The 45105-nt window shown below is 61.3% G+C and carries 37 protein-coding genes and 1 tRNA gene; 22 read left to right on the top strand and 16 right to left on the bottom strand.

The annotated features are described in order from the left end of the window. Positions 1 to 72 precede the first annotated feature (72 nt). From zwf to FN369_RS10375, 5 genes are all read left to right on the top strand, one after another. Entirely contained in the window at positions 73 to 1629 is a 1557-nt protein-coding gene (gene zwf, locus FN369_RS10355; RefSeq protein WP_142526061.1) for a glucose-6-phosphate dehydrogenase, read from the top strand. Between the two features lie 2 nt (positions 1630 to 1631). Further along, on the top strand, positions 1632 to 2312 hold the full coding sequence (gene pgl, locus FN369_RS10360) for a 6-phosphogluconolactonase (protein ID WP_246189664.1): 681 nt from the start codon (positions 1632 to 1634) through the stop codon (positions 2310 to 2312). Beyond that, positions 2309 to 2983 carry a tetratricopeptide repeat protein gene (locus tag FN369_RS10365; RefSeq protein ID WP_142526063.1) on the top strand — a complete coding sequence of 225 codons (675 nt, stop codon included), beginning with the start codon at positions 2309 to 2311 and terminating at the stop codon, positions 2981 to 2983. Before pgl ends, FN369_RS10365 begins: the two co-directional genes overlap by 4 nt. Before the next feature lie 48 nt (positions 2984 to 3031). After that, positions 3032 to 3103: transfer RNA gene (locus FN369_RS10370), tRNA-Cys, on the top strand. A 311-nt stretch (positions 3104 to 3414) separates the two neighbouring features. Further along, entirely contained in the window at positions 3415 to 3936 is a 522-nt protein-coding gene (locus tag FN369_RS10375; protein ID WP_246189665.1) for a L,D-transpeptidase, read from the top strand. A gap of 87 nt (positions 3937 to 4023) precedes the next feature. Here the strand turns inward: FN369_RS10375 and ileS are convergent, their stop codons facing one another. From ileS to FN369_RS10395, 3 genes are read right to left on the bottom strand one after another with little or no spacing between them, the layout of a single operon-like run. Then, the gene (gene ileS / locus FN369_RS10380; protein WP_246189666.1) at positions 4024 to 6882 is read right to left on the bottom strand and encodes an isoleucine--tRNA ligase; all 2859 of its coding nucleotides are present in this window, start codon (positions 6880 to 6882) and stop codon (positions 4024 to 4026) included. Between the two features lie 5 nt (positions 6883 to 6887). Then, on the bottom strand, positions 6888 to 7928 hold the full coding sequence (gene pheS / locus FN369_RS10390; protein ID WP_142526064.1) for a phenylalanine--tRNA ligase subunit alpha: 1041 nt from the start codon (positions 7926 to 7928) through the stop codon (positions 6888 to 6890). A gap of 54 nt (positions 7929 to 7982) precedes the next feature. Then, a complete protein-coding gene (locus FN369_RS10395; protein WP_142526065.1) occupies positions 7983 to 9893 on the bottom strand; it encodes a cytochrome c biogenesis protein ResB in 1911 nt (636 codons plus the stop codon). Between the two features lie 120 nt (positions 9894 to 10013). On the opposite strand from FN369_RS10395, the gene FN369_RS10400 reads away from it, so the two are divergent. After that, a complete protein-coding gene (locus FN369_RS10400) occupies positions 10014 to 11693 on the top strand; it encodes a formate--tetrahydrofolate ligase (RefSeq protein ID WP_142526066.1) in 1680 nt (559 codons plus the stop codon). Between the two features lie 133 nt (positions 11694 to 11826). Further along, positions 11827 to 12297, top strand: a complete 471-nt coding sequence (locus FN369_RS10405) for a universal stress protein (protein ID WP_178087811.1) — start codon at positions 11827 to 11829, stop codon at positions 12295 to 12297. On the opposite strand, the gene lepB is transcribed toward FN369_RS10405, so the two are convergent. From lepB to FN369_RS10440, 7 genes are all read right to left on the bottom strand, one after another. Beyond that, a complete protein-coding gene (lepB, locus tag FN369_RS10410) occupies positions 12291 to 13379 on the bottom strand; it encodes a signal peptidase I (RefSeq protein WP_246189667.1) in 1089 nt (362 codons plus the stop codon). The genes FN369_RS10405 and lepB overlap by 7 nt on opposite strands. A gap of 56 nt (positions 13380 to 13435) precedes the next feature. Then, positions 13436 to 15244, bottom strand: a complete 1809-nt coding sequence (lepA, locus tag FN369_RS10415) for a translation elongation factor 4 (RefSeq protein ID WP_142526069.1) — start codon at positions 15242 to 15244, stop codon at positions 13436 to 13438. Between the two features lie 124 nt (positions 15245 to 15368). Further along, positions 15369 to 16271 (bottom strand): alpha-E domain-containing protein, encoded by a 903-nt coding sequence (locus tag FN369_RS10420; protein WP_142526070.1) that lies wholly within the window; start codon positions 16269 to 16271, stop codon positions 15369 to 15371. Beyond that, positions 16268 to 17674, bottom strand: a complete 1407-nt coding sequence (locus tag FN369_RS10425) for a circularly permuted type 2 ATP-grasp protein (protein ID WP_246189668.1) — start codon at positions 17672 to 17674, stop codon at positions 16268 to 16270. Before FN369_RS10425 ends, FN369_RS10420 begins: the two co-directional genes overlap by 4 nt. A 176-nt stretch (positions 17675 to 17850) precedes the next feature. Further along, entirely contained in the window at positions 17851 to 18831 is a 981-nt protein-coding gene (locus FN369_RS10430) for an aldo/keto reductase (RefSeq protein WP_142526072.1), read from the bottom strand. Positions 18832 to 18878: 47 nt separating this feature from the next. Continuing rightward, on the bottom strand, positions 18879 to 19637 hold the full coding sequence (locus tag FN369_RS10435; RefSeq protein ID WP_246189669.1) for a lysophospholipid acyltransferase family protein: 759 nt from the start codon (positions 19635 to 19637) through the stop codon (positions 18879 to 18881). Further along, the gene (locus FN369_RS10440) at positions 19634 to 20980 is read right to left on the bottom strand and encodes a hemolysin family protein (RefSeq protein ID WP_142526073.1); all 1347 of its coding nucleotides are present in this window, start codon (positions 20978 to 20980) and stop codon (positions 19634 to 19636) included. The genes FN369_RS10435 and FN369_RS10440 overlap by 4 nt, the downstream gene beginning before the upstream one ends. 208 nt (positions 20981 to 21188) lie before the next feature. On the opposite strand from FN369_RS10440, the gene FN369_RS10445 reads away from it, so the two are divergent. The 6 genes from FN369_RS10445 (at position 21189) to FN369_RS10470 (ending at position 27737) form a co-directional block, all read left to right on the top strand. After that, positions 21189 to 22463: a bifunctional folylpolyglutamate synthase/dihydrofolate synthase gene (locus FN369_RS10445; protein WP_178087812.1), complete on the top strand. Its 1275-nt coding sequence runs from the start codon at positions 21189 to 21191 to the stop codon at positions 22461 to 22463. After that, entirely contained in the window at positions 22417 to 23118 is a 702-nt protein-coding gene (locus FN369_RS10450) for an HAD-IA family hydrolase (protein WP_142526075.1), read from the top strand. Before FN369_RS10445 ends, FN369_RS10450 begins: the two co-directional genes overlap by 47 nt. Positions 23119 to 23199: 81 nt before the next feature. Then, positions 23200 to 23889, top strand: a complete 690-nt coding sequence (locus tag FN369_RS10455) for a succinate dehydrogenase cytochrome b subunit (protein ID WP_246189670.1) — start codon at positions 23200 to 23202, stop codon at positions 23887 to 23889. Between the two features lie 26 nt (positions 23890 to 23915). Further along, positions 23916 to 25832, top strand: coding sequence for a fumarate reductase/succinate dehydrogenase flavoprotein subunit (locus FN369_RS10460; RefSeq protein ID WP_142526076.1), 1917 nt, complete (start codon positions 23916 to 23918; stop codon positions 25830 to 25832). Positions 25833 to 25836: 4 nt separating this feature from the next. Continuing rightward, positions 25837 to 26607: a succinate dehydrogenase/fumarate reductase iron-sulfur subunit gene (locus tag FN369_RS10465; protein WP_142526077.1), complete on the top strand. Its 771-nt coding sequence runs from the start codon at positions 25837 to 25839 to the stop codon at positions 26605 to 26607. A 59-nt stretch (positions 26608 to 26666) separates the two neighbouring features. After that, on the top strand, positions 26667 to 27737 hold the full coding sequence (locus FN369_RS10470; protein ID WP_142526078.1) for a bile acid:sodium symporter family protein: 1071 nt from the start codon (positions 26667 to 26669) through the stop codon (positions 27735 to 27737). A 66-nt stretch (positions 27738 to 27803) separates the two neighbouring features. Here FN369_RS10470 and pstB read toward each other — a convergent pair whose 3' ends face one another. From pstB to pstS, 4 genes are all read right to left on the bottom strand, one after another. Then, positions 27804 to 28562, bottom strand: coding sequence for a phosphate ABC transporter ATP-binding protein PstB (gene pstB, locus FN369_RS10475; RefSeq protein WP_374728773.1), 759 nt, complete (start codon positions 28560 to 28562; stop codon positions 27804 to 27806). 65 nt (positions 28563 to 28627) lie between these two features. After that, the gene (gene pstA, locus FN369_RS10480) at positions 28628 to 29473 is read right to left on the bottom strand and encodes a phosphate ABC transporter permease PstA (protein WP_246189671.1); all 846 of its coding nucleotides are present in this window, start codon (positions 29471 to 29473) and stop codon (positions 28628 to 28630) included. Positions 29474 to 29535: 62 nt separating this feature from the next. Further along, positions 29536 to 30561, bottom strand: coding sequence for a phosphate ABC transporter permease subunit PstC (gene pstC, locus FN369_RS10485; RefSeq protein WP_246189672.1), 1026 nt, complete (start codon positions 30559 to 30561; stop codon positions 29536 to 29538). A gap of 9 nt (positions 30562 to 30570) precedes the next feature. Beyond that, positions 30571 to 31602 carry a phosphate ABC transporter substrate-binding protein PstS gene (gene pstS / locus FN369_RS10490; protein ID WP_142526081.1) on the bottom strand — a complete coding sequence of 344 codons (1032 nt, stop codon included), beginning with the start codon at positions 31600 to 31602 and terminating at the stop codon, positions 30571 to 30573. A 170-nt stretch (positions 31603 to 31772) separates the two neighbouring features. On the opposite strand from pstS, the gene FN369_RS10495 reads away from it, so the two are divergent. From FN369_RS10495 to leuS, 6 genes are all read left to right on the top strand, one after another. Continuing rightward, on the top strand, positions 31773 to 32063 hold the full coding sequence (locus FN369_RS10495; protein ID WP_142526082.1) for a hypothetical protein: 291 nt from the start codon (positions 31773 to 31775) through the stop codon (positions 32061 to 32063). A 27-nt stretch (positions 32064 to 32090) separates the two neighbouring features. Then, a complete protein-coding gene (locus FN369_RS10500) occupies positions 32091 to 32975 on the top strand; it encodes a polyprenyl synthetase family protein (protein ID WP_142526083.1) in 885 nt (294 codons plus the stop codon). A gap of 147 nt (positions 32976 to 33122) precedes the next feature. Further along, a complete protein-coding gene (gene shc, locus FN369_RS10505; protein WP_246189673.1) occupies positions 33123 to 35123 on the top strand; it encodes a squalene--hopene cyclase in 2001 nt (666 codons plus the stop codon). After that, positions 35120 to 35839 carry a 5'-methylthioadenosine/S-adenosylhomocysteine nucleosidase family protein gene (locus tag FN369_RS10510; RefSeq protein WP_142526084.1) on the top strand — a complete coding sequence of 240 codons (720 nt, stop codon included), beginning with the start codon at positions 35120 to 35122 and terminating at the stop codon, positions 35837 to 35839. The genes shc and FN369_RS10510 overlap by 4 nt, the downstream gene beginning before the upstream one ends. Continuing rightward, positions 35829 to 36155, top strand: coding sequence for a HesB/IscA family protein (locus FN369_RS10515; RefSeq protein WP_142526085.1), 327 nt, complete (start codon positions 35829 to 35831; stop codon positions 36153 to 36155). The genes FN369_RS10510 and FN369_RS10515 overlap by 11 nt, the downstream gene beginning before the upstream one ends. A gap of 113 nt (positions 36156 to 36268) precedes the next feature. Next, complete coding sequence (leuS, locus tag FN369_RS10520) at positions 36269 to 38740, top strand: leucine--tRNA ligase (RefSeq protein WP_142526086.1); 2472 nt, start codon at positions 36269 to 36271, stop codon at positions 38738 to 38740. A 121-nt stretch (positions 38741 to 38861) separates the two neighbouring features. Here leuS and FN369_RS10525 read toward each other — a convergent pair whose 3' ends face one another. Together FN369_RS10525 and FN369_RS10530 are read right to left on the bottom strand one after the other, a co-directional pair. After that, positions 38862 to 40196: a TldD/PmbA family protein gene (locus FN369_RS10525; protein ID WP_142526087.1), complete on the bottom strand. Its 1335-nt coding sequence runs from the start codon at positions 40194 to 40196 to the stop codon at positions 38862 to 38864. Then, positions 40193 to 41761, bottom strand: a complete 1569-nt coding sequence (locus FN369_RS10530; protein WP_142526088.1) for a TldD/PmbA family protein — start codon at positions 41759 to 41761, stop codon at positions 40193 to 40195. Before FN369_RS10530 ends, FN369_RS10525 begins: the two co-directional genes overlap by 4 nt. Positions 41762 to 41931: 170 nt before the next feature. Here FN369_RS10530 and FN369_RS10535 point away from each other — a divergent pair, with 170 nt between their 5' ends. From FN369_RS10535 to FN369_RS11725, 3 genes are all read left to right on the top strand, one after another. Then, positions 41932 to 43188, top strand: a complete 1257-nt coding sequence (locus FN369_RS10535) for a M20 family metallopeptidase (RefSeq protein ID WP_142526089.1) — start codon at positions 41932 to 41934, stop codon at positions 43186 to 43188. A 104-nt stretch (positions 43189 to 43292) separates the two neighbouring features. Beyond that, positions 43293 to 43889 carry a hypothetical protein gene (locus FN369_RS10540; protein WP_142526090.1) on the top strand — a complete coding sequence of 199 codons (597 nt, stop codon included), beginning with the start codon at positions 43293 to 43295 and terminating at the stop codon, positions 43887 to 43889. Positions 43890 to 43968: 79 nt separating this feature from the next. Continuing rightward, on the top strand, positions 43969 to 45105 hold a 1137-nt coding region (locus FN369_RS11725), incomplete at its 3' end, for a BadF/BadG/BcrA/BcrD ATPase family protein (RefSeq protein WP_281290947.1).

A 45105-nucleotide genomic window follows, 5' to 3' on the forward strand; every position in this document is an offset into this window, starting at 1 on the left:
CAAGCAGAAGACGGCATACGAGCCGCCCGCTCGACAGAGGCGAGAGGAAGGCTGTAATTTGCCCGGGAGACAATGACAGTTCGCCAGCCAACGCCGGTTGGGCAGACGGTAGGGATCAAGGTCCCTCCCACCGCGGTCGTCATTTTCGGCGCGTCCGGAGATCTTACTCATCGAAAGATCATCCCCGCCTTCTATCACTTGCAGAAGAACGGTCATCTGCCGGACGGGATGGCCATCATCGGCTTCGCACGGCGAGAGCAGTCCGAGCAGCAATTTCGAGAGGGACTTCGGCAATCCCTGGAAGACTTCTCCCACACCCAGCCCATCGATCAGTCGGTCTGGACGGCGCTCGAGTCCCATCTCTACTACCACAAGGGAGACCTGTCGAACCCGGAGGATTATGTGGCGCTGGCGGAGCGCCTTCGGACCCTGCCCGAGGCGAGCGCCTTCCGTGAGAACCATCTCTTTTATTTGGCCACCGCTCCCAACTTTTTCCCTGTGGTGGCGGAAAACCTGGGCAAAGCCGGACTGCATGCTCGGGAAGGAGTCACTGGTTGCCGCCGGCTGATCGTCGAAAAGCCATTCGGAACCGATCTTCCCTCGGCGCGGAGTCTCAACGAGACCTTGCACAAGGTCTTCCCGGAACGCTGCATCTTCCGCATCGATCACTACTTGGGAAAAGAAAACGTTCAAAACCTCCTCTACTTCCGCTTCGGCAATTCGATTTTCGAGCCGCTCTGGGATAGGCGGTACATCGATCATGTACAGATCACCGTGGCGGAAACCCAGACTATCGGATCCCGCGGCGGCTATTACGACATGGCCGGCGCTTCTCGAGACATGTTGCAGAACCATTTGATGCAGCTCTTCACCCTGATCGCCATGGAACCCCCCGCTTCCTTGGAGGCGGAATCGATCCGCGATGAGAAAGTGAAAGTCCTCCGTTCGGTTCCGACTCCGACTTCGGAAGAGGTGTTGCGAAACAGCGTGCGGGCCCAGTACGGGCCCGGAATCCTGGGGGGGAGGACGGTGCGTCCCTATCGGGAGGAGGATCGTGTTTCCCGTCGTTCCCTGACGGAGACCTACGTCTGCTTGCGGCTGGAGATCGACAACTGGCGCTGGTCCGGCGTTCCCTTTTATCTCCGCACTGGAAAAGCGCTCAGCCAGCAGTATACCGAGATCTGCATCGTCTTCCACCGTCCTCCTTGCGTGCTTTTCGCGCACAGCTTGAAACACATCGCTCGGAATTGGCTGAAAATCCGAATCCAGCCGATCGAAGGCATCCATTTGCTGTTCAATACGAAAGTGCCGGCCCAGCCGCTGATCCAAGAGGCGCGGATGAACTTTTACTACCGGCGTCAGGACCACTACTTCCCGGAGGCATACGAACGCCTGCTCTTGGACGCCTTGATCGGGGAGTCGACTCTCTTTACCCGCTCCGATGAGGTGGAGCAGGCTTGGCGGATCGTTGACGCGGTGCAGGAGGCATGGAAAGAAGAGGAGCTGGATCGACTTCCCCTCTACGCCCCCGGTTCCATGGGGCCGGTGGAAGCGGAGGAGCTTTTGCGCCGGGAAGGCAGGCGATGGGGAGATCCTCCTTGCGAGGAGGAAGAACAACTTTTGGAGTAAGGATGGCCGTAGTTTCGATTGAGTTTTCCGAAGAGAAGGCATGGATAGACCGTCTCACGGACGATTTTCGGACTCTGCTCGCTGGAAGCCGATCGACGGATCGTCCCTTCCACGTCGCCCTTTCGGGCGGCTCTACCCCGACACCCCTCTATCGCCACTGGGCGACACAAGAGTTCCCTTGGGAGCGGATAGACTGGTGGATCGGCGACGAGCGCTGGGTTCCTCTCACCGATCCGAGAAGTAATGAAGCGATGATCCGGGGCAGCTTGGGAATCGGTTTGGGCGGCCGTCTTCGCTTGAGGAGTTGGCATCGGGCGGAGGATCCGGAGGACGCGGCGAACCTCTACGATAAGGCGTTACGGGAGGAGCTCGGCTCGCCCCCTGTCTTCGACCTGATCCTCTTGGGAATCGGAGAAGATGGCCACACAGCCTCTCTCTTTCCGGGCAGTCCGGCTTTGGACGAACGGGCGGCTTACGCAGTTCCCAATCCCGCACCGGGCGGCGGACCGCTTCGGTTGACCCTCACCTATCCCTGCCTCAATGCGGCCCGTTCCGTTTGGTTTCTCGTCGCCGGCCGAGCCAAGAAAGAGATCGTCCAGCGGGTCTTATCTTCGGACAAGGCGCTTCCGGCGGCCCGGATTGAGGCTGCGGACCAGCGGCTCTATTGGGTTGGCGGTCGATGAGAGGATCTTGGGCTCTTTCTCGCTTCTTTTCCGCCATCTGCCTCGCGGTCGGATGGGTGCTTCTCGGCGGTCCTCCCCTCCATGCCGCCTCGGATGAAAAGGAGGTGCTCTTCGCTCAAGCGTATCAGGACGCCCTCGTCGCCTTTCATCGGAAGGATTGGCGAGCAGCTCAGGAGGCGATCGACAAGGCACGTCGCATCGACCCCGACGAACCTCGAGGGTTGGTGCTTACCGCGAGGATTCTGCTCAAGAAAAAGGAGTATGAGTTAGCTCAGGCCGATCTTCGAGAGGCGCTTCGGCGTAGGCCCCAGTTCGGACCGGCGCTCCGTGCTTCCGGAGATTTGGCATTCGCCCAGCGGAGGTTTGCCGACGCGTTCCGCCTCTACAACGAAGCGCTGCTGCGCGAGCCGGGCGACAAGGACATCCTTCTCAAGATGCTCTACTGTCAAGTCATGCTCGGGGATCTCGGCGCGGCGGAACGGCTGCTGGCGCAGTTGAGCCCTTTCGACGAAACCAATCCCGCCTATTATTTCGGGGAGGCCGCCATTTTCCACGTCCGGGGCAAGCGGCAGGAAACGGATTTGCTCCAGACAGCTCGGGTCATGTACGGTAATGATGTCTTCGCCGACTACCTCGGCGATTATGAATTCTTGTTTGCCGATCATCGATAGAGTGCGTAAGGTCGGCTCCTTCCGCGGAGGCTGAATTCTGGCTTTGTCGGCGGGGTAGCCAAGTGGTAAGGCCGGGCTCTGCAAAAGCCCTATGCGTGGGTTCAATTCCCACCCCCGCCTCTTGCTTCCGGACCTCCTGAGCAAGAAGCACCGCTCCATCCCACGGCTTTCCCGGCGAATTCGGGGATAGAGTCTTGACTCAAGCGACCGGCTTTTGCAAAAGCTGAGCCGCAATGTCCTCCTACTCCAATGGGATGGCGCATCTTCCGCCGGAACGACGGCGGAGGTGGATCGTAGCCGCTCTTTTCCTCGTTGGAGCTTTGGTTGCCCTCCCGGGATGCGCTGGCGGCGGGAAGCCATCGAGTGGGGTGAGCAGCGGGCGAGTTTCCTGGGGGAGCGTGCCCGGTGGCCCCATTCCGCCGGATCGAATTGTGAAGGTTTCGTTGCGAAGCCAAACGGTCTACGTCCTCGACGGCGCTCAAGTCATCTGGGCTGCGGCTACCAACGTGGGGAAACCCGGACATGCGACGCCGACCGGATCCTTTCGAGTGGAGCAAAAGCTCCAGAGAAAGCGATCGGGCTCCTATGGATTTTGGGTGAACGGGAGGCGCGTGATCCCAACGGAGAGCAGAAGCGGGAGTCCTCCCGGATCGGGCTGGCACTATGTGGGATATCCCATGCCCTACTGGGTCGAGTTCTTGCCGGGATACGGATTCCACGAAGGATACGTCTGGGCGGAGCCCCATACGCATGGGTGCTTGCGACTCCATGGTTCCGCCGCCGAGCAGTTCTTTCGCCTTGTCGAGGTTGGGACTCCGGTGAGGATCAGCATGACGCAGCCGGAAGACGAGACGGTCGGCGGAAGCGTTCCTCGTTTTGACGACTCCCATGCTCCGGATCCCGCGAATGAATTTCTGGTTTCGGATGAGGTCTTTGCGCGACCCTGGGAATAGCGAGCAATTCTCCGAAACCTTCTCCGGTGGCCGGCGAAAGGGCTCGCCCCTTCCTCGGACTTGGTTTTTCCACCTCGCCGCCGCCGTTTAGGATCGGCTCCGATTTGCTTGAACGACGCCGGTGCAGCGCGGGCAGAGGGCTGGATGCGCTGGGTCGGTCTTTCCGACCTCTTCGGAATATTTCCAGCAGCGGGCGCATTGTCGGCCGGATGCCGGTCGGACCCTCACCGCTGGGGATTCTCCCCGGCGCACGCGCACTCGAGAAACCAGAAAAACTTCGGCGAGCAGCTCCTCGTCCGCACTGTCAAAATGGGGCGTCTGCACCTCCACCTCGGCTTCCAAGGCCTTGCCGATCTCCTTGGCCCGGCGGCTGACCTCCAAAGCCTCGTTGGAGAGAGCGCGGAGCTCCAGGATCCGGGTCCAGCGTTCGGCGAACGGGGGATCGCTCTTCGGGGCCGCTTCTTCCGGGAAGAGCTCGAGGTGGACGGAGGCTTTCTTTCCCAAAGCCTCCCACGCCTCCTCGGCCGTAAATGGAAGGATGGGAGCCGCAAGGCGGAAGAGACTTTCCGCCATCCGGTGGAGCAGAGTCTGAGAGGCGCGCCGGGCCGTGCCGTCGGCGGCATCGCAGTAGAGCCGGTCCTTGAGAACGTCGATGTAGAAGGCGGAAAGCTCGGTCGAGCAGAAGCGGGTGAGCGCGTGGCAAGCAGCCGGGAACTCGTAGCGTCGGTAGGCCTCGACAACGGTCCGAACGAGGATCCGCAACCGGTCGGCCATATATCGCTCGAGTTCCGGGAAATCCTCTTCGGAAACCCGATTCCGGGATGGGTCGAAATCATGGAGGTTGGCCAGGAGGATGCGAAAGCTGTTCCGCAGGAGGCGATAGGTATCGGAGATGCGGGAGAGGATCTCTTGGGAAAAGGGGACGTCGTCCCGATAATCCTCGCTCGCAACCCAAAGCCGGACGATGTCCGCCCCGAATTGGCTGATGAATTCGGGGAGGCCGCGGGCTCCCGCCATCTTGGAGAGCTTGCGGCCGTCGAGATCCATCACGAAGCCATTGGTCAAGACGGTCCGGTAGGGAGCCTGTCCGCTTCGGGCGACCGAGAGCAGGAGAGAGGATTGGAACCAGCCGCGATGCTGGTCGCTCCCTTCCAGGTAAAGGTCGGCGGGGAATTCCCCGCGGGGGCGGAGCACGGCCGCATGGCTCGAACCCGAATCGATCCAAACGTCGAGCGTGTCGGCTCCTTTACGCAGTCCCGCCGGCAGGCCGAGTTTCCGGGCCAGAGCTTCCTCGTCGGTCGCATACCAGAGATCCGTCCCCTCTTTCGCCACCTCCCGAGCGAGCTTGCGAATGGCCTCCGGTTCGAGAACGGCACTCCCGTCCGGCCGGTAAAACACAGGAAGCGGGATACCCCAGTAGCGCTGTCGGGAGACGCACCAGTCCCGCCGGCTCTCGACCGCGCCGCGGATCCGGTTGCGTGCCCGGGCGGGAAGCCACTCCACTTCCTCGATCGCCCGAAGCGCCTCTTGTTGAAAGGCTTTCACGTCGATGAACCATTGGCGGACCGACCGGAAGATGATGGGGGTCTTCGAGCGCCAGCAATGGGGGTAGTCGTGCTCGTAATCCCGCTTCGCCCAGAGAAAGCCCGCGGATTCGAGCAATTCGATGATTTTGGGATTGCCCTCCTCCCGGACGGAGAGGCCGACGAGCTCGGGAAGCCCGCATTCTTCGGTGAATCGCCCTTCGTCATCGACGGGGGAGAGGGGAGGCAGCCCGTGTTCCTGGCCGAGCAGGTAGTCTTCCATTCCGTGTCCGGGGGCGATGTGGACGAAACCGGTACCGCTCTCCCCCGTCACGAAGCTCGCGCCGTAGACCAGACCCGTGCGGGGCAAGAGCGGGTGGCGATAGCGAAGCCCGAGGAGCTCTTCGCCTCGGGGGAAATGGCGTACGCAGGGAGCGTTCTCGAGACCGGGTATGGCGTGCGCCCGCGCTTCCGCAACGAGAAGATGGCGGCCGCGGGCCGAGTAGAGTCCGTAGGGGAGCTCTGGGTTGAGGGCGACGGCAAGATTGGCTGGCAATGTCCACGGAGTCGTCGTCCAGATAAGAAGCCTCGCGTCTTCGGAGATGCCGACTTCCCGGCAGCTTTCCGGCAAAAGAGGAAACTCGACGTCGATCGCCGGGTCGATTTGGGGCTGATACTCCACCTCGGCCTCCGCCAGAGCCGTCCGGCAACCGATGCTCCAGAAGACGGGGCGGAGTCCTTCGAAGACCAAGCCCTTTTCGACGAGATCGGCAAAGAGGAGGAGGACCTCGGCTTCGTAGGCGGGATCCATGGTTCGATACGGATGTTCCCAGTCCCCGAAGATGCCGAGCCGTTCGAACTGCTCGCGCTGGATCTCGACATAGCGCTGCGCATACTCCGCGCACTTCCGGCGGATGTACAGCGGACCGTGCCGCTCGTATTGGAAACCCTTGTCATCCGCCTTGATTCCCTCCTCGCCAGCGTGAACCTCGCCTTTCGGAATGGGAGCACCACCTGGGAGCTCCACCTTGGCCTCAAGGAACTCGCCGGAGGGCAACTCCTTGATAGGAATGAGCGAGCCAGGAACCCGAACAAAAGACTCCTTCACGACCTTGGTTTCGATGGGGAGACCGTGGCAGTCCCAGCCCGGGATGTAGGGGGCGAAAAACCCCATCATGTTCCTCGACTTGAGAACCAGATCCTTGAGCGTCTTGTTGAGAGCATGGCCGAGATGGGCGTCTCCGTTGGCGAAGGGGGGACCGTCGTGGAGAATGAATCGCGGACCGGCGCTGCGTGCCCGGAGGATCTGCTCGTAAAGATTTTCCCGGCGCCACCGCTCCAGAAGGAGCGGCTCCCGTTTCGGCAGCTCGGCGCGCATCGGAAACGAGGTGCGCGGCAGAAGGACCGTATCGCGGTAATCCATGGGGGTCAAATCGGAGAGCTCAGGTTGCGCAGGAAGCGGACGTCGTTTTCCGTGAAGAACCGGAGGTCCGGAACCTCTCCGACGATCATCAAGAGGCGTTCGATGCCGAACCCGAAGGCGAATCCTGAATAGCGGTCCGGGTCGATGCCGACACCCGTGAGGACCTTGGGGTGGACCATCCCGCAGCCGCAAAGTTCGAGCCAATCCTTTCCCGCCTGCGAGCGGCCGGGCCGGAAGCCGTCGATCTCGAAGCTTGGCTCGGTAAAGGGAAAGTAGTGAGGGCGGAAGCGAAAGCGGGTATCGTGACCGAGCAGCTCCCGGAAGACGAGCTCGAGCGTCCCCTTGAGGTCGCGCAGGCTCACGTCCTCATCGACGACGAGTCCTTCCACCTGGAAGAAGGCGATCGAGTGGGTGGCGTCGATTTCATCACGCCGGTAGCAGCGCCCAGGAGCCACGATGCGAATGGGAGGTCGTTGCCTTTCCATGACTCGGATTTGGACGGGGCTCGTCTGGCTTCGAAGCAGGAGGCGGCCGCCTTTGGGGGAAGGATCGGCGAGGAGAAGGGAGGAATCTCTCAGAAAAAAGGTATCCTGTTCGTTCCTAGCGGGATGATCGGGAGGAGTGTTGAGAGCATCGAAATTGTAGAATTCCGTCTCCACCTCCGGTCCGTCGGCGAGGGCGAAGCCCAGCCTGCGAAAGATCTCCACGATCTGTCGGGACATGCGGGAAATCGGATGGAGAGAACCCTCGGCCACCGGGCGACCCGGCAAGGTGGTATCGAGCGAAGCGGATTGGACTGAAGCGGGGGTGAGGGCCGCACGCTTCTCCCGGATAGCCGCTTCGGCCCGATCCTTGAAGGCGTTGATGGCCCGTCCGACCTCGCGCCGGCGTTCCGGCGGCAGGGTGGAGACGGAGGCGAGCAGGGCGGGGATGATCCCCTTGCGACCGAAATAGCGGATGCGGATCTCCTCAAGAGCGGATTCCGTCTTCGTCGCCGCCAGCGCGGCTTGCAGCTCGCTCTCCCGATCTTGTATTTCCTTTTCCACGAATCGCTCCCTTGTTAGCGAAAGAGATCTCCCCTCGATGGATCCGCCGTTCCGTTACGGAACGGGCGCCGCTCCCGCGCTCCGGCCCGAGGAGACCTCTTCGGGCGGAAGGACCGTGGCCGTCGGAATCCGATTTTGTTTCGCTCCCCGGTGGAGGAACATGAGGAGAATACCGCCGCAAATCAAGATCGAGCCGATCCACTTGCACGGCCAGCCCGGGTCGTAAAGAACCTGGAGGGTGGTCTCGTGGAGGTCGCGGGGATTCCAGGAAGCCTGAGAAAATTTGTAGTTGCGTCCCAGCGCCGAACGCCAAAAACCTCCAGGAAAGGTGGCCGGCACGTTCATGTGTGCGACCTCGACTCGCTCCGAGCCCGTTTTTGGATCGCGGAATCGGACGGTGGCTTGAAAGTCGACCGGGGCGTCGCTCCCTTCCTCCCGAGGAACGGCGAACTTTTCCAAGGAAATTTGGAAGGGGAGCGATCGGCTTTCGAGCCCATAGGCGACGTGCACCGGAATCCCTTCCACCGTAAATGTTTGACTTAGACCGGAGAGAATCCAGAGCGGCGGGGATTTTACCTGATTCTTGGGATCCTCGACCCAGCCTCGGATGCCGGAGCCGATGGCCATCGTAAAAGGTACGCTGGCTTCGCGCTTGCGAATGGCGGATTGGATGGAGGCATGGGGCTCATACCGCAGGAGCGAAGCCTCCCAGTCGGCCCACCCCAGAGAGAAGATCTCTCCGGGAGTTGCGCTGCCCTCCGCGGAGATCCGGCCCCGCCGGTCGAATGCCCGATAGCCGATGCGGCCGTCGTCCGGGCGTCGCCACAGGAAGAGACCGGAAGAGGAAGCTGTGCCTTCCGCCCAGCGAAGCTGCACCAAAACCGCGGGATTGTCGGGACTCTCCGAGAGGGAGGTAGGCTTTCCCTCCCGCATCGCGAAGTTGGGCCAATATCCGCGGAGCTCCGCTTTCGCGCCGCCGGGCAGATCAATGGTCTTGTCGAGATGGGCGGTAACCTCCCAGGCGTTCTTTTGTCCCGATGGGGAGATCGCCACCAAAAGCATTTGCCGGCTCTCCTCGTCCGGAACGAGGAAAAAGCGGTAGCGGGAAGGAATCCCCTCGACCGAATGGATGACGGGCTGCTCGGGAGCGCGCGCGAAGACGACTTGCGCCTCGTGCAGCAGACGCCCCGAAGAGGGCGAGGGTGGCTCCGAAAGCCAGTGGATCTTTGCCAGGCCGAAGAAATCCTGGGTCTGGTGGGAGGGCTCATTTTCCAAAAGAGCCAGAAGAGTTTTCTGCCCGACCATTCGGCTCTGGAGGACCAGAGTCGCGCCGGCGCCCGCAGAAGGATCGGAGGAGGGCGCGACTTCCTCGGCCAGAATCAAGTCCGAGGAGAAATCGTCGACCACCAAACGAAGATCCGTTCCCGGAACGGAGAGCTTGCGTGGCCGGCTCTCCCGCGGGCGCCAGAGCTCTGCGGGGAAGGAGACCCGGTAAATCTCCCGGCGAAACGGATCTTCGAGAAAGACGGCGGTCTGATTGAGAGTGACCCGTTCTTCTGGCGGATCTCCGATTCGGAGGTGGACGAGACCCTCGAAGCCTCCCAGCCGGCCAATCATCGCTCCCGTCAGGAGCAAGATAATCCCATAGTGGGTGATCACGAAGCCGAGATGGCGTGGCTTCCAGGGAATCCGGGTGAGCGTCACGGCGAAGAGATTGAGGCAGAGAAGGATGAGCCAACCAAGAAACCAGGGGGATCGATAGACGTAGTATTGGGCGACCGCCGAATCGAAGCGTGACTCGATCCACGTTGCGCCCGCGCAGGCGGCGGCGAGGGTGAGGAGAAGGCCGACGGCCAGCGGCAGGGAGCCAAAGGCGTGGATGACTTTCCAAAGCGCGGACTTGCGCCTGCGTTCAGCGATGAACTCTTGGCGCGCCTGGTCGGAGAGGGAAGTGAAGAATTTCACCCGGACGGATGGGATGCTTGTCGCGTGTTTAGAGACATTTATGGTAGACGGGAGAGCGCGGGGAAGCCAAGAGGAAATCCATATGCGGGAAAACCGCCGAGAATCCAATCCGGAGGAAGTGTGAGCCATCCGTTTACAGACTTGGCCATTGCGCAGCATGCTCATCTGGCTCCTATCGAGCAGATCGGGGCTCGGCTCGGAATTCCCAAGGACGCTCTCCTCCCCTACGGACGGGGGTGTGCCAAGCTCCGCTGGTCCTTTTTGAAAAGCTTGCGCCACCGCCCGCAAGGTCGATTGATTCTGGTCACGGCGATTACCCCTACTCCGGCTGGGGAGGGGAAGACGACGACGGCGATCGGACTGGCCGACGCCTTGCAGCGGCTCGGTCAAAAGAGCGCGGTCTGCCTGCGGGAGCCGTCGATCGGACCCATTTTCGGCCGGAAGGGAGCGGCTACGGGGGCGGGAAGGGCGCAGGTAGTTCCGCGGGAAGAGATCAACCTCGAGTTTTCGGGGGACTTCGCTGCGGCCGGTCTTGCGCACAACTTGCTTTCGGCCCTTCTAGACAACCACTTCTATCAAGGCAACGAGCTTCGCCTCGATCCGAGCCGACTGCAATGGAAGCGGGTCGTCGACATCAACGACCGGGCTCTGCGTCAAATCGTCGTGGGTCTTGACGGCCGGAAGGGGTGGGTGCGGAAGGAAGGATTCGAAATCGTAGCGGCGTCGGAGGTGATGGCGATCCTCTGCCTGGCTCGGGACTACAACGATCTGAGGAGCCGTCTCGGTCGGATTCGCGTTGGAGCCTGCCTGGGAGGCCGATCCGCGACGGCAGCGGATCTGGGGGCGGCAGGAGCCATGGCCGCCATCCTTCGGCACGCCTTCCTCCCCAACCTCGCCCAGACGCTGGAGCAGGTTCCGGCCTTCATTCACGGGGGGCCCTTCGGGAACATCGCCCACGGGTGCAGCTCCATTACCTCCGTGGAAGCGGCCGTGAGCCTCGCGGATTGGGTGGTCACCGAAGCGGGCTTTGGAAGCGATCTTGGAGGGGAGAAGTTCGTGGATATTTTTTGTCGTCAATCGGGCCTGCGGCCGGCGGCTGCGGTGATCGTCGCAACGATCCGCGCTCTCAAGTATCACGGCGGGTTGCCGTTGGACGCTCTCGACCGGGAGGATTCGGGAGCCTTGGAGGCGGGGTTCGTCAACTTGGAGAGGCATGTGCGGATCATGCGGGATCTCTTGGGACTGCCCGTAGTCGTCGCTTGGAATCGTTTTTCCTCGGATACGGATGCCGAATTGCGGTGCGCGGAGGAAGCAGCGAGGAGGATCGGGGTTGCTTCGGCCGAGTGTCGTCATTGGGCGGAAGGAGGGGCGGGAGCCGAGGAGCTCGCCCGAAAGCTTTTGGATGTGGCGGAGAGAACACCTTCTCGTTTCCGGTTTCTCTACGACGACGATATCCCTCTTTGGGAAAAAATCGTTTCCGTGGCGGAAAAGGTCTACGCTGCCGGAGAGGTGACGACCAAGCCGTCCGTTCGGCGAGCGCTCGCTCGCATGGAGGAGGAAGGTTTCGGAAAGCTTCCCATCTGCTTTGCGAAAACTCAGTATTCGTTTTCCGCCGATCCCCGCCGCCGCGGAGCCCCGGAGGGTCATTCTCTGCCCGTGCGCGAGGTTCGTCTGGCCGCCGGCGCCGGCTACGTACTCGCCCTCTGCGGGGAAATTCTCACCATGCCGGGGTTGCCTGAGGAGCCCGCTTCCCTTCGGATCGACATCGACGAGGATGGTCGGATCGTGGGCGTTCTCTAAGGAACGCGACCTCTCCCCGCCGATGAGAGACGGGAGGGCGCGCAAGCAGGTCCGAATCGTAGCGAAAGCGGCTTTTTTTCCACCGGGGGAGAGCGTAGACTTTAAATGCGTACGACGCCGTCCGGTTCCTTTCATGTACCGTTGCCTCTTGGTTCCGCTGGAGCAGAGTCCTCTCGATCAGGTTGTGTTACGCCATGCCTCTGAGCTCGCCCGGCTTGCGGGAGCGCGACTGGTGCTTCTTCATGTCTCACCCCTTCCGGCCTTCCCCTTGGCAGGCATCGAAGAGTGGACTCTGGAATCCGGCGAACGGATCGCTCTTCGTCAGGACGAAGCGATGCATCGGGCGCGACACTATCTCGAAGAGATGGCCCAGGACTTGCGCGGCAAAGGCCTATCCGTAAAGGTGGAGCTCGCCCTCGGAGATCCGGTCGGCCAGATCGTACGGAGCGCGAAGGAGCAAGAAGCCGATCTGATCGTGATGGGGAGTCACGCGCATACGATCTTGGGAGCGCTCTTCGGCAGGAGCACTTCCATCCCGGTTCGGCGGCTGGCGGAAGTGCCGATCCTTCTTGTGCGGACCGAGCGCCAAGCGGCCGATCAATGAATCCAACCCCAACGGGGGCTAAACGGCCAATAGACGAATAGTCCGGTCCCCACCAGGTCGTTTCGCGGAACGGGACCCCAAAAGCGGCTGTCTTGGCTGTCGGGGCTGTTGTCGCCCATGGCCCAATAGCCATCCTTCGGCACGACTACTTCTTCTTCCGGAGAGAGCAGGTATTGTTGGCCAGGGAGGATGACGTACCCGTGATAGCCGTTGCGCGCGGCTTCGACGCGGGCCATGGCGGCATTTGGAGGGGTGGTGCTTCCATTGATACGCAAAAAGGGGGGGTCGATCCGAAGCCTGTCGCCGGGAACTCCGACGCACCGCTTGATATAAAAGAGCGATCCCTCCATCCCGTGATCCCGCAAGGTCGATTCGATCCCCTCGATGCCGGCCGTCCGGAAGACGAAGACCTCGCCTCTTCGCGGGGGGTGAAAGTTGTAGACCGCCTTGTTGACCAGAACTTGGTCCCCGGCCACGGTCATGAAGTTGAAAACAGGCTCTCCCGCCCGGAAAAATAACCCGGGCCGGAGTCCCACCTTGTAGACCAAGGCGGGCGCCGGAACCCAGACTCGCTGCTTCTCTCCGTCGTCGAACAAGAGGTCGGTGTATTCGACGAGAAATTTTCCGGGGACCAGATCGGTGAGGGAAGCATCGTGGGCGAGCCGGAGATAGTGATATTGCCTGCCGAAGAGGAGAAGGTGGAAAAGCCGGATCGGTGCCGCAGGAGGCGGTTCCACCCGGGCGACCGTTTGGATCCCATACAAGGTCGGCTTCATCGAATCGGTGGGAATCTTGAACGGCTGGAGAAAATAGGCGCGGATCGCGAGGGCCGCCGCAATCGCGACAAGGAAAATCTCCACGTTTTCCCGCAGTCCCGCCCATCGTTTCGGCGGAAAGAGCCGCGCCGCCAGCTTTTCCCCTTGGTCGAGGAGGAGCGGGGCCGTCGTCCCCGTCGATTCCGGTGCCGCAAGATAGGAAGCTACATTCTTTTCGAAGGCTTCCGCCTCCTGTTGGGACTCTGGAGAAAGCAGATCTTTCTGACGGATGCGGAGCCGCCGGATCGCCTTTCGCAAATGCTCCAACTCTCTGCGGTGACGGCGACTCTCTCGCCGGTTCGATAGCGATGAGGGTGCGGATCTCACGTCCCGGCCTCCGTTTTCAGAATCTGCAGAAAGGCTTCCTGCGGAATATCGACGCGGCCAAAGGTCTTCATCCGTTTCTTGCCTTCCTTTTGCTTTTCCAGAAGTTTGCGTTTCCTCGTGATGTCTCCTCCGTAGCATTTGGCCGTGACGTTCTTCCCCACGGAGCCGATGTCCTCCCGTGCCAAGATCTTGCTTCCGACCGCCGCTTGGAGCGCGATTTTGAACAGATGCCGTGGGATTAGTTCCCGCAGTTTGGAGAGAATCGCTCTCCCCCGAGATTCGGCTCGACTGCGCGCCACGATGCACGAAAAGGCTTCGACGGGTTCTCCATTGACGAGAATATCGAGCTTGATCAGATCTTCGGTCTGGTAGGGAGCGGGTTCGTAATCCATCGATCCGTAGCCTCGCGTGAGCGATTTCAACCGATCGTTGAAATCCACCAGGATTTCGCTCAAGGGGATCCGGCATCGCAGCATCACGCGGTTTTCGCCCGCCGATTCGGTCGATTCGCAGATTCCACGCTTTTCCAAGACGAGCTGAAGGATCTCTCCGATTCGTTCCGTCGGAATCAGAAGAAAGGCCCGCACCGTCGGTTCCGCGATGCTTTCGATCATCGAAGGATCCGGCATTCGCAGTGGGTTGTCGACCTCGAGAAGTTTGCCATTGGTTAGATGCACTTGGTAGACGACGCTCGGGTAGGTGGCAAGAATCTCGACCTCGTGCTCCCGGCGCAGCCGCTCCTGGACGATTTCCATATGGAGCAAGCCGAGGAATCCGCATCGCAAGCCGGAGCCGAGCGCCGCGGAGCTCTCTTGGGTGAAGACGATGGCCGGGTCGTTGATCTGGAGCTTCGACAGGGCGGTCTTGAGCTTTTCGAAGTCGGCCGGGTTGAGCGGATAGATGCCGCTGAAAACCATCGGCCGAGCTTCCTGGAATCGGGCAAGCGGTTCCGATGCCGGGTGGTGGGCCGAGGTGAGGGTGTCTCCGATCTTGACCTCGAGCGGGCTCTTCATGTTGGCGATCACATAGCCGGTCGCCCCCGCCTCCAGGCGCTCTTGAGGCGCCATCTTGGGATTGAAAACGCCCACTTCCTTGATTTCGTAGACGCTCTGGGTCGCCATCAGGAGGATCTTTTGGCCTCGCGCGAGCTCTCCGGAACGAACCCGGACGTAGAGGACAACCCCCCGATAGGGATCGAAGACCGAGTCGAAGACAAGCGCCCGTATGATCCCGTCGGGAAACGGCTGCGGAGGGGGGATCCGACGGACTACGGCCTCCAGGATCTCGGCGATTCCGATCCCTTCCTTTGCGCTCGCCAGCACCGCTTCCTCCCCCGGAATCGCAAGGACCTCCTCCAGCTGCCGCTTTACCGCCGCTGGATTGGCGGTAGGGAGGTCGATCTTGTTGATGACCGGAATCAAATGAAGATTTTGCCTCGTCGCCAGATGGACGTTGGCAACGGTTTGCGCTTGGACCCCTTGGGCGGCATCGATCACGAGCAGAGCTCCTTCGCAGGCCGAAAGGCTCCGGGAGACCTCGTAGGAGAAATCGACATGGCCCGGTGTATCGATGAGGTTGAGTTGGTAGCTTTCGCCATCCTCCGCCTCATACCGCATCGTCACGGGGTGAGCCTTGATCGTGATTCCCCGCTCCCGCTCCAGGTCCATGGAGTCGAGAAGTTGATCCTGCATCTGCCGCTCGGGAATCGTCTTCGTAGCCTGGAGCAGGCGATCGGAGAGCGTCGTCTTTCCGTGATCCACGTGAGCGATGATACAAAAATTACGAATTCGGGCCGGGGGAAACATGCGGTCGTTCTCTTCTTCTTATAATGCGGAACGCGTGCGCCGCAAAACGTTTACCGCGCAAGATCCTCTTGCGCGCAGAGGGCGGTTGCCGCTTTCCCTTCTCCGGGGGCCCTCCGTCGGAGAGTCAGTGAAAGGAACGTTCGATTTCCTGGTGGAGGTGATTGCAGCCGACTGCAAGCTCGACCAATCGCTCGCCGAGGCCTCCCGCCCCGGTGTTTTTGCACGATTCGAGGGTCGTCGCGATCGTAAGAGCCGCTTCGGAGGCGGGAACAAGGTGATAGGCGCTGCCGGCTCCGAGGCGCTCGAGGAGGTCGGAGACGGCTTCCAACAGGTTCACGAAGCTCCTCGGCAGCCGGCTCTCTCCCAAAAGAGAGCGGTAGACGATGTCCCCGCCATAGTAGGGGCCTCGGATCGTCCGGTACGCCTGAAGGGAAGAAAAAGCGCGAAGCAGCGCGGCTTTTTCCTCCAAGGAAGGAGGAGTGGCGCAGCCTTCCTCGGAAGCGAGTGCGCACAAGGCCGCCGTGAGATTCCCCATTTCCTCGACGCTCCGGCCCAGGGCGAGCCAATCGGCGGCTATCCCCCGTTCCATGGAAGAACGGGCGATTTCGTAGATCGCGGTGATGCACTGCACCCCTTGACGGGAAAAAGCAGGAGGAAACGGCGTTGCGGCGGAGCCCGGCGATGGGGCTAGCCCGGTCGGCAATTCGTTCAGCAGCTCCCAAAGCTCTTCCGGAAGCTCTTCCCGCACATTGCGGGCGTTGAGCCGAGCGGATTCGATCGAGCTCCTGGCGGAAAGGGAATTTTCGCCGGCTTCCAGTAACCAGAAGAGTTCGCCCCTCGGCCCCAATGTCGGAGAGGAGAAGGGGGTTCGCAGGGCGCGACGCAGCCGCTCGAGGCGGGCTTCTCCTCTCCCTTGGCCGTATTCCCAGCAGAGGGGCCAATAGGCATCGGCGAGGCGAATCGTGTCGAGAGCGCGCGTCAAGTAGCGGGAAAACCAATAGAAGGAGTCCGCCTTTCGAAAGATCATGGCTCCACGCTGGCCCGGAGCGTTTCCTCCCGCGCGTCGGCTCGTAATACCCAGGTATCCTTGCTGCCGCCTCCTTGGCAGGAGTTGACGATGAAGGATCCCTCGCGCAGCGCGACTCGGGTCAGCCCCCCGGGTATGACCGCAGGGGCGGGACCGAGGAGGACGAAGGGACGAAGATCGATCCTCCGGGGCTGGAGACGCCCATCGATCCAGCAAGGGACTTCGGAAAACGACAGTACGGGCTGCGCGATGTAGTTGCGAGGCTGGGCGAGAATCTTTTCCCGAAAGGCGGCCCTTTCCGGAGCGCTGCTCGTCGGCCCAAAGAGCATGCCATACCCCCCCGCTTGGCTGACCTCCTTGACGACGAGGTTCCGTAAGTTGGCGAGAACGTGATCTCGCTCGGCGGGCCGTTCGCAGAGAAAAGTCTCTACGCTCGAGAGAATGGGTTCCTCTCCGAGGTAATAGCGGATCAACGAAGGCACGAAGGGGTAGATCGCCTTGTCGTCCGCCACCCCCGTTCCGATCGCGTTGACCACGGTGAGGCGGCCCGAACGGCAAGCCGCCATGAGTCCGGGTACGCCTAGGAACGATTCCGGGCGGAATGTGACCGGATCGAGGAAATCGTCGTTGACTCGCCGGTAGATGGTTCCGACGCCCTTCCAGCCGGAAGAGGTCCGGAGTTGCACTTTCCCGTCGACTACCGCCAGGTCTCGGCCTTCCGCCAAAGGGACCCCCATCTCTTGAGCAAGAAAGGAGTGCTCGAAGTAGGCGGGATTATGGCTGCCCGGCGTCAACAGGATGGCGAGATCATCCCGCGCCGCCTCCGGGCGAAGGGCGTAAAGCGCGTCGCGCAAGAGGGTGGAATAGGCCTCGATGGAAGCCACTGGGGCGGCTCGAAAGAGGGAAGGGAAGATTCGACCCAAAACCCGGCGGTTGGCCAGCATGTAGGAAGCCCCGCTCGGAACTCGCAAGTTGTCTTCCAAAACGACGAAGCCGCTTCGCAGCCGCAAGAGATCGCATCCCGCAATCGCTACATGGATTCCCTGGGCTACGGGAGCTCCTACCATCTCTCTGCGGAACTGCGAAGAGCCCAAGACGAGCTCGGGAGGAACGACCCCTTCGTGCAAGACGCGGGCCTTGTTGTAGATATCGCGGAGGAAACAATTGAGCGCGGTCACCCGCTGGATGAGCCCCTTTTCGATCTGATCCCACTCCGAGGCCGAGAGAATGCGCGGCAAAATATCGAAGGGGAAGACTCGTTGCTCGTTCTTCGAGTCGATCGAGAAGGTCACTCCCCGGCGGGAAAGTTCCTCGGCGGCGGCTTCTTGTCGATCTTCCCACGTTTCCGGAGAAACGGTTTCGAGGAACTTCCAAAGACCCCGATACGGGGGTCGTGGACGCATTCGGCGATCGACCATTTCGTCCAAATGGGACCGGAGCCGGTAGTCTCGGCCGGGCAGACAGTTTCGCCGGCCAGGAGAAATCCCGGATTCGCCCGGAAGCGTCAACTGCATGGCAACCCCGGAGTAGCAGAAAGCGTGCCGGGGTGCTCGGCTCGGAGACGAAGCTCTTTGGAGGCTCAGAGCGGTGGCGCCAGGAATTCCGGTCCGATCGGTTCCGGGATTCTCCGTTCGAGAATCCGGTCGATTTCGGCCAGCTCCCGGTCCGAGAGCGGAGAGGAAGGCAACTGGATCGCATCCGAAATCTGCTTCGGAGTTCGCGCTCCCCAGAGCACCAGAGAGATTCCCGGCTGCTGGAGCGCCCACTTCGCAGCAAGCTGCGGGAGCGTCCATCCTCGGGCTTGGGCCAAGAGGCGAAGATCGTCGACCGCGGAAAGGGAGCGGAGAAAGGCTTCCCCTTGAAATTTGGGGTCTCGACAGCGAATGTCGCCGGTGCCGAAGACCTGGTGCCGCTGAAATTTGCCGGTGAGCAGACCCCGGCAGAGAACGCCGTACGCCACGACGCCGATGCCGTTTTCCCGGCAGTAGGGAAGAACATCCCGCTCGATGCCCCGCTCAAAAAGATTGTAAGGAGGCTGGTCGGTATGGAGCGGCGCCGCCTTTCGCCAGGCATCCATTTGGTTCGGGGAGAAGTTGCTCACTCCCAGCGCGCGGATCTTTCCTTGCGACCGGAAGGAGAGCAGAGTCTGCGCCGTCGACTCGATCGGCACTCGAGGATCGGGCCAGTGAATCTGGTAGAGGTCGATCGAATCGATTCCCAATCGGCGGAGGCTCTCCTCGATCTCCCTACGGAGCCGTTCCGGACTCGAATTTCTTCGGATCTCCTCCCGCTCATTCCATTCGAGACCAGCCTTTGTCGCGATGACGACCTTATCGCGTCCCACGCGTCGAATCGCCTTGCCGACGATTTCCTCCGCGCGTCCGAATCCGTAGACCGGAGCGGTATCGACGAAGCAAATGCCGCCATCGATCGCCGTCTCGATCGCGGCGATCGCTTCCCCCTCGTCGGCACCGCCCCACATCCAGCCTCCGATGACCCAGGTGCCCAAGCCGATCCGGGAGATCCGTTTCTCCAACCCCGGTAGCGACGTATACTCCATGCCTTTTTCTTCTTCGCTCAGTCCGTCGAAGACCGCGGCTTTCGATGCTAAGGAAGGCGGGCGTTCTCCGCAACGGTGGTCTGCTCGCTTTCGGGAACCACGTCTCGGCGGAGAGCCGCTTCGAGTGCGGTGCGGCGGGCAGCGAGCTCCGCGGGGGAGTCGTTTTTCGGCGGGTCGATGAGGCTGCCCACGCGGATCCAGCAGGTGGAAAACGGATGCGGGATTTGGAAGCGATCCCAACTCCGCAGCTCTGACTTTCGGGAAAAACGGCAGGTGATGGGGAGAATGGGGCGCTGGAGGATCTGAGAGATTTGCAAAACGCCGTCTTGCACCCGGTATCGCGGCCCGCGGGGTCCGTCGGGAGTGACCGCGATGTCGCGTCCTTCCCGTCCCAGGCGGAGGATGGTCCGGAAGCCGACGCCTCCACGACGGGAGGAAGATCCTCGAGCGGCTTCGAATCCGAAACGGGAGAGGAGGCGTGCCAGGACCTCTCCATCGTTGCTCGCACTCACCAAGGCTACGAGCTTCCGTCCCGGGAAGTGCCGGCAATAGAGGGCCGGCATGATGAGGAGGCGGTTGTGCCAGAACGCAAAGATCAGCGGCTCTTTCGGGGGGCGGCTCACGATCCCTTTCGGATCTTCGATCATGACTCGAAGGGTCCGCGTCAGGCTGCGAATGAAGAAGGCGGCTAAAGCCGGAGAAAGGCGTGTGCGGAGAGAACGGCGCCGGGAGGCGAGCCAGGAAGTCCGGTGTTCGGAGCGGAAAGACTCCGGCCGCATTCCTTTTGCTTCGAGGTCCGAGTTCATTCCGATTCGGAGGGCGTTTCCGGGAATTCTTCCGGGAGTCGTTCGATCCGCACCCGCCGGAATTTCTGGGGGATCACATCTTCGGCGATCAGGCGAAATCCATCGACGTCGAGAGTCTCGAACCTTCTCGGCTGTCGACCCCATTGCGCTAGGCACCATTGCGATACGGTTTGGGTCGTTTCGGTGGGAAGCGGCCAATTGGTTTCGATCGCCAGATCGCGTAAGGGAAGGTCTCCGTCGACGGTCGCCGAATTTTGGGTCAATTCATAGATCGGGCTCTTCTCGATGTCGAATTCGTCGCGAATGTCACCCACGAGCTCTTCGAGTACATCTTCGAAGGTCACCAAGCCGATCATCCGGCTGTCAGGATCCGTCACGATCGCCATATGGGTCCGCGCCTTCCGAAACTCCTCAAGCATCGCGGGGAGGAGAATATTCGGCGAGAACAAAAGGGCGGGGCGGAGAATGGAAGCCAAAGTCGTCTGTTTGCCCAAAGCGATATATTGCCAAAGCAGCTCCTGGAGGAGAACGATCCCGACGACCTGCTCGGGACTCTCGCCGCATACCGGGAATCGGCTGTACCCGGAACTCTGGGCGGTGCGGATCGTTTCCTCGATGGGGGCATCCCGCCAGAGCACGACCGCTCGCTCCCGCGGCACCATGACCTGTTCCGCACGGGTTCTGCGGAGCCGGAGCGCCTTGACCATGATCTTGTTGATCAACTCGTCGAAAGGGTGGGCATGCGGAGAGTGAATGAGGATCTGTTGGAGCTCTTCGGGGCTCAGGAAGGGGCCGCCGCTCTCCGGCTTCGGAAGGGCGAAACCGAGCAGCCGAAGAAGCCAGTCGGCTGTCTGATGGAGGATCCAGACAAAAGGATAGAAGAGGTAGTAGAAGACAACCAGGGGGGGGCTCAGCAAGAGGACGATTTTCTGGGAATATTGGAGAGCCAGAAATTTCGGGGCGAGCTCGCCGAGAGCGATGCAGACGAAGGTGATCAGACTGAAACCCAACAGAGAGCTCAGCGAGTCGAGGTAGGGCCCTTTCGGAAGGCCGATGGAACGAAGGAGGGGACTGAGCCAATCGGCCAGAATCGGTTGGCCCGCCCAGCCGAGACCGATGCTGGCCAAGGAAACGCCGATCTGGATCGCGGGCAAGAACCGATCGGGCTCACGGACCATCCGCAACGCGAAGGGAAGCCGCCAATCGGAGCTCTTCAACAAGAGCTTGAGCTGGGTGACCCGTACTTTGACGATCGCGAACTCGATGGCTACGAAAAACGCGTTGGCCGCCACCAACAGCGGCAGCAAAAGGGCTCTCCACCCAGAATCCGCCCCCGTATCCATTCTTTTCTGTCGTTCCGACTGCCGAAGGTTGTGGCGTGCCCGAAGTCCCTTGGGTAAAAAATGGTTTCCGTTAAATGGCGCCTAGACGCTTCGCTTCGTCATGACTTTTGCGTCCTCACCCTGCCCCGGTCGTCCACGACGTTTGTCAGAGGAGGAGAGTGAATACCGAGAAGCGCTCGCCTTTCTCGGTCGTTGCCGACGATGGGGAATGAAGCTCGGGCTCAAAAATATGGAGCTTTTGGCCCGAGCGGTCGGCTCGCCGCAAGACGGATTGCATTTTCTTCACATCGCCGGCACCAACGGCAAAGGTTCGACAGCCTCCTTCTTGGCCTCCGCGCTTCGCGCCGCCGGCTACCGTGTCGGCCTGTATACTTCGCCCCATCTCTGTACTATCCGTGAAAGAATTCAGATCGACGGGGCCATCACTTCAAAGTGGGAATTTACTCGCTGGATCCGGAAGCTTCAAGCGGCAATCCGCAACCTGGAGGAAACGCAACCGGGATTTGCTCCGACGTTTTTCGAGGTTCTTACGGCCGCCGCCCTTCTCGCCTTTCGCGATGCGGAGGTAGATTGGGTGGTTTGGGAGACGGGCCTGGGGGGCAGGCTCGATGCGACGAACATCGTCCGCCCGGAAGCGTGCGTCATTACCACGATCGGGCTGGAGCACACCCATCACCTCGGCTCTTCCCTCGCCGAGATCGCTTGGGAAAAAGCGGGCATTCTCAAGCCGGGCATCCCCGCGGTCGTCGGAGACGTCCAGGAAGAGGCTCGGGAGACGATCCGCCGGAGGGCCGACCAAATCGGAACTCCCCTCCTGGAGGTGGGGGGACTCGTGGAGGAATCGTGCGCGGGCGGAGATCTGCATCAAGGGGCACGGATCGGCGGACAACGGCTCATCCTAGGGCTGTTGGGAAGGCACCAAGTGAGCAATGCGGCTTGCGCCTACGCGCTTCTGCGGCTGCCTCTTTTTTCAGGAAAGCCTCTTCCGCAAAAGGCGATTCGGGCCGGCTTCCGATCGGTCCGCTGGCCCGGCCGCTTCGAGGTGCTGCAGCAAGATCCGCTTTGGATCCTGGACGGCGCGCATAACCCGCAGGCTGCCGAAGCCCTTCTGGAAACATGGCGGAGCTCTTTCGGCACGCAACCCTACCATCTGGTTTTCGCGGTCTTGACGGACAAGGACTTCGCCGCAGTGGCCGGCACGCTTGCTCGGCAAGCGGAGCGAGTCAGCCTCGTGAAGCTCTCCACGGAGCGTGGGCTCGATCCCTGCCGGCTGATCGGATTCTTTCCCGGTATTCCCTGCCAGGCGTATCGTTGCTGGGGAGAAGCCAGGCGGGCGTTGGAAAAGGATCCGGGGCCTCTGTTGGTGACCGGCTCCCTTTTTTTGGTCGGCGAAGTGCTCGCCGATCATTGGGGTCTCCATCCTGAGTTCGAATCGAATGAGCTGCTTGAGCCTCCCCGTGTCTATTCCGATGGTCCTTTTTGATCTGGTCGGCACGATCCTGACTCCGGCCGTTCCCGTAGGAGAAACCTATGCGGCCATGGCCGCCCGGCATGGCCTTCGGGTCCCGCCGGAGGCGATTGCGCAGAGGTTCCCGCTTGTACTGAGCCGGTATCGGTGCCGGCCGCGAGCGACCGTTCCGTCGGACGGAGAGGATCGAGCCTATTGGAGGGAGATTCTTTTCGAAACTCTCTCTCCCGAGATCGATTCTTGGCCCGGGAATCGGGAAGCGCTTGTCGAGGAACTTTACGGGCACTACGGCGGCGGAAACGCTTGGAGGCTCTACCCCGAAGTGCGGGGCGTCCTTCGGGCCTTGCGGAAGAAGGGAGTGCGTCTGGGGATTCTCTCCAATTGGGACCGGCGAGCTCATGGCGTGCTCTCCGATCTCGGGCTCAGGGAATTCTTTTCGGTCATTTTGCTCAGCGCCGAACTGGGAGCGGCAAAACCGGATCCCTATCTCTACCGCCTTGTCTCCCAGCGGATCGGCCTTCCGGCCGCTTCTCTTTTCCTTGTCGGCGACGACGTAGAAAATGACGGTACGGCTCCTCGCGCCTGCGGTTTCGGAAGCTGGGTCTGCCGGAGACCGGAGCGAACCCTCGAAATGTTGCCGCTTCTCTCGGCAAATGGAGTGCTGTCGTGATCGGCGCTCCTCCGGCCGCGATCATCGGCCGTGTACATGCATCGCCTTTCTGTTTATTCTAGCGCTGCCGTAGCAAGACCCATGACGGAAAGGAACGCTATATCGACGATCGGGCTGAAGATCCTCATGGGCATCACGGGCTTCATCCTCGTGGGGTACGTGAGCCTTCACATGTTGGGTAACTGGCAGGTCTTTCTTCCCGCAGTCTATATCAATCAGTATGCATACCTGCTCAAATCGATTCCGCTCGTTCTTTGGACGGTGCGCCTCGTCCTCTTCGTTGCTTTCGTCGTCCACATTTGGTCCGCCATTCGCCTGGCGCAACTGCGCCGATCGGCTCGGCCGGTCCCCTACGATCAGCGCAAGCCCAATGGGGCGAGCTGGGAATCGCGCTCGATGTTGCTGACCGGGATCGGCCTCGGGCTCTTCGTCGTCTTTCATCTCTATCAGTTTACTTGGCATCTTCCCCCGTTTTCTGCATTCGAAGGCTTTACCGCGCGACTCTCTGAGACATCGCGATCGGTGCCCGACGTGCATCGCATGATGGTGGAAGGATTGCGGAATCTCTGGGTTGCCGGAGCGTATCTGCTCGGAATGGGCTGTTTGTTCTTTCACGTTCGTCACGGAATCGACGGGCTCTTCAGCTCGCTCGGGCTGGTCAATCGGCGCAGTTTCCCTTGGGAGCGATGGTTGGCCCATGCGTTGGGCTGGGTGTTTTTCCTCGGATTTTCCATCATCCCCGTGGCGATTGCGCTCGGGTGGGTCCGGTAACAGCGGGGAAAGAAGCGACCGAATCGATGAAGGTGCCCGATGCCAGAATTCCGGAAGGTCCGATTGAAGAGAAGTGGCAGAGATGCCGCGACCGACTCGATTTGGTATCTCCCGCCAATAGGCGGCGGATGCGCGTGATCGTGGTCGGGACCGGCTTGGCGGGTAGCTCGGCGGCCGCCTCCCTTGGGGAGCTCGGGTATTCCGTGGATTGCTTTTGTATCCAAGACAGCCCCAGGAGAGCCCATAGCGTAGCCGCGCAAGGCGGGATCAATGCGGCGAAAAACTACCGGAACGACGGTGATTCGGTCTATCGGCTCTTCCGAGAGACGATCAAAGGGGGGGATTTTCGCTCCCGCGAGGCCAATGTCTATCGCTTGGCCGAGCTCAGCGCACGGATCATCGATCAGTGTGTCGCGCAAGGAGTGCCTTTCGCTCGCGAGTACGGCGGATTGCTTGCAAACCGCTCCTTCGGCGGGGTGCAAGTTTCTCGGACTTTCTACGCACGAGGGGCAACCGGCCAGCAGCTGTTGCTCGGCGCCTATGGTGCCCTCAATCGGCAGATCGGAGTGGGTCGGGTGGAGATGCATCCCCGGACCGAAGTACTCGATCTGGTCGTGAGCGACGGGCGCGCCCAAGGGGTGATCGTCCGCGACCTTGTGAGCGGTCGGATTTCGGCTTATGCCGCCGACGCGGTCGTCCTGGCGACCGGCGGCTACGGAAACGTCTTCTATCTATCGACCAACGGGAGGGTCTCCAACGCGACCGCGATTTGGCGGGCGTATAAGCGGGGGGCGGGATTCGCCAATCCCTCTTTTACCCAAATTCATCCGACCTGCATTCCACCGTCGGGTGGCTCCCAATCCAAGCTGACCTTGATGTCGGAATCTCTGCGGAACGATGGGCGCATCTGGGTGCCGAAAGCTCCAAACGACCGGCGACCTCCCGACCGGATACCAGAGGCCGAACGGGACTATTTCCTCGAGCGAATGTATCCGAGCTTCGGAAACCTCGTCCCTCGAGACATAGCCAGTCGGGCCCTCAAACGGATGTGCGACGAGGGTCGCGGCGTGGGTCCCAACGGGCTAGGCGTCTACCTCGACCTGGGCGACGCCCTACGGCAACTGGGTGCGGAGGCGATTCTCGAGAGATACGGGAATCTCCTCGAGATGTATCGCCGGATCACCGGCGAAAATCCGATGGAGCAGCCGATGCGGATCTACCCTGCCATGCATTACGTAATGGGCGGGCTGTGGGTGGACTATCATCTCATGTCGACGATCCCCGGGCTCTTCGTCCTGGGCGAGGCCAACTTTTCGGATCACGGAGCGAATCGGCTGGGCGCGAGCGCACTGATGCAGGGCCTCGCCGACGGATATTTCCTATTGCCCTACACGATCGGGGATTATCTCTCGCGGAAGAAGAGCGGTTGCCTCTCCCCGGATGCGCCCCCGTTTCGGGATGCGCTCCGGGATGCGGAAACGCGGCTGGCGAAGCTTTTGGGGCTTCGGGGGACGAAGACCCCCTCCGAGTATCATCAAGAGCTGGGAGGGTTGCTCTGGCGACATTGCGGCATGGAGCGCAACGCCGATGGTCTGCGGGCGTCGATCGAGAAGATTCGGGAACTCCGGGAGTCGTTCTGGAAGAATGCGCAGCTCGTCGGGCGGGGTGATAGTTACAATGTAGCGCTGGAGTCGGCCGGGAGGGTGGCGGATTTCCTAGAGCTCGGCGAGCTCCTCTGCCTCGACGCCCTTTCTCGGGAGGAGTCCTGCGGCTGCCACTTTCGGGAGGAATATCAGACACCGGAGGGAGAGTGTCTGCGGGATGATCGCCGGTTCGCCCATGTCGCGGTCTGGTTCTTTCGAGGGGAAGCGGAGGCCCCGGAGCGCGCGGTCGAGCCGCTTCGCTTTGAGAGCCTGGAGCCGGTGGCGAGGAGTTATAAATAAGGTAGTGAGGGTCATCCTACGTATCTGGAGACAGCCCTTCCCGGAAGAGCGGGGCGGTTTCGTGGAGTACGTTCGAGAGAACGTCCGTCCCGACATGTCCTTTCTGGAGATGCTCGACGAGCTCAATCACGATCTGGAGCTCGAAGGAAAGGAACCGATCGCCTTCGAGCACGACTGCCGGGAAGGGATTTGCGGAAGCTGCTCGCTCATGATCAACGGTCGGCCGCATGGCCCGGGGAGGGCGACGACGAGTTGCCAAGTCTACATGCGGAGTTTCCGGGACGGAGAGCAAATCACGGTGGAACCTTTCCGCACGAAGGCCTTTCCCGTGATCAAGGACCTTGTGGTCGATCGAAGCGCCTTCGACCGGATTCTCCAAGCGGGGGGCTATATTTCGGTCGGTACCGGGCAAGCTCCCGAAGCCAACACGATCCCGGTGCCCCACGATGTGGCCGAGGAAGCCTTCGACGCCGCACATTGCATCGGTTGCGGCGCCTGTGTAGCCACCTGCATCAACAGCGCCGCAGTGCTTTTCGTCGGTGCGAAAGCGAGACATTTGGGGCTCCTCCCTCAAGGGAAGTTGGAGCAGGATCTTCGAGTCTTGCGGATGGTCCGCGCCATGGATCGCGAGGGCTTCGGCGCATGCAGCTTCACGAGGGCTTGCGAAGCGGTCTGTCCAAAAGAAATTTCAGTCGAAGTGATCTCCGCTCTCAATCGCGCCTATTGGTTGGCCCGGACGAAGGAGTTTCTCGGCTGGAGAAAGCCGATCGCCTAAGGTGGGCCGCTCCGCCGGTCGTCCTTGCCCCGGAATGGCTCGGAGCGGAAAGGAAACCCATGGAGAAAAGAGAGTATCTCGGTTTGCAGGGAGTCGGCCGCCTTCTCGATTGGCTCCATCGCCATTTCTTTTGGGCTCTCTTGGCGGCGCATGGGTTGGCGGCAATCGCTCCGAATCTCGGGCAGCGGCTCCGGGGCCTGACTCTCGGGTCGGTTTCGATTCTCGGAGAACCCTTCTCGCTTTCGCTGCCGGTGCTTCTCCTCTTTCTTTTGCTCTGGAACAGCGGATTCGGCGTTCCCGGAGGCCAATTGGCCGCGCTCTTCCGCAACCTTCGAGCCCTCATTCCGGCTCTTCTCGCCAATTTCCTGATCCCCCTTCTCTTTCTCGCGGGGCTGCGCACCCTCCTCGGGCCGTGGCACAACCCGGAGGAAGTGGAAAACCTAGTGATGGGCCTTGGACTGGTCGTGGCCATGCCCATTGCAGGAGCTTCGGCGGCATGGTGCCAGAATGCCGGAGGTGATATGGCGCTTTCCTTGGGATTGGTGCTTACGTCGACTCTTCTCAGTCCGCTGTCGGGTTCTCTTTCCCTTCACGCTGTGGCGTCGATGGTGGGAGGAGACTACGCGGAGGACCTTCGCGAAATGGCCGGACGCGGGATGGGAGTCTTCCTCGTGATCTGCGTCATCCTCCCGTCGCTTCTCGGAATTCTGGCCCGCAGGCGGGCGGGCGATGCCCTCTTCGCCCGGTTCCGGCCCGCCTTGCGGCCGGCCAATGAGCTCATTCTTCTTTGGCTGATTTACATGAATGCCGCCGCCGCTCTCCCCTACGCATTTCGCCATTTCGATGGGGATTTTCTTGCGATGCTCCTCATCGGTTCCGGTATCCTTTGCCTGCTCCGTTTCCAGTCCGGAGATTGGCTCGGACGGCTTTTGAAAACCTCTGTTCCGGAGAGAACCGCACTGGTCTACGGTCTCGGGATGAACAACAACGGCAGCGGATTGGTCTTGGCGACCGTCGCGGTTCCCGACCATCCATTGGCGATTCTGCCGATCGTTTTCTACACCCTCCTGCAGCAGGTGACCGCCGCTTGGTATTATAGCTACCGGCTCCCACGACGCGAGCAGCGTTAGTCCGCATGTCGCATCAGGTTCGTACCCGAGGCAGCGCAAACCGGCGTGGATGCGAGGAAACGGAATCTATCCATAGCGGCCGGTCAGATAGTCTTCCGTCTGTTTTTGGTGAGGGTTCGTAAAAAGCTTCTTGGTCGACTCGAACTCGATGAGCTTCCCTTCCAGGAAAAAGGCGGTAAAGTCCGCCGTCCGCCCCGCTTCCTGCAAGTTGTGCGTCACCAGCACGATCGAATAGTGCTCCCGGAGATCCCGGATGAGCGATTCGATTTGCGCCGTCGCGATGGGATCGAGGGCCGAGCAGGGCTCGTCCATGAGCAGCACTTCGGGTCTGACGGCGAGGGCTCTGGCGATGCAGAGCCGCTGCTGCTGGCCGCCGGAGAGTTCGGTCCCCGGGGCATGGAGCCGGTCCTTCACCTCGTTCCAGAGTGCCGCCATTCGAAGGGCTTCCTCGAGCCGTTCTTCCAGGAGGCTTCGGTTTCGGATACCGGCCAGTCGCAAGCCGACCAGCACATTCTCTTGAATGCTCATGGTCGGAAACGGGTTCGACTTCTGAAAGACCATTCCTACGCGGCGCCGGAGAAGAATGGGGTCGACCTTCGGATCATAGATGTCTTCTCCGAAAAGGCGAACCCTGCCTTGAATCCGCACTCCCGGAGTAAACTCGTGCATTCGGTTGAGGGTTCTCAGGAAGGTGCTTTTTCCGCAGCCGCTGGGTCCGATGATCCCCGTCACCTGACGAGCGGGAATTTCCAGAGAGATCCCGTGCAGGACGGGACGGCTTCCGAAGGCGACACGCAACTCTTCGATTTGGAAAGCAGCCGGGATTTTCTGCGGATCGGTTTCCCGTGAAGAAGCGGGAGCCGAACCCTCGGGATCGGGCAGACTTCGGCTCATCGGGTCTTCCCCTTCGACAGGATCCGGACCACGGCGTTCATTAGGAAAACCAACGCAAGCAGGACCAGGGCCCCCGCCCAGGCTTGCCTATGCCAATCCGGGTAGGGAGAGATCGCATAGGCAAAGATTTGCAGCGGGAGCGCGGCCATCGGTTCGTCCAAGCGGGAGGCCCAGACGCGGTTCCCGAAAGCGGTGAAGAGCAGAGGAGCCGTCTCGCCGGCAACGCGAGCAGCGGCAAGCAGAACGCCGGTGACGACTCCTCGCCGGGCGGTTGCCAGGACGATATGGAGGATCACTTGGCTCCTCCGAATCCCCAGGGCCAGTCCGGCTTCGCGGTAGGCGGGAGGAACGAGCCGGACGACATCTTCGGTCGTCCGCAAAATCAAGGGGATCATAATAAAGGAAAGGGCCAATCCGCCGGCAAGGCCGGAAAAAGTTTTCATGCGGAGGACGACCCAGGAATAGACGACGATACCCCAGATGATCGAAGGAACGGCGTTGAGAACGTCCGCAGTGAACCGGATTGCCGCGCGAAGGCGGGGTCCTCCGTACTCGCAGAGGCAGACTCCTCCCAGGACGCCGATGGGGGCTCCGATGGCTGTCGCTACGGCGACCAAGATACAGCTTCCGACGACCGCATTGGCCATCCCCCCCCCGGTTTCGCCGACGGGTTTCGGCAATTGCGTGAGAAAGTCCCACGTGAGAGAGGATCCGCCGGAAGAGAGAAGAAAGACGAAGATGAGCAGCAGCGGACTGATCACCACGATGGCCGCAAGCGCTGAAACAATCTGGAACAAGCGGTCGAGAATCTTCCGCATCCGATAGCGGGGGGAATCCCCCATCCCTTTCGGGAATCCGTCCGTCCGCGTCTTCCGTTGCGGAGCGCGAGGAGTGGGGGAGGGGCTCATTGCTTCGTCTCGATGGGTTGCAGGGGCAGAGGCCGGGGCGAAAAAAAGAAGGGTACATTGTGGATCAGCAAGCGGGCGAAAAAGTTGACGATGAGGGTCACGGCCACCAGGGTCAGGCCGATTGCGAAGAGGGCGGAAAGATGCTCTTCAGAAGTGGCCTCGGCGAATTCGTTGACCAAAACGCTGGCCAACGTGTAGCCGGGGGCGAAGAGGGAGAGGAGGATCTCGGGGCGGTTCCCGATCACCATCGTGACCGCCATGGTCTCTCCCAAGGCTCGGCCCAAACCCAGGACCCCGGCGCCGACCAGTGCGCTGCGGCCATACGGAAGCACGGCGACCTGAATCACTTCCCAGCGGGTAGCCCCCAAAGCCCAAGCAGCTTCCCGCAGCGTCGGCGGAACCGAACGTAAGATCTCGATCGCCAGGGAAGTAATGATCGGAGTGATCATGATCGCGATGACCAAGGCACCCGCCAAAAGGCTCACCCCGTAAATCGGACCCTGGAAGAAAGGGAGCCAGTGGAAGGCCTTTTGCAAAAAAGGGAAGGCGGACTGCCGTAACCAGGGTACCATCTCGAACATGGCCCAGAGTCCCCAGACAACGCTCGGAACGGCTGCCATGATGTCGATCAATCCCAGGACGGGGCGACGAAGCCAGACCGGAGCGAGCTCGGTCAAAAAGAGCGCGGTCGCGACCGAAAGGGGGAACGCCAAGAGCAGCGCGATGGCGGAGGAGAGGAAAGTCCCGTACAAAAACGGGAGAGCTCCAAATCGTCCGGCGACCGGATCCCACTGGGACCCTGTGAGAAATGCCATGCCGTATCGGCTGATCGCCTTTTCCGCTCCCCGATAGAGCTCCCATCCGAGCAAGCCCGCGAGGACGAAAACGGAGATGCCCATTGCCACGGCCACGATCCCGAACCCTTTGTCGAGAATCCAGCCGGGGGCGAAGGACGCATTCCGCAAAGCGGCGGAAGCGCGGAAAGGCTCATTCGGAAATCTGTCGGCGTGGCGGCCTTTCACGACAGTCTCTTATCGGATCTCCCGCAAGCTTTCCAGCACCCGTTCCCGGAGACGGGGGGGCAGAGGTGCGTAGTCGAGCGGAGCTGCGAATGCTTGGCCGTCGGTGAGGCACCAGCGCACAAAAGCCAGGAGCTTTTTTGCTTTTTCCTGGTTCGGAGGGTTCTGGTAGAGCAGCAGCCATGTCAAGCCTGCGATGGGATAGGCCCAAGGGCCTTCGGCATTGGCGATCGAGATCCGGAAGTCGCTCCGATCGAGAGCGCTCGATTCCAACGCCTCCGTGACCGACCGTGGAGAAGGAAGCACATAATTCCCAGAGGGATTTTGGATGGCGGCGACGGGAAGACGATTCTGGACGGCGAAAGCCAATTCCAGGTAGCCTATGGAGCCGGGAAGGGAACGGATCTGCCCTGCGACTCCTTCGTTTCCCTTGGCTCCGATGCCGGTCGGCCATCGCACGGCGGTTCCCCGTCCCGCGATCCGGGCCCATTCGGGACTCACCTTCGAGAGGTAGTCGGTAAAGATATAGGTGGTGCCGCTTCCGTCGGAGCGGTGGACGACTACCAGAGGGAGCGAGGGGAGCCGGATTTCCGGATTGATCCGGGCGAGCCGCGGGTCGTCCCAGGAGTGGATCCGGCCCAGGAAGATGTCGGCCACGATATCCGCGGTAAAACGCAGGGGAGGGGATCCGGGAAGATTGTAGGCGAGGGCGTCGGCCCCGGCAACCATAGGGATATGGAGAATCTTGCCGGGCGCAGCCCTAAGCAGAGCTTCGCGCATGGGGCTGTCGGAGGCTCCGAAGTCGACCGTCTGATGGAGAAGCTGCTGTTGTCCTCCCCCGGATCCGATCGCCTGATAGTTGAAGCGGACGGAGGGGTCGAGACGCTCGTAGGTCGTAAACCAGCGAGCGTAGAGGGGGTAGGGAAAGGAGGCTCCGGCACCGTTGATCAGGGGCCTTGTCTCGTTTCGCGGAGCTCCGAACATCAGCCAAAGAAGAGCCAAGGCCAACAGGAGGAAAAGGTTCCAAGCGTTGGGAATCCTCATGGGAAAGATGGGCGGCCCTTCGGTCGAAAGCCTATCAGTCCGATCTGCTTTTTGCCAGAAGGCGCCGTCTTTCGAGCCGGAGAAGGCGCATCTCTTTTCTTTTGGGCGATTGACCCTCGCCATTTGCTTGTGCCACAAGAGGAGACGGAACTTCTTCTCGTCAAGGACAAGTGGAGAGAGAAAAGCCGGTTCTTGTCGTGGTGGATGCCGATCCTTCGCGGAGTCATCGGGCGGCAGAGGGTCTTCGGATTGCGGCGGGGCTATCGATGTATCCGGGGATTCGCGTGACCGTCCTGCTCGGGGAGCATGCGGCTCGGGCGTGGCGCACGCGGTCGGCTCGGCGGGTCGATGCGGAAGTCTGGGATCGGGCTCTTGCAGATCTGGTCGAGAATCGTGTGCCCGTGCTGGAAGAGGAACCTTCCGGCATCGCTTGGCAAGGGGTGATACGGTTTGCGGAATAGAGCCGCAAACAAGGGGAGGGACGCAGGTTGAACACGGATATCCACGCCTATCTGGCGGAACGGAGGAGGGTGATCGATGAGGCGCTACGGAGCTACCTGCCTCCACCCACGAAAAAGCCCCGAATCCTTCACGAGGCGATGAGCCACAGCCTGTTTGCAGGGGGGAAGCGACTGCGACCAACCCTCTGCTTGGCGGCATGCGAGGCGGTGGGGGGCGACTCGGCCGCCGCGCTTCCGCTCGCCTGTGCGGTGGAGTGCGTCCATACCTACTCTCTCATCCACGACGACCTCCCCGCCATGGACAACGACGATTGGAGAAGGGGGAAGCCGACCCTTCACAAGATTTACGGAGAGGCCGTGGCCATCCTGGCGGGAGATGCTCTTCTGGCCGAGGCCTTCGAGATCGCTTGTCGCTACCCCGGGGGCAGCTACGGATCGGCGGTCGTGGTCGGGGAGTTGGCTCGCGCTTCCGGAAGCCGTGCTTTGGTGGCCGGTCAAGTCGCCGATCTAGAGGCGGAGGGCAAGGAGATCTCGGTTCGAGAGCTTCGAGCGATCCACTTGCGGAAGACCGGCGCCCTGATCACGACGTCTCTCCGTTTGGGAGCCATGGCGGGAGAGGCCAGCCGCGAATCGTTGCGAGCGATCACTGAGTTCGGCCGATTCCTGGGACTAGCCTTTCAGGTGATTGACGACATCCTGGACCTGACCCAGACTCGCGAAACCTTGGGCAAGAGCGCTGGGAAGGATCTTGCGGCGGAGAAAGCCACCTATCCCCGCCTCTTGGGTCTCGAGGGAGCGCAGCAAGCGGCGCAGCGATACACCGCTCGCGCCCATGAGGCGCTTGCTGCCCTGGGGACGAGGGGTGCCACCCTCGCTGCGTTGGCTCGCCATCTTCTCGCACGGGAGAGCTAGGAGCAGGCGATCGGCGTGGCTCGGCTGGAGACGCTGTTTTGGGTTGACGCTGACCGGTTTTGCGCGCTATCTGCCGACGTTCCTATGCGATCCGGCAAATTGTTTTCCCAACCTTCCGAAGGCAAAACGAAAACAAAGCCCGTCTTGGTGATCGAGGAGACACTCGACCATGCCCAAGCGGTCGGGCTGGCCGTTGCCCGAGCGCAAAGCTATCTTCTCTCCACCCAAAAGCCCGATGGACATTGGGTGGGAGAGCTCTTTGCCGATGTGACCCTGGCTTGTGATCGAATCTTGCTCATGCATTGGCTCGGCAAGGTCGATTATCGCAAGCAGGCCCGATTCGTAAAACACATCCTGGATCGGCAGTTGCCCGACGGCGGCTGGAATATCTACCCCGGGGGTCCCAGCGAACTCAACGCGACGATCAAAGCCTACGCCGCCCTCAAGTTGGCGGGTTTCGCCCCGGAGGATCCGGTGATGGAGCGGGCTCGGTCAACGATCCTACGGCTGGGAGGGATTCCCAAGTCGATGACCTACACGAAGTTGGGATTGGCACTCCTTGGCATCTATCCTTGGCATCAGCTCCCGGTGATTCCGCCGGAGATCATGCTTTTCCCGTCCTGGTTCCCCTTTCATCTCTACAAGATGTCGGCTTGGACCCGGACGATGCTGGTCCCTTTGATGATCATCCACCACTTCAAGCCGACCCGCCAGCTTCCCCTCCATCTGCAACTGCATGAGCTCTTTCCTGCGGGCGCGGAGCAGGAAGGCCTTTCCTGGATTTGGTCCGCGAAGCTCTTTTCCAAAAGGAATTTCTTCTTGCTTTGCGACAAGCTGCTCCAACTTTGGGACCGTTCTCCTTGGAAGCCTCTGCGAGCTCGGGCCTTGAAAAAGGCGGAGGAGTGGTTGACGCAGCGGATGGGAGCCGGCTCCGACGGCCTCGGGGCGATCTTCCCGGCGATGCACTATGCGATCGTCGCGCTCAAGGCCTTGGGATATCCCGAGGAGAATCCCCTCTACCAGAAAGCGGTTCGCGACTTCGAGGGTCTGGAGGTAGACGAAGGGGAAGAGCGCGACTTTCGGGTCCAACCTTGCCTTTCGCCCGTCTGGGATACGGCGGTCGCGGGCGTGGCCTTGAGCAAGTCCGGGTTGCCTCTCGATCAGGCGGAGCTTCGCAAAGCGGCCGCCTGGCTCATGGAGCGAGAAATTCAGGTGCGGGGCGACTGGTACGTAAACAATCCCCATCCGGAATGCAGCGGTTGGGCATTTGAGTATAACAACGTCTATTATCCCGATGTCGACGACACGCTGATGGTGCTTCTCGCGTTGTTGCGCATCGAGACCGAAGATGAGGAGAGAAAGCGGGAAGTGATCGACCGGGCTTTCCGCTGGGTAGTCAGCTTTCAATGCCGGAACGGCGGTTGGGCGGCCTTCGATAAAGACGTCAACAGCCCCTGGCTCGAGGACGTGCCTTTTGCCGACCACAATGCCATCCTCGATCCGCCCTGCTCCGACATCACCGCCAGAGCCCTTGAGCTGGCAGGGATGTTGGGAGTCAAGCGCACCGAGCCTTTCGTGCAGCGGGGAATCCGCTTTCTCCGGGAGACGCAGGAATCCGACGGCTCGTGGTTCGGTCGATGGGGAGTGAACTATGTCTACGGGACATGGCAAGCGCTCCGTGGATTACGAGCGATCGGGGAGGACATGAACCAACAGTGGATTTTGCGGGCGCGTGACTGGTTGGAATCCTGTCAGAACGAGGATGGCGGATGGGGAGAAACGCCGGATTCCTACGAAAACCCTCAGCTCAAAGGTAGGGGACCGAGTACCGCTTCGCAAACGGCCTGGGCGATCATGGGAATTCTTGCGTGCGGAGAAGCCGATCGACCCAGCGTGCGGCGAGGGGTTTCCTATCTTCTGCGGAAGCAGGATCCGGACGGTTCTTGGCCGGAAGAGTTCCTTACGGGCACGGGATTTCCGGGTGTCTTTTATCTGAAATACGACATGTACCGGAATGCCTGGCCCCTGCTTGCGCTCTCCGAGTATGCCAAAGCCCTCTCGGCGGCGAAGGAACAGACCGAGGCTTGGGTTCGTGCCACCCTCTCCGTCGCGGTTCGCTCCCGTTCCAGCGCCGGCGGAATCGGATGATCGGCATAGCGTTCGCCGTCAAGCATGAGGCCAAGGAGCTTCTTGCCGCGCTCGAAAAGAAGCGGTGGGAAAAGACACCCGAGGCTCTGCTCTGCACGGGCCGAATCGGCGAAAAGCAGATTGCAGTGGCCATCGTCGGCATGGGACGGGAAAGGGCGGCGCGAGGGAGCGAGCTCTTCCTTCGGCGGTTTCCCCTGCGTTTGTTGATTCTCGCCGGATATGCCGGAGCGCTTCGGCCCGACATCCAGCGCGGACAAATCGCCGTGGCGTCCAATTATCTGGATGCAGGATCGGCGCTCTGGTTTTCCGGAGGAGAGGTTCCCGAATTGCGCATCGCGACGACGGATGTCGTCGTGGGAGACCCGGAAAGCCGGCGAAAGCTTGCCGAGGAAACCAACGCCGATCTCGTCGATATGGAGACCGATGCGGTCGCAAGCGTGGCACGAGCTCGAGGAGTTCCCTTCGTGAGCCTTCGGGTCGTCACCGATGGCTTCGAGGACCGACTTCCGGTGGACGCCATTGCTGCAGCCTGGGAAAGCGAAGGGGGCACCGTTCGCGCGCTCCCGTTGACCATTTACCTCGCGACCCATCCCGGGGAGATCGGCCCGCTGCTGCGGTTCGCCCGATTCCTCCCGGAGGCGCGTCATCGATTGACACGAAGGCTCCTGGAGCTAGTGTACAGCTTGGGAGGAGGCGGAGGAACGAGTGGAATCTAGGCCGATCGAAATCACCCCGAAGGCGCGGGACGAAATTCAAAGGCTCGCGGCGATTCGAGGGGCATCACACTTCCGTATCGCCGTGACGCGGGGAGGCTGCGCCGGTTGGGAATATCAGATCGACTTTGCGGCGGCACAACCGGACGATATCGAGTGGCAGGAAGGGGAGATTCGGATCGCCGTCGATCGAGCCAGCGTTACGCGGCTCCAGGGGGCTATCCTCGACTACCAGGGCGGACTTACCGGAGCCGGGTTCCGCTTCCGAAACCCCCATGCGCGCGGAACTTGCGGCTGTGGGACTTCCTTCGAAGCGTGAAGCCCGCCGGCGCGCATCGGCAGGCGCGCTTCCCCCGTCGCCGATGATGACAAGGCGCCGGGAGACGAAAAACCCTTTTGCTTTCTTCGGCGACATGCCATGTAGAGGCGATAATGGAAGCACGTAGGGCTTACCCGTTCGACCGAATCGAGCCGAAATGGCAGCGGATCTGGCGAGAGCGGAGGGTCTTCCGCGCCGCCAATCCGGGCGAGCCGGGTGCGCAAAAGCCGAAGTATTACGTATTGGACATGTTCCCCTACCCCTCCGGCAGGGGACTCCATGTCGGGCATCTGGAAGGCTACACCGCGAGCGATATCGTGGCTCGCTACAAGCGGATGCGGGGATTCAACGTGCTGCACCCGATGGGGTGGGACGCCTTCGGCCTGCCCGCGGAGCAGCATGCGATTGCAACGGGGATTCATCCGCGGATCACCACCGAGCGTAATATCGCAAACTTCCGAGCGCAGATCGAAGCGATGGGCTTTTCCTACGATTGGTCTCGGGAGATCAAGACGACCGACCCCGGGTACTACCGCTGGACACAGTGGATCTTTCTGCAGCTTTTCCGTCGCGGGCTCGCTTACGTCGCGGAAGCGCCGGTCTGGTACTGCCCAGCTCTGCAGACCGTCTTGGCCAACGAAGAGATTCTTCCTTCCCCTGAGGGCCCTGTTTCGGAGCGGGGACACCATCCAGTCGAGAGGCGACCTTTGCGGCAATGGATGCTGCGCATTACGGCGTATGCGGAACGGCTGCTTGCCGACTTGGATCTGGTGGAATGGCCCGAATCCATCAAGGAGATGCAGCGGAACTGGATCGGTCGAAGCGAAGGAGCCGCCATCCGCTTCCCCATCGAGGGAAAGGACGTTTCGGTGGAGGTCTTCACGACTCGTCCGGACACGCTCTTCGGTGCGACCTACTTGGTATTGGCTCCTGAGCACCCCTTGGTGTCGGAGATCACTCGGCCGGAATGTCGGACGGCCGTGGAAGCCTATCAACAGGAAGTCGCCAAGAAGAGCGACTTGGAGCGGTCGGAGCTCAGCGGAGGGAAGACGGGCGTTTCCCTCGGCTCCTTTGCGATCAATCCCGCGAGCCGGGAGCGGATCCCGGTCTGGATCGCCGATTACGTTCTGATGTCGTACGGGACGGGAGCCATCATGGCCGTTCCGGCCCATGACGAGCGGGACTACGAATTTGCCACGCTCTTCGGCCTTCCCGTGCGATCCGTGGTGCGGCCGGCGGATTCATCGGATCCTCCGGCGCGATGTTTCTCCGGAGAGGGAATCGCCTGCTCCTCCCGATTTCTCGATGGCTTACCCACACGCGAGGCCAAGAAGGCGATGATCGCCTGGCTTGAGGAAAAAGGCGTGGGTAAGCGGACCGTCCAGTATCGCCTCCGCGATTGGCTCTTCTCTCGGCAGCGATACTGGGGAGAGCCCTTCCCGATCATCTGGCGGAACGGGAAAGCGGAAGCGGTGCCCGAAACGGAGCTGCCCGTTCTTTTGCCCGAGCGTAAAGAATTTTCCCCCGAGAAGGGCGGGTTCGCTCCTCTCTCCCAAGAGAAGAGTTGGGTCGAATTACCGGACGGCGGCCGGCGGGAGACCAACACGATGCCTCAGTGGGCCGGTTCCTGCTGGTACTATTTGCGGTATCTCGATCCTGCGAACGGACAAGCGCTGGTCTCCCCGGTTGCGGAACGCTATTGGATGGGGCCGCAAGGCGTAGACCTCTACATTGGAGGGGCCGAGCACGCGGTGCTCCACCTCCTCTACGCCCGATTTTGGCACAAGTTCCTTTACGATATCGGGGTGGTTTCGACTCCCGAACCGTTTCATCGCCTCGTCAACCAGGGAATCATCCTGGGCGAAGACGGACGGAAAATGTCCAAATCCTTTGGGAACATCGTCAATCCGGACGGGCTGCTCCGGGAATACGGTGCCGACACCGTGCGCCTCTTCGAGATGTTCCTTGGACCGCTCGAGCAGATGAAGCCCTGGTCCTCGCAAGGACTCGAGGGTCCCCATCGTTTTTTGGCTCGTGTCTGGCGGCTGGTGATGGAGGAGGATGCCGAAGGGCGGTGGACTCCGCGTCCCGGGCTTTCGACGGAAGAAGCTCCTCTGGAAGTCCGGAGGATTCTTCATCAGACAATTCGGAAAGTGACCGACGACCTGGAGCAGCTCTCCTTTCATACAGCCATCGCCCAGATGATGATTCTGGTGAATGCGTTGACCCGGCAACTCGTCCAATGGAGATGCGTCCTCGAGCCGCTGATCCTGCTTCTTTCGCCCTTCGCTCCCCATCTCTGCGAAGAGCTCTGGTCGGCGCTCGGTCAAACCGATTCCTTGGCGTACGCGAGATGGCCGGAAGCCGACCCTCGGCTGCTGGCCGAGGAAGAAGCGGAGTGGGTGATCCAGATCAACGGCAAGGTGCGCGGTCGGATGACGGCGGCGCGCAGCCTCGGTCGAGAAGAGGCGGAAGCTTTGGCACGCCGGCGGCCGGAGATCGAGGCCTGGATCGAAGGAAAATCCGTGCAGAAGGTAGTCTTCGTTCCCGGGAAGCTGTTGAACTTCGTGGTCGGGCCGAGTTGACGGGCGGAAGGCGGAAGCGGCTCCGGCAATGTCTTTCGCACAAGCTTCAAAAATGAGCGATAGGATTAGCGGACGATCGGCGGGCGTGCCTCGAGGCATGCAAAGCCCCGCCGCCGCCCGCTCATGACGCTTGGGAGACAGAAGAGAAGGTAAATTCCTTGGCGACGAGCGCCGGCACGCAAGCGGGCAGATCGTCGATCTCCGACCCGACCGTCGCCTCGGGCTTTCCCAGAGCGAGAACATTTTTGAGAAGGTTCACCGGGCTTTCGTTGAATCGGAAGTTGTTCACCGGATGGGCGATCTTCCCCTTTTCGATCCAAAAGGTTCCGTCCCGGGTCAGGCCCGTGAGGAGGAGTGTGCGCGGATCCACCGTCCGGATATACCAGAGCCGGGTGATCAACAGGCCTCGATCGATGCCCTGGATCAATTCTTCCCTCGATCGATCGCCGCCCGACAGGAGCAGATTCGTCGGCTCGGGAACTACCGGAGCCTTCTTCTCCTGTGCCCAAAATCGCGAGCGGATCAACTCGCGCAGCGTGCCTCTCTCGATCCAGCTCCGCGGTGCGGCGGGCAGCCCGTCGGTCGAATAGATGGAGCCGGGTGCCGTGGAGTCTCCTGGATCCGAGCGAAGAGTGACGGAATCCGCAAAGAGCTTCTCGCCCAGAAGAGTCCCTCCTCCCGGCCGAGAAAGAAAGCTTCTCCCCTCGTCGGCAGGACGGGCCTGGAGGGAAAGCAAGAGGAAACCGACTAGATCGCATACGGCCGAAGGCTCGAGCAGAACGGTGAATTGTCCCGGGTCGAGGGCTTGCGGATGACGCGAGCGCAGAGCCTTTTCCATTGCCTGCTCCACGAGGGAGCGGAGGGAAATCTCGGCGGGAGAATAGGCTGCGACTGCGGCCCACCCCGCCCCTTCCCCATCTCGGGTTCGTGCGGAGACCGCGTAGTGCAAGCGAGTCGCCTGCTGAAAGACCCAAAGGCCGGTCGTGGCCATATAGGCCGAAAAGCTGGTTTCACATTCCAGAAAAGCGGCCCCGATGACCCGCTTGGCCTCCGCCGCCGCAAGAATCGTCGTGGCCTGCTCGGCGAGGGCCTTTGCCGTCAACCGCGCCGCCTCCGCGGAATAGCCCTGGGCGGCGGGATAGATTTGGGGGGGAGGAGGAGGAAGAAATTCGGGATCTTCCGGAGAAATTCGCGCGATCTCTTCGGATCGCCGGACGAGCGAGGCGAGGTCGCCAGGGTCCGCCTTATTCCCCGCAGCTTCTCCTCGACGCTTCCCGAAGGAGGATTCGACGCGGCAATGGAAGCCCTCGTCCTCGCCGTCTGTCGTGACCGTATTGCGGGCAATGCGGACGTTGAGGCGGGTCCAGCCCGAGATCTCGGCGACGGCGGTTTCCGCCCGGGAGTAGGAGAGGAGCTTGGTGCCAATTTCCCGGACTTCCCCTTCCGAGAGGATCATGCTCCCCTCCCGGTATTCAGCACATGGATGCCCCGAAAGCGAGCGGGTACGACTCCATGAGAAACCGGAGCCGATTGGACCGGCTGTCCCTTCCCGCAAGAAAGGGTTCCCCCGAGCCAGTACTCCTTTGCGCCGCCGAGGCCGTCACAAGCATTCCAGAACGGCACGGTGGTCCCTTGGTAGGCAACGTCCCGGAGCATCTCCCCGAGCTTGCCCTTCCGGATTTCGTAGAAGAGCTGCCCTCCAAACTGAAAGTTTTTCCGTTGTTGATCAATGCTCCAGCTTCCGTCTCCGACGATGTAAATCCCATCCTCGACGCCGGCGATCAACTCCTCCAGGGAGACATCCCGTTCCGACGGCTGCAAGGAGATGTTGGGCATGCGCTGGATCGGGAAGTAGGCGTGTCCCTCCGCGAAGGAGCAGGCGTTCGAATGAGGCAGGCCGATCCAGCGAGACTGGCCGATCGCCATTTGAAAATTTTCGAAGCGTCCTCGGGAGATGATCGGAAATCGAGCGAAGCGCGCCGGCATTCCATCGTCGTCGTAGGCCGCGGTCGCCAAGCCTCCCGGCTGATCCCGATCGGCCATCACCGTCACGATCTCGCTGGCAAAGCGCAAGCGGCCTCGGTCGGATGGCTTGACAAAGGTGGTACCGGCAAAACCCGCTTCATAGCCGAAGGCCCGATCGAGCTCGGTCGAGTGGCCGATCGTCTCGTGCAGGGTAAGCCACAGGTTCGTCGGATGAATTACCAGATCCTTCTTCCCCGCGGTGACAGGTTTGGCCTGGAGCTTGCGGCGTGCGTCTTCCGCCGCCTGCCGCGCCTCGAGCTTCCAATCATGGGATAAGACGTACTCGAAGCCGGCCGCCCTGGGTGGCAGGAGACTCGATCGGCTGGCGAAGCGTCCCGTTTTCGGATCGGTGGCGGTGACGGTGAGGTGGGGATAGGTTCGGAAGAAGAGCTGCTCGAGAAAGGAGCCGCGGCTCGACGCGAAAAACTTTTCCTGCCGAACGAAAAGGAAGAAGCTCCGACAGAAAGGAGCCCCGGCCGCCCGAGCTTCCGCATTGATTTTCAGGAGCTGCTCCGCCTTGCGATCCAGAGGGATGGCGAAAGGGTCCTGCTCGGTAGGCACGCGCCAGCGGTCGGTCTTTGCTTCGATCGACTCCAGTTCGACGAGCTGGGTCGCGAGAACTCGGTTGGCCTTGGCTACTTCTACCGCGTTTCGTGCGCACGCGGACGCATGGGCCGGGTCGAGTACGCTCGTCGAGCTGAATCCCCAAACCCCGTTGACAAGGACACGTACGCCGAGACCGCTGCTGGTCGACACCTCGACGTTCTCAATGCGCTCTTCTCGGGCCGACAGCAGTTCCGACTCGGTAAAAAGAACGCGTAGGTCGGCATATCCGGCTCCCGCGGTGCGAGCGGAGTCCAAGGCCGCCTCCGCGAGCCGAGCGGCTTCTTCCCGACGGGAAGAGGGGTCGTCGGACGATGCAGCGGCCAAAGGAGAGCCGCCTCCGAGAAGGCCGGCAGCCAGGCTTTGAAGAAATTTTCTGCGGGAGATGCTCATCGCATTCCGTACTCGGTCTCCTTTTACCCATAGCAAGGTCCGGAGGGCGGGGGCAAGGGCCGGTTTGTTCTTTCCAAGGGGGATCGCGGCCGGCGAAGGGAGGAGAGAGCGTACCGAGAAAAAGGCTGCGATCGCGTGCCGCCGTGATAAAAAGAAAGAAGAGGCAAAACGTGAATATCGACGCGGAAGCTTGGCTGGAAAATCACCTGGGTGAGCTCTGCGCCTTTCTCGGCGAGCTCGTGCGCATTCCGACTGTGAATCCTCCCGGACGCAATTATACGGTTCTGGTCGAAAGACTGGAAACGAAGCTGCGGGAGCTCGACTTATCCGTCGAGAGGTTAACCGTTCCCGAGGAGGTTGCCGCAAAGTCCCTGCCTCCCGGCTCCGCCGATTTGCCGCGGCACAACGTTATCGGCAGATGGGATGTCGGAGCCAAAAAGACCGTTCAGTTCAATTCCCACTACGACGTGGTTCCGGAGGCGGGAGCTTGGAAGCACGATCCTTTTTCCGGAGAGCGCGACGGCGACTGGCTTTTCGGCCGGGGGACCGCCGACATGAAGGGATCGCTTGTCGCGAGCCTCTTCGCGGTCGAAGCGCTCCGGCGAACGGGCATCCGGCCGCGGGTGAACGTGGAGCTCGCTTTCGTGGCCGACGAGGAGATCGGCGGAGAGCTCGGCACAGGGTATCTCGTCAGCCATCGCAGAGAGCTTCCGGATTTTGCCATCGTTTGCGAAGGGGGAGCGGCGGGCAAAATCGGGATCGGCCATAACGGCATTGTGCAATTGGAGGTGACGGTCCTCGGCAAAGGAGGGCATTCGGCCTATCCTAGGGGGACGGTAAACGCTTTCGAGCGGATGATCGCTTTCGCCGCGAGCCTCGAGCCGCGGATCAAGGAGACGTTGGCCGATCCTCGGAAGCGGTTCACGACCCCGTCGGGCGAAAGGTTGGAGCCCGTGGTCAATCTGGGAGGGATCTTCGGACCCGGAAAGGCGGGGAAGGTGAACATCATTCCTGGCGAAGCCCACTTCACGATCGATCGCCGGCTTACTCCGGTCGAGGAGGTGCCGGTAGTGGAGAAGGAATTGCGGGAAATGATCCGATCGACCGCCGAGCGGTGTCGAGCGGGAATTCGGATTCGAAAGATCCATACGACGGCTCCGTGTGCGCTCTCGCCTCGTTCCGTGCTGCCCCAGCAGTTCCGAAAGGCGGTGGAGGCGGTACGGGGAGGACATGCGCGTTTCACCGTCAATCGAGGAGCGACCGATATGCACTACTACGCTCGAAAACGGGGCATCGATACGATCGGCTACGGGGTTGAGGGGAAAAACATCCACGGAGGCGAGGAACGGATTCCTGTCGACGATCTAGTGACCACCGCGCAGGTGTACGCTCGATTTCTGCGCGATTTCGCCCCTACGGGGCCGTAGGATCTGCCGATGCAGGGAGCGGCGGAGGGGCTGTTCCGCCGGCGCGGAACGGCTGCTATGGGGCGGTCGAGGCGGTCGGCGGATCCCGCGGGAGGAAAGTTTGCGTGAAGGGCCCGTCTCTCTTTGTTCCGCTATGGTTGCTTGCGATGGCGGCGTGCATTCCGTTTCCGGCCTTCCCGCAACAAGAGCCCTTCGAAGCCGGCGTTGGCATCGTCTATGCGGAGGGGCATGCCTTCCTATTAAAAGCCCCCGAGGGATGGATTCTCGACAGGGAGTCCCGCGGGAAGACTCGCAGGGAACCTGTCTTTTATCCCGTCGGCTTCACGGCGAAAGACACGCCGGTTCTGATATGGGCCGGCTCGCAACGAGCCGAGCCCGGCGGCCGAGGTCGAATCGAAACGCTTTTGGAAGAGAAGCGGCGCTCGCTTGCTCCGCCGCTGGGAAGCGGAGCGAAGTCTATTCGGGTCGCCGAATGGCGGGTCGGCAAAGGACTCCATGCCGATGTCTTCGCCTTCGTATCGGACCCGAAGGAGGATTCGCTCCTGGAAAGCATGGCTTGTATCCGAACCGCGGTTTCGATCGACTATGTTGTAGTCAAGGCGAAGGACGAGTCGTTTTATGGCCGATCGCTAGCCGCTTTCGCATCAATCGTGAAGTCGTATATTCCCTTCCAAGGCGGTACGGTCTATATCCCTCGATGAGGCTTTCATCCGAGGGGCGGTTGCCTTGCCGAGAGGCTAGTTGACGGCACCCGTTCCGTACCCGGAAGAGACCACATCCATGGAGGCGACGCTGGGAATCGAAGGCGGAGCTACCAAGACGACCTGGGTTGTCTTGGATGCCGAAGGTCGGGTTCAAGCGACGGGTCGAATCGGTCCGGGAAACGTCAGCTTGCTCCGGGAGGAGGAGCTCCGGGCCTTGCTCGCCGCGATCCGCACGGAAACGGGGGGACAGTTTCATTCCATCGGAGCGGCTTTTGCCGGTTGCCATCTGGCGGCGCAGCGGGAGCGAATTGCGGGACTGCTGCGCGTCTTTTGGCCGTCGGCAAAGAGGGTGGTGGTCGCCGAAGATGCGCACTCGGCCTTCGCGGGCGCTTTCGGTTCCGGAGAGGGGATTGTCGTCATTGCGGGAACGGGCTCGAACGTGCGGGGATACCGAGAAGGGCGCTGGGCGCGGGCCGGTGGCTGGGGCCATATTTTGGGAGATCCCGGCAGCGCGTACGACTTGGCCCATATCGCTCTCCAGCGAGTCTACGATGCGTTTGACGCCACGGAGGGCCTTGTCCCGCTGGGCGAGTCCTTTCTGGAAAGAACCGGCCAGAAAGATCTGGAGGAACTTTTCGTCTACATCCATTCCGACCCGTCCAAAGATCGCATCGCGGCGCTCGCCCCCTGCGTTCTGGAAAGCGCGGCCGCGGGCGACCGGTTCGCCGTCGACGTCGTCCTTTCCCGGTGCGGCCTGTTAGCAGACCAGGTGAAATGCGTGGCGGAGAAGCTCCGTTTCGATCGGCCGAAGGTCGCGCTGGTCGGCGGACTCTTCGAGCACAGCGAAGCCTATGCGCTGCTCTTCGAAGAGCAAGTCCGTTCGCGGCTTGCGGTGAGCACGGTTTTTGTCTCGCGCGTTCCGGGAGCGGTGGGTGCCGCTCGCTTGGCGGACGAGGCTGCGGAAGAGCATCCGGGGGTCGAGCCGAAGCCGAGTCGCATTCTCTTGCGAGAGAGCGCGACTTCCCTGGATGGTGCGCTCACCGAAGAGAGAAACCCGAGATCTCGTTTCCTCGATCGAAAGTCGGTTCCGGAACTCGTGGAACTCTTCCTCGCGGAAGAGCGATTGGTCGAGGAGGCGCTTCGAGAGCGGAAAGAGGAGATTGCCGCTGCAGATCGGAAGAGCTCGTATGCCGTCTTCTGCTTGAAAAAAAAA

This window comes from Methylacidimicrobium cyclopophantes (assembly GCF_902143385.2).
Classification (GTDB): Bacteria; Verrucomicrobiota; Verrucomicrobiia; order Methylacidiphilales; family Methylacidiphilaceae; genus Methylacidimicrobium; species Methylacidimicrobium cyclopophantes.

Coding starts and splice junctions, on each gene's coding strand:
- zwf (WP_142526061.1), top strand. CDS start 73: ATGACAGTTCGCCAGCCAACGCCGGTTGGGCAGACGGTAGGGATCAAG.
- pgl (WP_246189664.1), top strand. CDS start 1,632: ATGGCCGTAGTTTCGATTGAGTTTTCCGAAGAGAAGGCATGGATAGAC.
- FN369_RS10365 (WP_142526063.1), top strand. CDS start 2,309: ATGAGAGGATCTTGGGCTCTTTCTCGCTTCTTTTCCGCCATCTGCCTC.
- ileS (WP_246189666.1), bottom strand. CDS start 6,882: ATGGATTACCGCGATACGGTCCTTCTGCCGCGCACCTCGTTTCCGATG.
- FN369_RS10405 (WP_178087811.1), top strand. CDS start 11,827: ATGTACCGTTGCCTCTTGGTTCCGCTGGAGCAGAGTCCTCTCGATCAG.
- lepA (WP_142526069.1), bottom strand. CDS start 15,244: ATGTTTCCCCCGGCCCGAATTCGTAATTTTTGTATCATCGCTCACGTG.
- FN369_RS10420 (WP_142526070.1), bottom strand. CDS start 16,271: ATGATCTTTCGAAAGGCGGACTCCTTCTATTGGTTTTCCCGCTACTTG.
- FN369_RS10425 (WP_246189668.1), bottom strand. CDS start 17,674: ATGCGTCCACGACCCCCGTATCGGGGTCTTTGGAAGTTCCTCGAAACC.
- FN369_RS10430 (WP_142526072.1), bottom strand. CDS start 18,831: ATGGAGTATACGTCGCTACCGGGGTTGGAGAAACGGATCTCCCGGATC.
- FN369_RS10435 (WP_246189669.1), bottom strand. CDS start 19,637: ATGAACTCGGACCTCGAAGCAAAAGGAATGCGGCCGGAGTCTTTCCGC.
- FN369_RS10440 (WP_142526073.1), bottom strand. CDS start 20,980: ATGGATACGGGGGCGGATTCTGGGTGGAGAGCCCTTTTGCTGCCGCTG.
- FN369_RS10445 (WP_178087812.1), top strand. CDS start 21,189: ATGAAGCTCGGGCTCAAAAATATGGAGCTTTTGGCCCGAGCGGTCGGC.
- FN369_RS10450 (WP_142526075.1), top strand. CDS start 22,417: ATGAGCTGCTTGAGCCTCCCCGTGTCTATTCCGATGGTCCTTTTTGAT.
- FN369_RS10455 (WP_246189670.1), top strand. CDS start 23,200: ATGACGGAAAGGAACGCTATATCGACGATCGGGCTGAAGATCCTCATG.
- FN369_RS10460 (WP_142526076.1), top strand. CDS start 23,916: ATGAAGGTGCCCGATGCCAGAATTCCGGAAGGTCCGATTGAAGAGAAG.
- FN369_RS10470 (WP_142526078.1), top strand. CDS start 26,667: ATGGAGAAAAGAGAGTATCTCGGTTTGCAGGGAGTCGGCCGCCTTCTC.
- pstA (WP_246189671.1), bottom strand. CDS start 29,473: ATGGGGGATTCCCCCCGCTATCGGATGCGGAAGATTCTCGACCGCTTG.
- pstS (WP_142526081.1), bottom strand. CDS start 31,602: ATGAGGATTCCCAACGCTTGGAACCTTTTCCTCCTGTTGGCCTTGGCT.
- FN369_RS10510 (WP_142526084.1), top strand. CDS start 35,120: ATGATCGGCATAGCGTTCGCCGTCAAGCATGAGGCCAAGGAGCTTCTT.
- leuS (WP_142526086.1), top strand. CDS start 36,269: ATGGAAGCACGTAGGGCTTACCCGTTCGACCGAATCGAGCCGAAATGG.
- FN369_RS10525 (WP_142526087.1), bottom strand. CDS start 40,196: ATGATCCTCTCGGAAGGGGAAGTCCGGGAAATTGGCACCAAGCTCCTC.
- FN369_RS10530 (WP_142526088.1), bottom strand. CDS start 41,761: ATGAGCATCTCCCGCAGAAAATTTCTTCAAAGCCTGGCTGCCGGCCTT.